This is a genomic window from Flavobacterium xinjiangense (assembly GCF_900142885.1).
GTDB lineage: Bacteria > Bacteroidota > Bacteroidia > Flavobacteriales > Flavobacteriaceae > Flavobacterium > Flavobacterium xinjiangense.
Genome location: NZ_FRCL01000002.1, coordinates 346,029 through 403,699, shown reverse-complemented (window position 1 = coordinate 403,699; position 57,671 = coordinate 346,029). Strand labels below are relative to the sequence as shown.

Sequence of the window (57,671 nt, the reverse complement as noted above, 5' to 3'; positions counted from 1 at the left end):
ACCTTCTTTTATGAAGAATGTATTGAAGGAATCACCAACTTGTAAATTTAGTCTAGTAGCGAGGAATTGCGAAATCAGCACTTCTTCATTTAGGCCTTTAGAAAAATCAGGCAGTTTACCCGAAATTAGATATTCCTTAATATTATTCCATTTGTAATCTTTTCCAACTCCTTTTAGAATAATTCCTTCAAAAGCTTTCTCGGTTCTTATAATTCCGGCTTTTGTTGCGATGGCTTGAATATGACTTATTCCTGGAACAGAAGTAAACTTTGGATAAAAATCCTGCTTCTTAGAAATAGGCACAAGCGTAACTTCGGACTGATTGTTGTCGTAATTCGAAATAATGATATGTCCATTGAAAGCAGAAACCTTTTCTCTAATTTTTTGTTGCAAGCCAATTCCCGTCGCCACGGAAACAATCATCATGATCATACCGATAGCAATTGCCGAAATTGCAATTTTTATAATTGGCGCAGATATGCTACTTTTATAATCTTTAGCAGTGATGAGTCTTTTGGCAATGAAGTATTCTAAATTCAAGTTGATTCAATTTCTATTTTAGATTTGCTAAGCCAGTTTGCGTCGCTTGTGCCAAAAATACAGCTAAAACACGAATTACACTAATAGACATTAATTTTATTATGATTTATCACATGACGCCATTTATAAAAAATACATTTTTTCTTTTATTTTTATTTGCAACTTTAATCTCTTGTACGACCAAAAAAACGCAAGCGCAGGAGATGAAAAACGACAGTTTAATAAAAGTAACAAGTGTTTCCGAGAATAGGATTAAAACTGGTGCCGATAATTACACTGCTTATCTTCCTATATTAAAAGGCAAAAAAATAGGAATCGTAACTAACCAAACCGGAATCCTATCAGATAAAACTCATTTGGTTGATTTTCTATTAGGAAAAAATATTGCTGTCAAAACCATCTTTGCTCCCGAACATGGTTTTCGTGGAACTGCAGATGCGGGCGAACATGTATTTGATGGAAAAGATTCTAAAACTGGACTGCCAATTATTTCGTTATACGGTGAAAATAAAAAACCAAAACCCGAACAACTGGCTGGAATTGACATTCTGGTTTTTGACTTACAAGATGTTGGTGCTCGATTTTACACCTATATTTCCTCCTTACATTATATTATGGAAGCTTGCGCCGAAAACAACATTCCGCTATTGATTCTTGACAGACCTAATCCCAATATAACTATTATTGACGGGCCAGTTCTAGAAAAAGAATATGCTAGTTTTGTGGGAATGCATCCAATTCCTTTACTTCACGGAATGACTATTGGTGAATATGCCAAAATGATTAATGGTGAAAAGTGGTTGAAAAATAGAATCCAATGCAAATTGACCGTTATTCCGTGTCTTAATTACAACAGAAAAATGGATTACAGTTTACCAATTAAACCATCCCCAAATCTTCCGAATGATCAAGCCGTGAATTTATATGCCAGTTTATGTCTTTTTGAAGGAACGAATGTAAGTGTCGGTCGCGGTACTGAGAAGCAATTTCAAATTTATGGTTCACCTTATTTACCAAAAAGTGATTTTAGTTTTATTCCGAAACCAAATTTAGGTGCACAAAACCCAGTTTACAATGGAGTGCTTTGTTATGGGGAAGATTTATCAACCTATCCAAGAGTGAATCAACTGGAATTGAAATGGCTAATTAAAGCCTATAATTCAACTACAGACAAATCGAAATTCTTCAATGCTTTTTTTACAAAATTGGCTGGAACTAAAAAACTACAGCTACAAATAGAAAGTGGAATCGCAGAAAAAGAAATCAGAGAAAGCTGGAAGAAAGGACTCCTTGAGTTTAAGGTAATGAGATCTAAATATTTGATATATTAATCCTCTACCCTCCCGAAGCCTCGGGACTCCCTCCTCCAAGGAAAGGGAGACGAGACAGAAATTTTTAAAGAGGTAATTTCTTCTTCATTTCCTCCACAATATTAAAAGCTGCTGGGCATATAGCAACATTTTTCAGCGTTAAATCTGTAATTTGTTGAAATTTCTTTCTATCCGTATGGGGAAACTCTCTGCATGCTTTTGGCCGAACATCATAAATCATACAAGCATTTTCATTATCCAGAAAAGTACAAGGCACACTTTGCAAAACATAATCCCTGTCTTCATCTATTTGGAGATATTGTTCGATAAACTGTTGTGGTTTTTGTCTGAGATATTTTGAAACACGCTCAATATCGGCATCGGTAAATAAAGGTCCCGTAGTTTTACAACAATTGGCACATTTTAAACAATCAGTCTTTTTAAATTCAGCATCATGTAAATCCTGCATGACATAATCTAAATTCTTTGGCGTCTTCTTTTTCAGCTTATCGAAATACTTTTTGTTTTCGATATGCTTATCTTTGGCTTCTTTAGGAAGATTGTTTAAAATAGTATTCATTCGTAGAGTTGTCTATTCGGTTATTCGATAAAACATTTTGCGAAATTACTTAAAACAAATCAACAAATAACTAAATTAACACACCAACTCTAATGAAAGATCTTTTTGGCAAAGCCATACTTGATTATCAAACTAATAATGCTCCCGAAGATTTAATTACGGAGACAACCATTTCTGAAGAAGATGAAATGTCCGTTGCCTATTTATTTCGATCGTACGATGAAATGCCTCAAATGGAACAAAAAGCTTTGCAACTTGCCAAAGGTAAAATCTTAGATGTAGGCTGTGGCGCGGGTAGCCATAGTTTGTCTTTAAAAAACGAACGGAATTTAGATGTCACTTCAATTGACATTTCGGCAAATGCAATCCAAGCATGCACACTTCGTGGATTAAAGAATGCCAAAGTTCAGGATGTAATGACTTTAGAAAACGAGAAATACGACACTATATTACTTTTAATGAATGGGGCCGGAATGTGCGGAAAATTAAAAAACATTCCGAATTTTCTCCTAAAACTGAAATCTTTATTAAATCCTGGAGGACAAATATTGTTGGATAGTTCAGATATCATATATATGTTTGATGATGATGAAGACGGTGGAAAATGGATTCCTTCAAAAAATGAATATTATGGTGAAATAGTTTTTAATATCTCCTACAAAGGCGAGAAAGAAAGACCATTCGACTGGATGTTCATTGATTATAATACTTTGCAAAATGCCGCTTTAGATAATGGATTTCAATGTGAATTAATTCTTGAAGGCGAGCATTATGATTATTTGGCGAAGCTTTCGATTTAAAAAAAGGACCAACACCAAAGACTAATTAAATTATGGAAAATTTACTATTAGATAAATTACGTTATCCTATTGGGAAGTTTATTGCACCCGAATCATATTCAAGCAATTATTTAGCAGAAAAAATAGCTGAAATCGCAAGTTTTCCAGAGCGATTAAAAAAAGAGGTAATCTATTTAACAGACGAGCAACTTGAAACTCCTTATCGACAAAATGGTTGGACGATTCGTCAAGTGATTCATCATTGTGCAGATAGCCATATGAATTGTTTTATCAGAATTAAATGGACTTTGACAGAAGACAAGCCTATAATAAAATATTACCATGAAGACCTTTGGGCAGAAATGCATGATAATTTAACGATGCCTATTCAACCTACATTGTCTTTTCTGGAAGGATTACACTTTCGATTGGCTTATTTAATGAAAAGTTTAGATGAAGAAGATTTAGAAAAGACATTCATTCATCCAGAACATAACAGCGAATTTACAATCAAGGAAATAATTGGAACCTATGCATGGCACGGAAACCACCATTTAGCACATATTACGGAATTGAAAAAGAAAAAAGCTTGGTAATTTCGTTAGTCAAATAATTCAAGATCTAATCTTTTATAAAAATACCCCAAAATGTAATTACATTTTGGGGTATTTTTTTATTATGGAATATTTAAATATTTATGTGTTTGTAACGATACACGCCATTTTGGATTGTTCATTACATAATCCACAATTAACGGAGTCATCTCTTCTTTTTTACTCCATTCTGGTTGAAGAAATAAAATAGCATTCGGATTTACTTTCTCAGCTTGTTCTTCTGCAAAAATAAAATCATGTTTATTGTAAATAATTACCTTCAACTCATGCGCATTATCATAAACGGTTTCTGTAGGTAATTTATTTTTCTTTGGCGAAAGACAAATCCAATCCCAAGATCCGGAAAGTGGATAGGCCCCCGAGGTTTCAATATGTACTTTTAAATTCTGATCTTTTAGTTTTTGAGTAAGTAAAGTCATATCCCACATTAAAGGTTCTCCACCAGTAACGACAACAGTATCGGCATACTTATTTGCATTAGCAACTATTAAGTCAATACTTGTTGGCGGATGTAATTCCGCATTCCAGCTTTCTTTAACATCACACCAATGACAGCCCACATCACATCCTCCAATTCTAATAAAGTAAGCTGCAGTTCCTGTGTGAAATCCTTCTCCTTGAATGGTGTAAAATTCTTCCATCAATGGAAGCATTGCGCCTTTATTAACTTCTAATTGTATTTCTTTTGATAACATTATTTTATTTTAAAGTGCAAAGATAGTTAATTTGAAAGGGAGTTAATTTGATATTTAGAAAATGCTTGCTGAAAATCACTAATAATAACTACTAGCCCCGATAGAAGCGGCATCCTTTTTTAAGGGCATTTTTTTGACCTTAAAAAAGATAGAGCGAATAGCGGGTCCAGTCTTAGCAATTAATCCTGAAGTTTAGCTCAAAAAAAAACCGATAGTTCTTTTGGAACTATCGGTTTTATAAATGTTGAAATATTTAAAACTATTTCAAAGTTTTCAATGCGTCTAATGCGTATTGATTAGCTGGATCAATAGCAAGAGTTTTGTTTAAGTATTCTTTTGCTTTTACTTTATCCGTTTTAGAATAGATTACTGCAATATTATTATAAGCTTCTATAAATTTGGTCTTCACAGCTGGTTTAGCTAATTCTTCAGCTCCCTTTTGTGTAGTCTTATCTACGTAATCTTGGTATGCTTTAATCATTACAGCATCATTTTCAAGCAATCTATTTGTTCTCGCTCTATACAAATAAGCTTCTTGATAGTCAGGAGATGCCACAATTACATTAGCAAAAGCAGCATCTGCTTTTTGTAGAGCAATAGGATCTGCTTTTACGTCTTTTCTGTTATTATCATAATATAACGATAAACCGTAATAAACATTATCATCTAAATAATTTCTCGACTCTTTATTGCTAGTACTAAGTTCAAAAATCGCAGCTGCTTCTTTGAATAACTTTTGAGCAAATAATTTTTTACCTACTTCATTCAAGTCCTCTACTGCTATAGGTAAAAGATCAATTCCCTTTTTGATGATTGCTAAACCTTCTTTGAAAGCTGTTGGATTAACCGAAAGACCATCAGCACTAGTTCCTTTTTTAATTTTCACCAAACCTAAAGTGATATAATCTTTAGCGATAATCTTGTTAGCTGGATTTGAAATAAAACTTTCTAACGATGTTTTTGCTAAATCAACATTTCCGTTTTCGTACGCCGCATAACCCAAATAACGTAAAATTCTCGGGTTAACCTTGTCTAATTGTTTCATTTTATTAGCTTCAATTTCTAATGCTTTGTAGTCACCCACAAGAATAAGGAAATCAGCATGACGCATACGAGAAGCAAGAGAATAATCCGTCAAACTCATGTATTTATCATAAAACCCAATCGCCGTTTTCAAACTCTCTACAGATTTTGAAGGTTTATTTCTAGCAATTTTATAATAGGTTTCCGCAAGTTCTCTGTAAACCGGACCATAATTTGGGTTTAAAGCGATTACTTCATTAAATGCTTTAATTGCCTCATCATAAGATTTCGCACCTTTAAGCAAAACTCCTAATTGCATTTTAGCTCTTAATAACGAATTATCTGCTTGAAAAGCATTTCTGTAAGCTACATACGCCTCATTTTGATTGTTATCCCCAAAATAAGCATCTCCTAATGCCAATTGCACTTGTGCATCTGATGGGTTATTAATTTTAGCACGATTCAAAATTGCAATGGCACTTTTATAATCTGGCTTTTCAGCATTCATATAAGCTCTACCTACATATACCAATTCTTCAACGTCTTTTTTACTAATTCCTTTAGTACCTAATCCAAAATTAGTTTGAGCCGCAGCTTTATTATTACTATCTAAATCAATTTGTCCTAAACCGATATAGTTTAGTTTTCCATTATCACTACCAGCTAATCCTTTTTGAAAATAGATTTTAGCAGAATCAGTAACACTTTGATTAAGGTAGATATTTCCTAAAAGAAACGAGGCTCTTCCATTACTTGGTTTAGCTTTGATGATCGATTTTAACATCGATTTCGCTTTGTCAAATTGTTCTGCGTCAATTGCTTTTTTTGCTTGATTTATATCTTGAGCTTGACTCACGGTTACCGAAGCCAATAAAGCAACACTAAAAATTTTAAATTTATTCATCTTTGTTGTAGTTAATTTATTTTTTATCGTTTTCAATATTTTTCCTAATTGTTATATTCCTTCCGGGAATACGGACAGGAAGCAATCCAGATTTTAAAATTATTCTCTGTCCTATATCTCCTGCTACAAATGAAGCAAAGCCCATTCCTAATCCAGAATATCCCTGACAATTGATAATATACAAATCGCGTGCCAAAGGGTATTTTCTCTCTGCGATATTATTCTGAGTTGGCGCAAAAGCTTTTTCACTTTCCAGCCCTTTTACGTTTAATGTATTTACATTATCAACATATTTTTGCATTGCCGGCATAGGCTGTGAAAGCCAGTTAACCCCAACAATCCCAATCATACCCTCATTTTCAGAAACATATTTAATAACTTCATCATTGGTCTTAAAAGAAAACACACCTTTTTCAGGTATTGCCTTGATTCCCGCTAAAGAATTCATGTAACGAACGGTACTTGAATTTGGATTATCGAAAACTAATCCTTTAATAGACGGAACTGCATTCCCTTGCATAAAACTAATTATATCCTTTAACGCCACAATAGAATCATTATTATTTTTATTGGAGATTAAAGCAACTGCATCAGTAGCGAACATTGTTATTTTAGGAACTATTTTCTTTTGTTCGAATACCTGTAATTCTTCAGCTGTCAAAGTTCTGGACAAAATAGCAATTGCAGACTTCTCTCTAAATAACGAGTTCACAGTTTCTGCTTCTGATTTAGAAATAAGTTTAATTTTGGCTTCATATTTATTTTCAAAAATTTCAACCTGGTCTTCAATAACAGGAGTTAGAGTTTCATCAACGTAAATAGTAGCTGAGCCTTTAAGTATGGTTTCCTTGTTCTTTGAACTCTTAGATTGGTTGCATGCAAAAAAAAATACAATTGCTGCAAGAAAAACAAAATACGAAATTTTACTATACTTTTTCATAATCTAGTTGACATTATCATTAATAATTCGGAAGAATCTAATAGAGGCATATACAATAAGTAACACCCCAAAAGCAATTCTATAATTTGGTTGAATCGCAAGAGGAAAATTCTTCATAAAGATAATAAATAAACCTAAAATAAGGTAAACTAGAAAAAACAAAATTCCTAAAACAAGAAGAAATCGCTCTTTAAGCGATTTCTTCTTAATATTATTTACTATGTTATTTAACATTATTCTGCAGATTGAATAGTAATAGGAAGAGAGTAAAGCACCCTTACTTTTTTACCATTTTGCTCTCCAGGGTTCCATCTCGGACATTTGTTTAAAACACGAATAGCTTCTTTTCCTGTACCGTAACCAATATCTCTAATTACTTTGATATCCGTTAATGAACCATCTTTTTCAACTACAAATGTAACATACACTTTACCTTTCAAACCATCTTCTTCAGGTGTTTGATAATTTTTACCTACATAAGAGTAAAATTTATCCATACCACCTGGAAATTCTGGTTTTACCTCGATACCAGCAGTATTATAAATTTGATTATCCTCTTCAACAACTGCCGCAGGACCAGTACCTACTGGTTCAACTGTCAATTCAGCATCTGGATCACCTTTAATAGTTTCAGCACCTAATTTTTTGTCTTTTATTTCAACAATTTTTGGCGGCTCTTCAGTTACTTCATCTGCTTTAGCCACAACTGGCTTAACAAATTTTACCTGATCCACTTTTGGAGGTGGCGGCGGTGGTGGCGGAAGATCTTTTTTTACTTCTTCTTTCTTAGGCGGCAACTTAATTGTTGTTATTTTCGTATCTAATGTCTCAGTATCATCTGAAGAATCAGGAAGAAGACTTACAATAAGTGGAGCACTAACTGCAAGAGCAAAAACAATTGCGCCAAGCACAAGAGCTTTAACCGTAGTCTTGTTATTCGTTTTTCTAAGCTCATAAGCACCATAGGCCTTATTACGACCTTCGAATACAATATCAAGCCATTGGTTTGTGAATATATCTAATTTCATTTTTCTTAGTTATTAGGTTATTGAGTAATAAGATAAATCTTATTTACCTTCTAACAATTTTTGTTCCTCAGGAGTAAAATCATTAACGATAGCATATGTTGGCACATCCACAATCGCCATTTCATCAAGAATATCTACTAAATTACGGTAATTTGATTTTTTACTCGGTTTGATAATTACAATCATCCCTTTATCTTTATTACCTGTGTATTCAAGAACTGACTTTCTTCTTTTCTGTAATTCTTTACGAATTCCTTCTTTACCATAAGAAATTTCTTTAGGACCAGCAATTGGAGTTGCTAATAAACCCATGTAATATGTCATTTTATCATTATCACCTAATAATATTGTCATAGTACGGTTCTCATCAACCTTGATTGGCTTATCCTTATTTTTATCATCTTCCTTATCTGGCAAACCCAAACTCATCGATTGAGGTTTAGACAACGTAGTAGTAAGCATAAAGAAAGTAATTAACAAGAATGCTAAATCAACCATAGCAGTTAAATCTACTTTTGAGCCTGATTTTTTACTTCTTACCTTGCCACCTTTTTTGCCACCACCGTCGCCGGTATTTAATTCAGCCATTTTAGTGTATTTTTTTTAGTTTTTATCTTTTGCTCTTAAACCAGTAACTAAATTGAAGTTATTGATTTTTTGGTCTTGTAAAATATCCATAACTTGTTTAATAGCTGGATATTCTTCTTTTGCGTCACCTTTAATAGCAATTTGCAATTCTTTATCATCTACTTCGATATTTGCAATACGAGCATTGTAAATCCATTCTTTCAACTGATTGTCGAGCGAATCTTTAGGAACACCCGGCTGCACTCCTTCTTTACTTCTGTCTGCAGTTTTCATTGCAAGAAGTTGCTGAAGGTTTGAAATAGGAACACCAATTCCCTCCATAAGAGCAAATTTTGCTGCTTCCTCTTCAGTAAACGCTACACCGTATTTTTGACCCATTAATTCAAGAGTTCTTTTACGAACTTCTCTTCCTTTTAAGTCAAAGAATACTTTTCCTTTTCCAACAGTAATTGTAGCCAAATCCGTTTCCGGTAACTTAGTCTGAACTGTTGAAGCAGGAGTGTCTACTGGCAATGCTTCCGGAATCTTAGCTGTAGCAGTCAAAATAAAGAAAGTCAGCAAAAGAAAAGCCACATCACACATAGCCGTCATATCAATAGACGCTGCTTTTTTGGACATTTTTATAGCCATTAATATATTTTTTAATATTTATAAGAAAATAGATCTTATTACAAGATTGCTATTTTCTTATAAATTAAATTATTAATTATTTTTGAGTACTTCTGTAGTGTCTGTAAGTATTTACAATTGTATTCCCAGCCTCATCAATAGAATAAGTCAAAGTATCAATTTTAGAAGTAAAAAAGTTGTAAGCAACAATAGCTAAAGCTGAAGTCGAGATACCTGTTGCAGTGTTAATCAAAGCTTCAGAAATACCATTTGCAAGTGCAGCTTGATCTGGAGTACCAGCAGAAGCCAACGCACCAAACGCTTTAATCATCCCTGTTACTGTTCCTAACAAACCTGCAAGAGTTCCTAAAGAAACTAAAGTAGAAAGAATAGTCATATGTTTTTCTAACATTGGCATTTCTAATGAAGTAGCTTCTTCGATTTCTTTATGGATAGTTTCAGCAGCAGCTTCGCTATCTAATCCCTCTTTTTTAACGTCTTGGTATTTCAACAAAGCAGATTTGATTGCATTAGCAACTGATCCTTTTTGTTTGTCACACAAAGCGATAGCACCATCAATATCTCCATTAGTGATGTTATTTTGAACATTTTTCATGAAAGTATCTAAATTTCCTTTTCCAGCTGCTTTTGAAATTACTGCAAAACGCTCAAAAGAGAATACAATAACCATTAAAAGACATCCTAATAAAATTGGTACAATAGGACCTCCTTTGTAAACCATTGCTAAATAATTTCCTGGTATTGGGTGACCTGTATTAACTCCACCTTCGAAATTAGCACCATTACCCATTATAAAATTCCATACAATCCATCCAACAAAAACACATGCAACAATAATGATTCCTGAAATCATTCCTCCTCCTTTTGATCCGTTTTCTTTTTTAACGTTTGCCATTTTTTTTTAATTTTAATAGTTTTAAATAATAATCTTTAGTTATAATAAACTTGTAGTGGAGCAAATTTATATTTTTAGTTTAAATAAAAAAACTTTTTTTTATTTTATTGTAATTAATTTTATTTCAATAAATACACTACCTTCCATTACTTTGCATTTATATCAAAATATATAATAAATTTAAACATTTAACTTATACAAACATACAATATTATGAAATATAGTGACAATATGTTAATATACAGGCGAAAGACAAATAAAATATTTTTTTTAACAATTCTTAACAAAAAAGCAATAAAACAGTAGTAAATACTAAAAATAACGCCATTTTAAAAAAAAACAATAACTTGCAATTAATTTAAATTTGATTAAATTATGGATAGAAAAGATGCTTTTATAAAAAACATTAATGAAGGATACAATTCAAAAGGGGAAAGCATCATTCTGGGCGGCGCTATACTTGATGGTGAAGCTTTAGCTGATGCACAAGTCAAAATACCTTTGAAAACATTAAATCGCCATGGATTAATTGCGGGAGCAACCGGAACTGGAAAAACTAAGACTATCCAAGTACTCTCCGAACAATTGTCTTCGCTTGGAATTCCGGTGTTAATGATGGACATTAAAGGAGATTTTAGTGGTATCGCAAAAGAAGGCGAAGAAAAAGCTTTTATAACCGAACGCCATGCTAAAATAAACATCCCTTACTCTACCTCCAGCTTTCCCGTTGAACTGCTAACTATCTCAGAACAAAATGGAGTTCGTCTTCGCGCCACTGTTTCAGAATTTGGTCCTGTTTTATTTTCTCGCATACTAAACTTGAATGATACTCAAGCCGGAGTTGTTTCAGTAATATTCAAATATTGTGACGATAATAAGATGGCCTTATTGGATTTAAAAGACATCAAAAAAGTAATCAATTATATTACCGAGGAAGGCAAAGATGAAATTGAAGAAAACTATGGTAAAATATCCACTTCTACAACGGGCACAATTCTAAGAAAAATAATTGAACTGGAGCAGCAAGGAGCAGAACTGTTTTTTGGAGAAATGTCATTTGACATCGAAGATTTAATGCGTTTTGATGAAAATGGAAAAGGATATGTCAATATTATCCGCTTGACAGACATTCAAGACAAACCTAAATTATTCTCCACATTCATGTTGAGTTTATTAGCTGAAATCTATCAGCAAATGCCGGAAAAAGGAGATATGGATCAGCCTGAACTAGTTATTTTTATTGATGAAGCCCATTTAATCTTTAACGAAGCAAGTAAAACCTTGCTAGAACAAATAGAAACCATTGTTAAACTGATTCGTTCTAAAGGAGTTGGTGTGTATTTTATAACTCAAAACCCTATGGATATCCCTAGTGGTGTTTTGGCACAATTAGGATTAAAGATACAACATGCGTTAAGAGCTTTTACTGCAAATGATAGAGAAGCTATCAAAAAAACAGCCGATAATTATCCGATTTCAGAATTTTATAAAACCGATGAAGTACTGACCAGTTTAGGAATTGGAGAAGCATTAGTGACGGCGCTGAATGAAAAAGGAATCCCTACGCCACTTGCCGCTACTATGATGCGAGCTCCAATGAGCCGAATGGATGTTTTGACTGAAAGTGAGATCCAGGAAATAAACAACAAATCGAAGCTGGTAAAAAAATATAGCGAACTTATTGACCGCGAAAGTGCTTATGAAATGCTTAACAAAAAAATAGCAGTGGCTGAACAGGAAGTCGCAGAACAAGAAGAAGAGAAGTTAGAGAAAAAAGAAGAAAGTAAAGGGCCGAGCACAGCTGATGTTGTAGGCAAATCCGTTCTTAAAGTATTGACAAGTGCTACTTTTATAAGAGGCGCTTTTGGGGTTTTGTCCAAAATGTTTAAAAAGTAATCGCTAATGAAAAAATATTTTATTCAAAAAAATCCTTTTGTAGTTCCAACAACTGATGGAAAACTTATAGAAGAACATCATGGAATTGCAACCACAAATAATCCAGAAATCTCAATTGCACACATGATTGCGCCACCAAAATGGAGCGAACCATTTCAGACGCCTGAATTTGAAGAATACACTTATATTGTTAAAGGGAAGAAACAATTTAACATTGACGGAGAAATCATCATTCTTGAAACGGGTCAATCCATAAAAATTGAGAAAAACACCCGAGTTCAATATTCCAATCCTTTTGACGTAGCCTGCGAATACATTGCTATTTGCACACCGGCTTTCGATTTTATAAAAGTGCATCGCGAAGAGGATTAACAGCGGCAATCAAAATTCAATTCTAAAGTAATAGAATTGAATTTTGATTGTTATTTTTTATTCCAAAAGAGACAAAATCTTATTTTCTACTTCTTTACTGTCCCAGATATTTTCAATGTTTTCCATTCTCAAAACTTCTTCCATAATGGCGTTTTGATAATCGCCTATAGCCAAGGCCTCTGCGTAAGGACGATCGCTGAATGTCACTCTGCTATAAAGTGGAATCCATTTATCAGAATGTTTATCAGAAAAAGACTTTTCGATTTTCTTCTGCAACAAAAATTTCTCGTCAGCCGTTTTAGAACTCATTTCCATAAAATTGCGATAGGAAAGTTCCGCAATCGCATCTGCATTGGGTTTACGGGATTTTTCATATTCTGAAAAGATCATTTTCCAATCATCGCCATACTTTTCGATCATTTCCTGAAGTACTGAAATATCTTCAAAACCGGCATTCATACCTTGCCCATAAAAGGGAACAATAGCATGACAAGCATCACCAATTAACGCCACTTTATCATCATATGTCCATGGAAAACATTTCATCGTTACGAGCGTGCTCGTAGGATTCTTGAAGAAATCTTCGGCTAATTTCGGAATAACATCAATCGTATCGGGAAGATTCTTTTCAAAAAACTCCTCAACCAATTTTCTGTCTGTTAAAGATGCAAAAGAGTTTTCTCCTTCAAAAGGCATAAACAAAGTACAGGTAAAACTACCGTCTAAATTCGGCAACGCAATTAGCATATACTCGCCTCGTGGCCATATATGAAAAGAATTCTTATCTAATTTATGGGAAGCATCCGCATTTGCCGGAATATTTAGTTCCTTATAACCCATATTTAAAAACTCCTGCGAGTAATTAAACATGCTCTGGCGCTGCATACGGTGACGAATCCTTGAAAAAGCACCATCGGCACCATAAACCATATCATACTTCTTATCTTCCCAAGCACCGCGCTCCGTTTCACCGATGTGCAAAGTAGCATCCTCTAAGGTGACATCCCAAATCTTATGCTCAAAGAAGAATTCTGCTCCCGCACTCTCAGCTAAGTCTATCATTTTTCTATTCAAACTACCTCTCGAAATCGAATAAATAGATTCGCCTTCCTGACCGTAATTCTGAAAATTGAGTTTGTCAACTAAATGTATGGCCCGTTTGTCCATGGGTATTGCAATAGTTCGAACATCATCCCCTACTCCAACGGCATCTAACGCTTTCCAACCCCGGTTAGACATTGCCAAATTTATGGAACGCCCCGAAAATTGAATTTGTCGAATATCTGGACTACGATCATAAATATGAACAGTATGACCTGCTTTACGGAGGTAAATAGCCAATAAGGAACCGACTAACCCGGAACCAACAATTGCTATTTTTTTAGGAGTTTGCATCAAGAAAAAAGTAAGTGTAAGTTCGCAAAATTAAGTAATTATCAACAGAATCAGTCAATTTAGAAGATTTATTTGGGCGTGACCTTCCCAAAAAGGTCAGGTCGGGCTTTTCGTTGCAATCTTTTTTTCGTTCCTCAAAAAAGGATTTCCACTACACTCCCTCACGCGAATCCTGCCGTCAACAAAACCAGTTTTAAACAGAAAAGCAGAATATCGGTATAATGACAACTCTTTCAACCTATTTTTTTTATTTGGCAATGAAAACTAATTTCGTCGAAGTCTTAACAATCTCCGCTTTATTCATTTTCATTTTTCTAAACTTTCCGGCATTGTATAGCTCAGCCTGATCACTGTAATGAGAACTCAGCGGATTTCCGGATTGTCCCGTTGGCAAAATACTCCAGCTGTTTTCTATATCAGAAAAATCAATAATTCTTCTCGTTGACGGACCTCCTTTTACCACATATTTCGCTTCATCCGTATAATCAAAAAATTGGTTGTTGATAACCTCATTAGAACCTGGAACTGCAAAGGGTCCCACATTAAAAATTCTTCTCAATGCCGCCACCTTTCCCAAAGGATGCTGATGTTCCAAAACATGAACCCGATTCCAAGTCCAGGAAGGAACTGAATTTCCGAGTTGCTTTTCTAATGAGGCCATTGCTTCTTCAAAAGATTTCGAGAGAATCTGCCTTCTGGTCTCTTTCACATTTTTACTGGCAATATTATCCCACCAAAGTGAATTATTATTTGACATTTGTTTCGCAACAATTTGTTTCATAATGTGCGTTCCTAGAAACTGCTTGAAATTAGTTGCACCAAGTTCATCTTCAAACGTATTTTTTAAATAAAAATGAATCCATTTATTGTAAATTGTCGGAGCCACATCGTTAAGATTATTAGATCCTTTCCAAGATTTTAAAACAGTGATAGCTTCTTTTTCATTTTTAGAAAGCTCATTGTAATTCACATTCGAAACTAAATTCTTAACCACTTCCGGCGTAACTATTGACGTATTATCGAAAATCATTTTGCTGACAGATTCTTTATCCCAATTGGATTTAGGGTCTAACAACTGTGTGATTCTTCGAGCTCTGTCTTCAGGCAGATAGTAACCCGGATATAAAAAACCGTCTATAGGTTCCGGTTGATTATTCGCAGAATATACATAATTCCAATCTGGATTCTCCGCCGATGGATTTTTGGAGAAATCCAAATATTCTGTAATATCATCTTTGCCGCTGGCGCCATCCAATATAAAATTAGTATTCACGCCTTCGTTGTGTTTGTATAATTTGCCGGTTGCCCACCAAGCCACATTTCCTTTGGCATCACCATACATCACATTCAATCCCGGCGCAGCTATCAATGCCACTCCTTTATGGAAATCTTCTTTACTTTTAGCGTGTGAAAGGGTATAAACTGCGTCAAGAATTTGAATGGGTTGTTGCGTGTAAATCCACGACATCGCAACTGGTTTGTCTTTATTCAAACCATCAATCATATCATTCATAATAGGTCCGTGGCGGCTCACTTTTACGTTCAAAACCACGTCGGCAGAGTCTTTTACTTTTATGATTTTTTTTCTGGTTTCATACTTCGCGAATCCACTTGGCGTTCTGTATTTATTGGCATCATAAGGATTGTTCTCTTCTTGGTACAAATCGATATCATCGTTTTCAAACATCGTCAAACCATACGCGTATTCTCTGTTATGACCCAATAAAGGATATGGTGTTCCTGCCAGATAGCATCCGTACAATTCAAAATCTGGAGTTACTATGTGAGCTTCATACCAAGTCCCCGGTTGTGAAAACCCAATATGCGGATCATTGGCAAATATAACTTTTCCGTTTTTTGTTTTCTGTGGTGCAATTACCCAACTGTTACTTCCCACAAAAGGCGGAATTGGCGACTGATCTAAAAGTGAAGCTACCGAATTAGCGACTGCAGCATACTCCTGAGGTTGTTCTTTTGCATTTTTAATTCGGGTGGTATTAAAAGAGCCATCAATACCAAAATCCGTTAGATAATTCATCCCGTATTTATTACGAATATCAGTCAACAACGGATCCGATTTTTGAGCCATTGCAAAACTAAAAGACATATAACCGAAGATATTATAAACGTCTTTTATAGTAAACTTTTCTTTTTTAACTCCTACTAAACTGAATTCTATAGGTGTTTTTCCTTCTTCAATATACTGATTGATTCCATCCAAATAAGCCATCGTCAATTGATAACTAGGACTGTTTTTATCCAATCGAGCAATCGCTTTAGCAGAAGCCTCTTCGATTCCAAGGCCAGCAAAAAATTTATCATTTTTCAACGCAACCAAACCAAATATTTCTGATAATCGTCCTGGAGCTATGCGACGCATCAATTCCATTTGCCACAATCGGTCTTGTGCATGAACATAACCCAACGCTTCCATCGCATCTTTTGAGTTATTAGCATAAATATGAGGAACCCCAAATTCATCAAAATAAACGGTAGTTTCTTTCTGGATATTTTTCAGTTGCACTACTCCTTCATATTTTGGTTTTAGATAAAAACCATAAACAACTATAGCAGTTGTTATAATAACTAGTAAGGCAAGTATAACCCGAAGGGCTTTTTTGAATGTTTTCATCTTTGAATAAATTGGTAAACAAATATATATGATTTGTAAGTTATTTTAAATAATTAATTTTCAGCGCCTTTTTAGCTTTAAAAATAATTTTTTTTATAAATATATTTATTTTTGTTTAATTTATTTTATTTTTACTTAAACAAAAAGTATATTTGTTTTCAAATTATAAAGACATGAAGCATATTTCTAAAGAAGCTATTTCTCAAATGGAGAAAGTAGAAAGATTGAATTTAATCAATTCCTGTACTGGATATAAATCGGCTAATCTTCTGGCTACAAAATCACTTGATGGAAAATCTAATGTAGCGATTTTTAGCAGTGCCACCCATTTAGGAAGCAATCCTGCCTTGATCGGATTTATTATGCGTCCGACAACAGTACCCAGAGACACCTACAAAAACATCAGAGAAACGGGTTACTTTACCGTAAATCATATTACTGTTGACATGATTGAAGATGCTCATCACACCTCTGCAAATTACGAACTTGGTGTTTCTGAATTTGACAAAACGAATCTAGAAGAAGAGTATAAAAATGATATTGCAATTCCATTTGTAAAAGGAAGTCCGGTACAATTGTATTGCAAGTACGTAAATGAGTATTACATCAAGGAAAATGATACCATTCATGTGATTGCATCTATCGAAAATTTGTTTTTTGAAAAAGAATTGGCACATAAAGACGGTTGGTTACAAATTGACAAAGGAAATGTTGTAGCACTTAATGGACTCGATGGGTATTGCCTCCCAAAATTAGTAGATCGTTTTGAATATGCCCGTAAAGAAATCCCCACTACTTCTTTTTCCAAAAAATAGAAATGAAAAAACTACGGTTAATACTTGGTGATCAGTTAAACCTACAACACTCTTGGTTTCAAGAAAGTGACAACAATACAATTTATGTCCTTGCAGAAATGCGTCAGGAGACGGATTATGTGAAACATCATATCCAAAAAATTGTAGCCTTCTTTCTGTCGATGAGGAATTTTTACAAAGCAATACAAACACAGGGACATCAAGCAGTCTACTTTCAAATTACCGATGCGGACAATCCACAGGATTTAGAAAAAATCATTGCCAGTTGTATCGAAAAATATAAAATCGAAAAATTTGAATACCAGTTACCTGACGAATACCGACTGGATCAACAAATAAAAACGATTAGTTCCAATCTAAAAATAAAGTCACAGGCTTTTGACTCTGAACATTTTTATACCACCCGACACGAACTCTCCGATTTTTTTGAAGGCAAAAAGTTGTTGCTGATGGAGAATTTCTATTGCAACATGCGTAAAAAACATCATATCTTAATGAATGGGTCAACTCCTATAGGCAACCAATGGAATTTTGATGCAGATAATCGCAAAAAATACAAAAGCGAAGTTCCTGTTCCGTCAGAAAAAAATTTTCATGCCAATGTTTCTGAAGTTATTGTTCAAATAAAAGATGCTGGCATAATTACTTTTGGGAATATCGATTCGCATAATTTCAGCTGGCCTACTTCCCGCGAGCAATCTTTAGAGGTCTTAGATTACTTCTGTAAGAATCTGCTAATACATTTTGGTGATTATGAAGATGCAATGCATACCGATGAAAAATTCCTTTTTCATTCTCGATTGTCATTTGCCTTGAACAGTAAAATGCTTTCGCCAAAAGAGGTTATCGAGACAGTTATTGCTTTCTATCAAGAGAATGTATCCGAAATCTCCATATCACAAGTAGAGGGATTTGTAAGACAAATTCTGGGTTGGCGGGAATACATTCGGGGAATTTACTGGAAAGAAATGCCCGATTATGCAAACATGAATGCCCTGAAAAACTATAACAAGTTGCCTGATTTTTTCTGGACGGGTAAAACCAAGATGAATTGCATGAGCCAAGCTATCAATCAAAGTTTAGACGAAGCTTATGCACATCATATTCAGCGCCTCATGGTGATAGGGAATTTTACGCTACTGACACAAATTCATCCCGATGAAGTAGATGCGTGGTACCTTGGCGTATACATAGATGCTATTGAATGGGTCGAAATGCCCAACACCCGCGGTATGTCACAATATGCTGATGGCGGAATTATAGCTACAAAACCCTATGTTTCTTCCGGAAGTTACATCAATAAAATGAGTAATAATTGTAGCAAATGCCATTACAATGTCAAAGAGAAATTTGGAGAAAGAGCATGTCCTTTCAACGCTTTGTACTGGAATTTCCTGGATGAAAAGAAAGAGTATTTCAAAGGAAACCAACGCATGGGAATGATGCTGAATCTATTGAACAAGATGAATCCGGAAGAAATTCATAAAATTAAAATTAAGGCCAATATTATTATTGAAGATATGGATTCCTATTGAACTGAAAATGCCTTAAATAAAAAGAGTGCTTAAATTCTAATAGAACTTAAACACTCAGTATTAATATAAAAATTTACTTTATTCTTTTTTTTCGTCAATTATAGCTCCAGTTCCAGCACCAACTCCTGCTCCTGCTAAACCTCCAATTATTGCTCCTTGACCTTTTTTCTTGCTGATAATTGCACCAGTAACAGCACCAACTCCAGCTCCAATTACAGCTCCTTTCGCAGCCCCGCTCCAACCTTTCTTTTTTGCAGTCGTTGTAGTAGTGGTAGCCGCCGCTTGATGATTAACAACAACAACTTCTTTTTGAGGAACAATCCTAGCCTCTTCAACTCTCGCCATTTCAATTTGCATGGAATCGATAACTTGTTGTTTCTCGAATTCGGCAGTCATTGAATCCGCACTAACTTGTTTCATCGAATCAATACTAACTTGTTTGGCTTTTTGAATTTCCATTTTCCCTTGATTTTGACAAGAAATAATTACTAAAGAGAGTACTATAAAATATATTTTTTTCATGATTTTGAAATTTAGAATTTGTAATACTGCAAAGAAAGTATAAAACCCTTATAAAAAGGTTATATAATTTAAACTCTTATTTATATAATTTCACTACAGAGGGCATACTTCAAAGAACTTCCCTTTTATGCCGTCATTTGATTAAATTACTACATGAGAAATCAATTGCAAAAATAGATTTAATAAAAAAAGAGCAGTACTATTGCATTATCCTAAACCTGTTGATTACTTCCAACATTTTTAAATTTAGCACTTACAATCTCATTAATAAGTACTACCAACTTTTCTCTATTAATAGGCTTGGAAATATACCCATAAAAACCTAGTTTACTTATCTTTTCAATATCTTCATTAGAAGAATAGGCGGTTTGAGCAACAACAGCAAGATTTGGGCGTATTAATTTTATTTTTTCAAAAGAATCAAAACCATTCATAACAGGCATTTTAATATCCATGAGTACTAAATCAATATCCGCATTATCAGAACAAATTGAAAGTGCTTCAAGTCCATTTGATGCCCTAATAATTTTATGGTTTGTTTGTTTAATTATTTTCTTAAACAACAGAAAGTTAATATTATCATCTTCCGCAATTAAAATAGTGATTCCTTGATCTGAAAAACCATTGCTTTTATTTTCTAAGTTCGGAATACTTATTTCTTCACTTTCATCATAAATCAGAGGAATTGTAAAAATAAACTTAGACCCTATAGTTCCATTTGACTCCAAAGAAATTGAACCTCCCAACATTTCAACGTATGCTTTTGATATCGCTAAGCCGAGCCCTAACCCTCCAACTTTAATAGCTCTATCACTTTCAACTCTTTTAAACCGGTCAAAAATAAACTTATGGTATTTCTTTTCAATACCAATACCGGAATCTATAACAGAAAAAACGATTTTATTGTTCTCTTCATCAATTTCATAACCAAAAGCAACATAGCCCGCATCCGTAAACTTAATTGCGTTGCTAACTAAATTAGTTAGTATTTGCTTTAACTTGATTTGATCTGTTATTATTTTGTTTGTAACTGGTTTGTCATTTTTAATAATGAAAAAATCAATTTTTTTTGACTTCTTAATTGAAACCTTTATCGTTTCGTACAATTCATTTATACATGTTTCAATATCTAAAGGGATATAATTGGGCACTATTTGATTTGCATCAATCTTAGACATTTCAACTAAGTCATCTATTATTAAAACTAAATTACTGCCACTTTTGCTAACGATTTTTAAATAATCACCTCTTTCTTTCTCTTTAATATCTGTATTCATTAGTAAATCAGTAAATCCCAGAATGGCATTCATTGGAGTTCGAATCTCATGAGAAAGATTATCTAAAAAAGAAGATTTTAGTCTATCACTCTCTTCCGCTTTAAGCTTTGCATCGATTAATTCTAATTTATGATTATTATTCTCTTCAAAAAGATTTCCAATGTATCCAAATTCACCTGAAAAGCGCTTCAAAGACTTAATTGCTATATTATTTCCAGTCTCAAGGATACTGGTGATGATATTTAAAGGGAAATACAACCATTTTCGTGAAAAATATACATAAGCAAATACATTTATAAGAAAGGTAATCAAAATTAATACTAAAACAGTTTTTGTAGATTGAAAACTAACGTTAAAAGGTCTTGTGAAGTACAATTTTGCTATTGGCTTATTATCGAAACCTTTTAAGTATTTTGTAACATAAATATTTTTTTTTGGAGTATCCACATTTTTATTTACAAAAGTAATTTTAGAACTACAGACTTTACCAAAATCTGCTAGATATTTATCATCCAGCAAGCGAGTCATAAAAAAATATCCTGATGGCTTTGTCTTATTTTTTAAAGGATCTGCGGTAGGATGTATTGTAGCGCCAAAGACTTCAACAACCCCTTCCGGTATTTTTATATAAAAATTAAGTAGTTTTGAATGATACAGACGGCGCATTGCCGCTTTGGGAATGAAATCCACCGTCTCTATTTTAGAGTTTGACGATTTTGCAATAAAATTCCCCTTAACATCATAAACCCCCAGATAAACAGATTTATAAATTTTTAATGAGACTCCAATATTATCTTGAAACCACTTTACTTTTTTATTTTTTGTAAACTCCACAAAATCATCCCAAAAAGTCAAATCACTAACAAAAGATATATTTGAAGCTGAATTAAACTTCATTAAAACAGCTACCTCATTATCAAACTGTTTAAAGGACGAGTCATACACTTCTTTCTCTTGCTCCATTGTATAATAATACATCGAAAAGTAAAAAGAGAAAAAGAGAATTACAGAAAGAATAATTAACAATAAGACCTTAGTGTACGTATTAAATCTATGAAGTTTTACCATGCTTGACTTTTAAATATTAAAAGAACCAATACTTACCTCATAAAGTAACAACAATTTTATTAAGAAAACAAATTTTATTAAGAAAATTGTTATAAAAATTACAATAAAAAAACCCCTATAAATCAAACTATTAATCCTTGAACCTAACCTTGTATTCCTGCTTTTAATATTTGACCAAAATGGTACATATCTTCAAAAGAACAATACAGTGGGACAGGCGCCAATCTGATAACATTAGGTTCACGCCAATCTGTAATCACACCGTTTTTCATTAGGTAATCAAACAAACTGCGCCCTTCTCCATGCAATAAAACTGACAACTGTGAAGCTCTTTCCGCAGAATTTGATGGTGTAATAATCTCGAAACTACTATCGACTTCTTTGTCTATTTCCTGAAGAATAAATTCTAAATAGGAAGTGATTTTGTCTCTTTTTGCAATTAGCACGTCCATTCCTATTTCATCAAACATTTCTACAGACGCCAAATATGGCGCCAGAGAAAGCACTGGCAAATTGCTTATTTGCCAGCCATCGGCACCATGAATGGGATCAAATTTTGGTTCCATCTTGAAGCGACGTTCTTTATTATGTCCCCACCAGCCGGCAAATCTTGGCAGCTCCGAATTATTATGATGTTTTTCATGAATGAAACAACCGGATGCATTTCCCGGTCCTGAATTCATGTATTTGTAACTGCACCAAGCGGCAAAATCTACATTCCAATCATGAAGTTCTAATTTAATATTTCCAGCTGCGTGAGCCAAATCCCAGCCCACTTTTGCGCCCGCTTTATGACCTGCTGCCGTTATGGTTTTCATGTCAAAAACCTGCCCCGTATAATAATTTACACCACCAATTAAAACCAAGGCCAACTCATCACCTACTTCATCAATTTTTGCTAAAACATCTTCCAATCGAATGTTGTGTTCCCCTTCGCGACGCTTGATTTCCACAATAGCATCTTCTGGTTTGTATCCATGAAAATGAACTTGGCTTTGAAACATATATTGATCTGAAGGAAAAGCTTTTTCCTCACAAATGATTTTATATCTGGTTTTTGTAGGTCGGTAAAACGAAACCATCAGTAAATGCAGATTTACTGTTAAAGTATTCATCACGGTAACTTCACTTGGAAGCGCTCCAACAATTTTACTCAACGGATTAGCAAATCGTTCGTGGTAATCCCACCATGGTTTTTCACTGTAAAAATGACCTTCAACAGCAAGATTCGCCCAGTCATTCATAACCTCATCTATGTATGCCTTAGTGCGTTTAGGCTGCAATCCTAATGAATTCCCGGTGAAGTAAATCACCTTTTTCCCGTTTACCTTTGGAAAAATAAATTCATTTTGGTATTTATTTAATTGATCTTGTGCATCAAGTTTTTGTGCAAATTCAAGGGTATTTTCGAAAGTCATTGTTTGGATTTTGTTCCGTAAAAGTAATAAAAAAAGATATATAGATAAAAGACTTTTAGCGGATTGACGACAGATAAAAAAGTTAAAATTCTGAATGAAAAAATAGTAGCCCATTATTATACGGAATTAAGAAACTACTAGTTATTTAACTATATTTGATTGAATTTAAAACTCTTAGCTATGCTCAAAAACAATTTGAACGTTATTATTATTTCGGTTGCCGTTGTGATTTCTGCTTATTTATTTTCGAATGCTTTTCAGAATCGTAATAAAAGTAATGATACCATAAGTGTAACTGGTTTAGGAAAGAAAGATTTTGTTTCTGATTTGATAGTATGGAGTGGTTCTTTCTCTAAAAAAAGTGCGACTCTAAAGGAAGCCTATGCTGCATTAGATGCTGACCGAGAAAAAATAAAAAGCTATTTATCAGGAAAAGGAATCGCTCCGACTGAAATGGTATTTTCAGCAGTGAATTTTAATAAAGATTTTCAAACTATTTTCAATGAAAATGGCACTACAAAACAACAAATTTTCACCGGATTTACGTTAACCCAAAGTGTGAGCATCCAATCTAAGGAAGTAAATAAGATTGAAGAAATTTCGAGACAATCCAGTGAACTGATTAATTCGGGTGTGGAATTTTATTCGAATCCTCCGGAATATTATTACACTAAATTGGCCGAACTAAAAATAAAAATGATTGCTGAAGCCACAAAAGACGCGAGCATTAGAGCCAAAAGCATAGCCGAAAATGCAGATGCAAATCTTGGAAATCTAAAAAAATCAGACATGGGTGTATTTCAAATTACGGGTCAAAACTCATCAGAAGATTTTTCTTATGGCGGTTCGTTCAATACACAATCCAAAAACAAAACGGCGAATATCACCGTAAAGCTGGTTTATCAAGTGAATTAGAAATACAAATTAGAATCATCCAAAAAACGTTTTTGTGTGAGGGATAGCAGCGAAAATCCTTTTTATCATGTAGCGTAAGCGAAATGAAAAAAGATTGCAGCGAATAGCCCGACCCTTGGGGCACACCCCAAAAAAAATCTCGCCATTACTGACGAGATTTTTTTATTTAGAATCTGATTGATCCCGAAGTTGCGGGACAGATTAGATAATCAACATGGCATCTCCGTAAGAATAGAATTTGTATCCTTCTTTGATCGCTTCTGCATATGCCTTTTTCATTAAATCATGTCCGCAAAATGCTGAAACCATCATTAATAAAGTAGATTTTGGTGTGTGAAAATTAGTAATCATACACGTAGCAATACTGAAATCATGAGGAGGAAAAACGAATTTATTTGTCCAACCGTCAAAAGGATTCAATGTTCTTTGTGACGAAACAGCGCTTTCGACTGCACGCATAGAAGTCGTTCCTACGGCGCAAATGCGTTTCTTTTTAACTTTTGCATCATTAACGATATCACAAGCTTCTTGAGTTATTTTCAATTCCTCAGAATCCATTTTGTGTTTCGATAAATCTTCAACCTCAACCGGATTGAAAGTTCCTAAACCTACGTGAAGTGTAACTTCGGCAAATTTAATTCCTTTAATCTCTAATTTTTTCAATAGATTTTTAGAAAAGTGCAAACCCGCTGTTGGTGCTGCTACAGCTCCTTCTTCTTTAGCATATATTGTTTGGTAACGTTCCGCATCTTCCGGAGTTACGTCTCTTGAAATGTATTTTGGGATTGGAGTTTCTCCAAGTTCTGTTAATTTATTTCTGAATTCTTCATAAGAACCATCGTAAAGAAAACGCAATGTTCTACCACGAGAAGTAGTATTGTCAATTACTTCAGCAACTAATGAATCATCATCACCAAAATATAATTTGTTTCCAATTCTGATTTTACGGGCCGGATCAACTAAAACATCCCAAAGTCTTTGCTCAGAATTTAATTCTCTAAGTAAAAAAACTTCGATTCTTGCTCCTGTTTTTTCTTTGTTTCCATACAAACGCGCTGGAAAAACTTTAGTATTATTCAGAATTAAAACATCTCCGTCATCAAAATAATCGATAACGTCTTTGAACATTTTATGCTCTATAGTTCCCTTCTTACGATCAATAACCATTAGACGAGCTTCGTCTCTGTTTTCAGCTGGAAATTCGGCAAGAAGTTCTTTTGGTAAATCGAATTGAAAATGTGATAATTTCATTTAAAAAATTTATGAGTTATGACTTATAAATTATGTCCTTCAACTTCTCTCAGGACAGCAAAATTCTAAATCGTTTGCAAATATACGATTGTGAGATAGGCGTTGTCAAGTGTTTTGCCGTTTATTTTTAAAAGCAGCTGATTCACTAGGCTTTACAACTCTTGTTTTTCTGAAATCTCGAAGCCTAAACTTTTTAAATCGTTCCAAAAATCAGGATATGATTTAGACACAACTTCTGCATTTTCGATGATTATAGGTACTTTCACTGCCAAAGGTGCAAATGCCATCGCCATTCTGTGATCGTTATAAGTCGCGATTTTTATATTAGGATTGATATTATTTGTTGCCACAAGCGTCAAACTATCATTGGTCACCGAAATATTGGCTCCTAATTTTGTTAGTTCAATTCGAAGTGCTTCCAGTCTGTCAGTTTCTTTAATTTTTAAGGTATGAAGTCCTGTAAGATGACAACCAATTCCTAATCCAAGGCATGTCACTACTATGGTTTGGGCAATATCTGGTGTATTATTTAATTCTAAGTCTAAAGTTTCTGGTTTAAAGTCAGGCTGTTTAACTAAAGTCATTTTGTTTCCTTCAAAATGCGTTTCGACACCCATTTGTTTGTAGATTTGAACCAAAGCCGAATCACCCTGCAAACTGGTTTCTTTATAACTCGTCAATGAAACGGAAGCAGTTTCTGCTAAAGCAGCCAAACTAAAAAAGTAAGAAGCAGAACTCCAATCGGATTCTACGGTCATAACTTTCGATTCTACTTCTGTTTTTGGATAAACGGTAATCACATTTCCTTCAAAACTAGTTTTTATTTCTAAATCATTCAGTAAAGCCAAGGTCATTTTGATATACGGAACTGAAGTGATTTCACCAACTAAAGTGATTTCAATACCGTTTTCCAGTTTTGGTGCCACTAACAACAATGCTGATATGTACTGACTGCTTACATTGGCAGGAATGTTTACTTTAGAAGCGGTGATTTTTTGTCCTTTGATTCGAATTGGCGGATAACCAACTTCTTTTTCATACGAAATTTTCGCTCCTAATTGTTCCAATGCTTCTACTAAAACTTTGATTGGACGCTCCGTCATTCGCTGAGAGCCTGTCAAAACTACTTCCCGACCTTCGTTTACGGCAAAATAAGCGGTTAGAAAACGCATCGCTGTTCCCGCATGATGAATATCTACTATTTCCTCGTTTCCTTTTAATGCTTTTTGCATTACTTCACTATCATCAGAGTTTGAAGTATTCGCTAAAGTAATGTTGGGGAACAAAGCTTGTAACAATAATAGTCGGTTGGTTTCGCTTTTTGAGCCGGTAACTGCAATCTGAGCTTGTAAATTGGAATGGGAAGTGTGTAACAGTAAATTCATTTTATTGGTTGTTTGGTCCGTTTTGGTAAATTTATTTTAAAAAAATCACACACCAAAACTTTACCCTGACTTATAACATTATTTTAGTTTCTCGTTGTTTTTATGGCGGTCTTTGTCTCGAACGGACTTTAAATCCATTTTTTTATCGAAAGCGGCTTGTAAATCAATTCCCGTTTGATTTGCAAGGCATAAAACCACAAAAACCACGTCAGCCAATTCTTCGCCTAGGTCTTTGTTTTTGTCGCTTTCTTTCTCGGATTGCTCTCCGTAACGGCGGGCAATGATTCGGGCCACTTCACCTACTTCTTCTGTAAGTTGCGCCATATTTGTCAATTCGTTGAAGTAGCGAACGCCGTGTTCTTTGATCCAAGTATCAACGTCTAGTTGGGAATTTTTTAGGTTCATTTTATAGTTTTTTTATTTAAACCCCTCATAATTTCAATCTAGATAGGGCTTACAAAATTATACTTTTTTAAGCACTATTTTTTCATTTTGTTTTTCAATAATTTTTTGAAAAAACTGTTTTAAATCTTCATAATAGTCAGGTACTAAAATTGCTGCATTTATTTCTCTTGTAATTATGATTTGAATTTTATTCCCTTCAGCTAAAGCATTAATTGTAAATAAAAGTACTTTATCCTCCGTAGCAATTTTCATGGCCTTGGGAATAGATTCCACAACATACCCCTCCGGAATTTCTATATTTATATTATATTTATCTTGCTTTGGATAACCAAAATAAATTGGCATCTTCCTTTTTTCCTGAAGAAATGGATTTTTCGTTAAAGCAAAAAACAACATGGGATTAACAAACATTCTATTGCCTATTCTTTCACAATGATTATCTGATGTAAAAGTAAAAGTTTCCAAGACAGGTTTTGAAAAATCTGTGTCTTTATTTTCTATCTCATAGTTACTAATTTGGATTCCATCCAAATCATTTTCTAATTTTTCCAGATAATTTTCTTTATTGATTTGCGCATTTTTTTCTCTAAAACTATACGCCTCATAGTCCGTATTTTGAACCCTGAGTTTACCTGTAATTTGACCAAGTCCATCAATTTTTGTCATCAAGGTATAATTGACCTTAGAAGGTAATTTTGGAACCAAATTAATTTCTTGAGAAGTCCCATCTTGTTTAATAAGTCGGCCCGTCCAGTTTAATGTATTGAACGGCAAAATATTTTTTGTCGTATATTTATGCGTTGCATCCAAAAGAATTTGTTTTCCATCTATTTCTGCCGCAGCAATTACATAATTAAAGACTGTCCTATTAGGAAAGATTGGAACCCCGTGTTCTATTGTACTTATCAAAACTGGATTAACATTTATTCCTGCAAGTTTCAACATTGCAATCAAAATGAAATTTATTTCAGCCACGTTACCTGCCCGATCAGCATATGCTTTTTTCACCCCTTTATCAGTGTAATACCCATATTCTTTATTCCAGTTCATTTTGTTTTGAATAAATTTAAAGATAACATCCAGCTTCTCGTCTTCAGAAACAACATTTTTAAGTATTGTCTTTATATCCGGAACAAGAAACAGTTGTTCATTAAGTTCTTTTCCGAAGCTTTTGTTTTCAAAAATGGTTTTAGCAACTCCTTCCCATGTAATAGAATAATCTTTGATGGGTTGCTCCGGAAAATGGGTTCTTTCCAATTCATTATAAATAGATGATCTGTAGTTTTCGATATTATCAATGTATCCCTCTTCTTTTAGTGCGGGAATATTTTCGGCAATATAATCACTGTTGATTTGCGTGTAACTAATAGCCGCAGATTGGTTATATTTATTTTCAAAATTCTGAAATCCGCTAACATATTTTGCTTCAACCTTAACTTTTAAGTAGCCTGTCAAAATCGGTTTATAAATAAAATATTCTGGAATTTCTGTTATATATTCGGCATAGTTAACCGGAATATCATATTGTATTTTAAATGCAGGAAACTTAACAATTCCCTCTGATTTCAAAATATATTTGAACTCTATTACGGAACCTACTTTGACATTAGGCATTGTTATAGAGGCTTCGCGCCAATATTCATTCATATTTTTCTTGAAATTGCCTTCACTGTTTAATTTAGTTTTAACAATATTGCCATTTTCTAGATTATAAGTTACACAATTTGAAAATTTAACAGATTCATCTTTCATCTCTTCATAACCAATATAATACGGAACCTCAAAATTTGCCCAACTAAGTCCTTCTTTTTTATAAATTTTGATTCTGTAGATGTATTCATGATTTACTGTGAATCCACTTATCGAATTATAACTAAAAAAAGTTCTTGCTTTTTTAAATAAAATGGCCGCAACTGCAGTAGAATCTTCAGCATGAAACTTTTCTAGGAGTTCTTTAGTAGAAACTTTTCCTAACTCAAAATTTTGCCCGCTACTTTTTGTAACACAGGAAACAAAAACCAAAATAATTATAACTTTAACAATTTTCATTAAATTATACTTTTTTAAGCACTATTTTTTCATTTTGCTTGTCAATCATTTTCTGAAAGAATTCTTTTAAAACAGTATAGTAATCCGCTGGAACTATTGCTGTGTTAATATCTGAGGTAATTGAAATTTGGATTTTATTTCCAGTAGAGCCAATAACATATTTATATGTTGCAATGTTATCTGGCGTAGCAATATTCATTGAAACAGGCAAAGATTCCACAGCATAACCTTCTGGTATTTCTATCATAATATTATACTTATTCTCTATAGGAAATCCAAAATCAACTGGATATGCTCTTGTTTCCTGCTTAAAGGGATTTACTTTAGTTGACAAAAACAATAATGGAGCTATATAGATTTTTCCATTTATACTTTCAAAATCTTTGGAATCTTTAAAAGTATATGTTTCAAGAATTGGGTTTGACAAGTCCAAATCATTTTCTCTTACATAACCACTTATTTCAATACCATTGTTTTTGTTTTCTAAATCTTCAAGATAAGTGTCTTTGCTTGTTATTATGTTTTTTTGTCTAAAAGAAAGTGCTTCCTGATTAGTAAGCTGTTTTCTTATTTTCCCGGTAATCACACCATTGCTATTGATAACAAAACTAGTATTTATGATTTCTTTCGAAAGTGTTTTTGGCCTCAAATCCACATCTATAGATGTTCCATCTTTTCTAATTAGCCTTCCAAACCAGTTTAAATCTCGTAATGGCAAAATATTTAGCAACGAGTATTTTTCTGTTGCATCCAATAAGATTTGACCTTCTGGGGTTTCCACTGCTGCAATTACATAATTAAAAGCCGTTCTACTCGGAAACAAAGCAATTCCGTTATCCCGAGTACTGACCAAAACAGGATTAGCATCAAAGCCCGCAAAACGCAACATGGCCGTCAGCATCAAATTTATTTCTGCTACATTTCCAGTTTTATCTTTGTACGCTTTTCTAACTCCATCATTACAGTAATAATTCTCAAAACTATTCCATTTTACACTTGTTTTTACAAAGTTGAAAATCGCATCTATTTTTTCTTCCCTTGAATTCAATCCGCTGATTAATTTATTAACATCCTCCTCAAAATAACCCGTTTTATTCAACTCTCCTCCAAAATCATCATAATCATAAATTGTTTTTGTAACCGCTTCCCAATCTGTTGAAAACGATTTAAAAATACTCCCTGGAATGTTTACCAATGCTAATTCATAGGAAATACTAGCTCTATAATTATTAATATTATTTACAAATGATTCCTCATTTATCGCAGGAATATTTTCTAATTTATAAACTTCCGATGTTTCGCGATTATAGGTTGGCACCGATGAAAGTTTAGGATAAATAAAACCTTTTGTACGCTTGTTAAAGGTTAGGAAATAAGGGATTTTGACATTATATTCCGAAAAATTTACAGGAATACTATATTGAAAATACCAATCTCGCAATGACCCAAAATTTCCAGATCTGACTGTATATTCGTATTCTATAATAGATCCTTCTCTAACATTAGGCATTGCAATTTTTTTCTTGCTATAATATTTGTTTATTTTTTGTTCAAATTCACCTTCACTTTTCAATTTTGTTTTTTCAATTTTACCGTCAACTAGATTATAAGTTATTGCGCCAGAAAAGGATACAGTTTCTCCATTTAAATAATGCAAAATTTCTTCATTTGCCCATTTATAACCTTCTTTTTTATAAATTTTGATTTTAGTTGTTACCTTAGTTATAGTTGTTAAATCTTCAAAATAAACTCTACATGTTTTAAATAACATAACCGCAGGCGCAGACGGATCTTTCGGATGTTCTTTTTCTTCTAATTCCGCAATTGAAACTTTACCCAATTCAAAAGTTTGTGCTTTGGTATTTGAAAAATAAACCAAAAACAATACAATAAACAGTGTTTTTTTGAATGACATATGGTACTATATTTTTGTTAGAACTATTTTCTCATTTTCTTTTGCAACCATACCCTGATAATATTCTTTTAACATTGAATAATATTCAGATGAAATAATCGCTGTATTTATTTGATTTGTTATTACTAACTGAATTGTATTCTCAGATAAATTAGTCATAAATTTAAAACTACCTAAATTGTCCTGCATGTTAAGAACTGCAGGAGACGGCAATGTTTCTACTTTATATCCTTCTGGAATTTGAATATTAATACTGTATTTATCCAAGAATGGAAATCCATAATCAATAGGATATTCTCTATTTTCCTGTTTGAAAGGATTTTGTTGTTGAGAAAAAAACAACAATGGATTTATATAAATTTTACCTCCAATACCTTCACAAAGATTAGCACCTGAAAAAGAAAAGGTTTCACTTACAGGTAAGTTCAGTTCTTTTTCATTCGCTCTTGAATAGTCTTTTATTTCTATCTTTTCATTTTCATTTTCGAGCTTTTCCAGATAAGTTTCTTCTTTTATATTATCAGTATTTATTCTGTAAATCATCGCATTGTGATTTGTTCTTTGCCTTCTTAATTTCCCTGCAATCTGCCCATTTACATCGACCGAGTAATTCATCATTACGGTATTATTTGACACTACTTTCGGCATTAAATCAACCTCTTCGGATGTACCATCTTTTCGTATCAATCTCCCCATCCAGTTTAATGCCCTAAAAGGCAATATATTTGGCATCGAAAACTTATCTGAGGCATCCAACAATATTAATCCATTAGGAGTTTCTACTGCTGCGATAACATAATTAAAAGCGGTTCTATTAGGAAAAATTGCAATTCCATTAGAACGAGTGCTAACTAAAACTGGATTCGCAGTCAATCCTGAATAACGCAACATAGCGGTTAGCATCAGATTAATTTCAGCAATATTTCCAGTCTTTTCTTTATACGCTTTTTTTACCCCATCATTACAAGAATAACCGTAGTAATCATTCCATTTTACGGTAGTTTTTACATAATTTAATAGTGCCGTAATTTTTTCTTCCGGCGTGCTTAAACCTGCAATTACATTTTTCATATCCTCTTCAAAGTATCCCGTTTTATTTAATTCTGGTCCAAAATTATCAAATTCATAGATTGACTTTACTACCGAATTCCAATCGGCAGATATCATTTTTAAAGGCTCATCCGGAAATTTGGTCGTTGATAATTCTTGTGACAAACTAACAGCATAATTATTAACATTATTTACATAAACCTCATCTTTCAAAGCAGGTAAATTTTCGACTATATAGGACGTTTTTGTTTCTTGATAGAAAATCTTTCTTTCGGAAAATTTAGTTCCTTGGCCCACAATAATTTCTTTATCGACCATAACTATTTCCCGATTTTTTTTATCTGAAATCACCCTTGGTGTAATAAATCCTTTAAAACGGTTCGTAAAAGAAAAATAGTCTGGTATGTAGGTCGTATATTCAACATAATTTACAGGAATATTTGTTTGAAAATCAAAATCTTTAAATGAACCTACATTGGGAGATTTAATAGTATATTCGTATTCAATTACCGATCCTACTTTAACGTTAGGCATGGTAATTTTCTTTTTGCTCAAAAACTTATCTATATTTTCTTCGAACTCGCCTTCACCCTTTAGTTTTGTTTTTTCTATTTTACCTCCAACCAAATTATAAGTAATTGCATCCGTGAAATCAACAGTTTCTTTAAAAAAAGATACTTTTACAAAATTCACCTGTTGATTAGCCCAATCATATCCTTCTTTTTTATAAATTTTTATACGGAGAGCTACTTTGGTTATTACCGTGAAGCCAACACCATTTGAATATTCGCATCTAGTTTCTCCTTTCTTGAACAATATTGCAGCAACGGCGGATGTGTCTTTCGGGTTTACTTTTTCTTGAAGCTCTTCTATTGAAACTTTTCCAAGTTTAAATTCTTGCGCATTTGCTTTTAAAAAAAATAGAGTGAAAAATAAAATAATGGCTAGTTGGTTACATTTCATGGTTTATATATTCTTGGTTAAAATAATTTTGGCATTGTCGTTTCTGGAAATTTGTTCTATAAAAAGTCGGTACTCATCATATTCTTTGCTAGAATACAATCCTTTTTTCAAGAACATGGTGCGCTTGTAAACAAGATTAGTAGCATCTTTCTTGATGATTTCGGTTTTATATTCTCCAAACTTCGTTTTCAATTCAAAATTACTCGGTAGAAATTCAATAGAAAATCCTGATGGCAAACTAATCTCAATTTCATCTCCATCAGCATATCCTCTTTGAATTTCAAACGGGTTTTTCCGATTTCGGATTCGTTTTACATTTCCTGTAATTTGGTTATACCCATTAACCACAAACATTATCTTATTTCCTGAAATACTTCCATAATTAACAGCACTAATTTCAGCATTTTCAGTAAAACTGATATTTTCCTTATCGTTAGTAAATGTTATTTTATCAATTTTTAAATTATTGATATTATCCCAATATTTTTTATAATGCGCTTCTTTATCTGTAGGCTGAAAATTCTCTATAGCTGCTTTTTGATTGTATTGTGACCCTTCTGAGACAATAATTATTTTCCCTAAAAAATCTCCCGTTTGCGACAAAGAAAATTTTCCTTTACTGATTTGAGTATTGTCTTTGTCTTGATAAATTTTAGTTCGCACAATTTCTCCTCCGTCTGGCTTCATAATTAAAACATCTCTATCGTCAGTAAAGGTTCCTTGATAACCAAAAGGAGTGTCCTGACTAGTACATTCCAACCAAATATAATTATCTCCATTAGGAATCGATAAAATCATATGATTGCCTTGCATGGATACAAAATCAGGCTCAATATTTCGTTTGCGAGAACTTCCGTATAGAATAGTATTGTATGACGGCACATCAACTGCATTAAGAAGTGCCTTTGTATAATTAGTCAATGCTTTACAATCACCATATCCTAATCGATCAACATCAGCAGCTAACATTGGTTTCCACCCTCCAATTCCAATACTGATATTTACATATCGCGATTTTTGCTGCACATAATTATAAATCAATTTTGCTTTCTTTATTGGATCTTTTTCGTCCCCAACAAGCGCTTTCATTTTTAATTTGGTTTCTTCAGATAATTCAGTTGTTCCTGACAAAATTTTTTCAGAATACCATTGCCCGAATCCTGACCAGGTTTTAGCGGTTCCATCTACATTTTCAAGGTGAAAATTTTCTAAGCCCATCATTACTTTTGGAAAAATAGTATTAAACACAGGACTATAATCCTCTTCTTTTTGAGCGGTAATATTGGTGGCTGTATAGGAAAGTTGTGTGGAGGAATCTATCGTTTTGTTAATTTTAAAATTGGAAAAATTCGATTCCATTTTTTTAAAGCCAAGATTGTCAGGATAATTCACATTCAAGATGCTTTTTTCAATACTTACAAAATAATCACTTAAGGGATACCATTGTGGAATAAAAGCAGTGTTTGAACTTTCTACTTCACTTTCATAAATTATGGTAAAAGGGTATTGAGTGGGTGTATAATCCAAATAAATAATACGATCATCCGAAAAAAGTGTACTTCCACTCACTGCACTTTGATCTTTGAAATCTTTCCTTTTTATTTTTTTAATTTCAATACCAAGACCATCAAAGACTGATGCTTCAATATTTTTCACAGAAGAAGTTTTGCTGTAATATTCTGTTGCTTCAATTTCGCCAATTCCCTTTTCATTTAGAACGGTGACCACTCTTTTGGTCATGATATTCATATTCCTTTGTGACGAAATAGTTATATCAATTTGATTTAAACGAACTATTGCATTTGCGTTTTCCTTGAGGCTATCAGCGATAGATATCGTATTATATTCGCTTTTTTGTGCAAAAAGTAATGTAGAAGAAAACAACAATAGAAAACAAGTAAATTTAAATTGCATAGATTACATTTTTCTCAAATTTATAAGAAAAATTCGGCAAAAAAAATTTATTCTCTATTTTTACTATCTATTTGTATCGTTACAGGGCCATCATTTAACAAAAGTACCTTCATATCCGCACCAAAAATTCCCGTTTGAACTTTCTTAGCCAACTCAATTTCTAATCGTTCTACAAAATTCTCATACAGTGGAATGGCAACTTCTGGTTTTGACGCTTTTAAATACGACGGACGATTTCCTTTTTTGGTAGAAGCATGAAGTGTAAACTGACTTACCACAATTATATCGCCGTCAATATCTCTTACGGATAAATTCATAACATGATTTGAATCATCAAATATGCGAAGATTGACAATTTTACCTACAAGCCAATTAATATCTTCTTGGGCATCGACATCTTCAATACCAACTAAAACCAATAATCCTTTTTGGATATCGGCTACGATTTTATTGTCTATGGTTACTGAGGCGGAGGAAACTCTTTGGAGGACGATTTTCAAAATAATGGTGAATTATGAATGATAAATTATGAATGGTGCATATTCATAATTATTCCCTTGTTTTATCGCTTATTATACGGTCTTCGTTATGGATATCAGTACGGTAATTTTCATCATCCCCTTCCAGTATCTTGAGGTAACTTCTATAGCGGGACCAAGCGATTTCATCTTTTTCTAAAGCTGCTTTAATGGCGCAATGCGGTTCCTCTTTATGCAGGCAATTATTAAACTTACACTGCTCCTTCAATTTGAAAAATTCAGGGAAATAACCACTGATTTCTTCTTTTTCCATATCGACAATCCCAAAACCTTTGATACCGGGTGTATCAATAATTTTAGCGTCAAAAGACAAATCGTACATCTCGGCAAAAGTTGTCGTGTGTTGTCCTTGCTTACTTGCTTCCGAAATTGTTTTTGTTTTTAGATGTAATGTAGGTTCCATGGCATTTACCAAAGTCGATTTCCCAACACCGGAATGTCCGGAGAACATGCTCACTTTACCAATCATCATCTCTTTTAACTCCTCAATCCCTTTCATTTCAGTAGAAGAAACGCGCAAGCATTTGTATCCAATTTCTTGATACACATGTTGCATATACAATTGCTCATCTAGAGTAGCATCGTCAAAAGTGTCAATTTTATTAAAAACTAAAATCGTTTCGATGCCATACGCTTCGGCTGTAACCAGAAAACGGTCAATAAAATTAAAAGTCGTTGGCGGATTGTTTATCGTAACCAACAAGAAAACCCGATCGATATTCGAAGCAATTATATGCATCTGATGCGATAAATTCACTGACTTTCGAACAATATAATTCTTTCTGTCGTGAATTTTATGAATGGTTCCTGTAACGGTATCGGATGATTCTTCGAGTTCATAATCCACAATATCACCTACAGCAATAGGATTGGTGCTTTTGATTCCTTTTATACGGAATTTCCCTTTCATACGGCATTCGATAAAATCCCCTTGTTCAGATTTTACGGTGTACCAACTTCCTGTAGATTTGTAAACTAGTCCTGTCATGGTGCAAAGGTAAAATTTTGTTTTAAGTTTATCCCGTCACTTGTTGATAAAGTTTATAGTTTTTAAGACTACCCATAAATAAAAAATCTCCACAACCTTAAATTTAAAGCTGTGGAGATTGATTTCATAAGAATACTACTGATATATAGATTCCTTATTTTTTTACTTGGTAAGGAAAATTACGCCCCACTTTTCTCATCATTCTTTCCATGACAGCATTTGCTGAGCTCATCACATCTTCGTTCATCTCTTTATAAAATCTCCAAAGCAAATCTCCATCTATTCCATTGTAAACGTTCATAGTCATTTCTCCACTGGCTACTTTTCCCGTTCCAAAACCGATCAACAGAGTTTTTGCTAGTGCTAATCCCTCACTACTGGTTTTTTCATAAGCGTAACCACATTTGATTACTGCATCAACACCTAAAATTTTGGCAAGTGCATCCGGAGTCATTTCGTCAATTTTATCATAAACTGCACTTTGTTTCAAAAGAACATTTGTTCTTTCAATATCCTGAACAGTAACCGTATAATCATCTGATTTTCTCAAAAGATAAGTATACATTCCGGATTGTAAGTTAGAGCCTAGTTTTGTTTCTTCATCTCTATTTGTCTGCGCATCAAAATTTTTAGGTAATCTTTTATACGAGATCGATGCTTTAAAAGGCAATATTGCCACTGTTTTGTGTTCTGCAGTTAACTGAACTAATTTTGGCGATTCAAAAATTTGTTTTGCTCCTTCAAATTGTGCTAGCATTAGCGTTGTCGACAACAAGCAAATAAGCAGTAAAGTAATTCTTTTCATAATAATAAATTGATTTTAGGTTGCCGCAATAATACAAAAAAAACCTACAAATAAATTGTAGGTTTTAATAAATAAATTATTTACTTGAATCAATTACTTATTCAGCACTTTTTCCTGGTGACCAATACTTTCCTGGTGAATCGCTTTGAACATTTTTAGCACAAACTCTTCAGTCAATCCTTTTTTCTCTCCTTCAAGAATCATTTTACCTAGTATTTCATTCCAACGAGTATTTTGAAGAATGGCAACGTTAGCGTCTTTTTTTACTTGACCTATTTCATCCGCCACTTTCATACGTTTTCCTAATAAGTCTAATAAATTTTCATCCAAGATGTCGATATTCGTTCTCAATTTCGTCATCTTTTGAGTAAACTCTTCAGATACATCATTTACCTTTCTAACTTTCAAATCTACAAAAATTTGTTTCAAAGCAGTTGGTGTCACTTGTTGTGCAGCATCACTCCACGCATTGTCTGGATCATAATGTGTCTCGATAATCATACCGTCATAATTCAAATCCAATGCTTCTTGCGTTACCTCAAGAATCATGTTACGATCTCCTGTAATGTGAGACGGATCGATGATTAAAGGTAAGTCAGGGAATTTATTTTGCAATTCGATAGCAATTTGCCATTCTGGAATGTTTCTATATTTTGTTTTCTCGTAAGTAGAGAAACCTCTGTGGATTACCCCTAGTTTTTCGATTCCTGCATTGTACAAACGCTCCACTCCACCTAACCACAAAGATAAATCCGGGTTTACTGGGTTTTTTACTAATACAATTTTTTTAGTTCCTGCTAAAGCATCTGCAATTTCTTGCATAGCAAATGGATTTACTGTCGTTCTTGCACCAATCCACAATACATCGATATCATATTCCAAAGCTAATTTTACGTGAGCAGCATTTGCCACTTCCGTTCCCATTAACAATCCAGTTTCTTCTTTTGCTTTTTTCAACCATTTCAAACCTATTTCACCAACACCTTCAAATCCGCCCGGACGTGTTCTTGGTTTCCAAATTCCAGCTCTAAAAACACTTACATCTGAATCTTTCAATTCATGAGCAATTTTCAATACTTGTTCTTCTGTTTCAGCACTACAAGGTCCTGCGATAACAAATGGGTGAGTCAAATTGAATTCATTCAACCAATTTCTCATTTCTTTCTTGTTTTCCATCTTTTCTAATTTTATTTTTTTAGTTTTTTGTGTTGTTCTTCTTTAACGTAAACTGTGATTGAACACTGATCACTTTTTTACATTTATTCCGTTTAATATTTCTTTTATTTTATTAACACTCTGCATTTCATTATAAATCGCATCGTAATCTTCCTTTTCTAATAGCTCTTTAAATTTTGATAAATTCGAAATATACTCTTCTAATGTCTTTACCACTTGCTTCCTGTTTTGTTTAAAAATCGGCGTCCACATTGCAGGGGAACTTTTAGCTAAACGAACCGTACTTTCAAAACCGGAACCGGCCATATCAAAAATATCCTGTTCATCTTTCTCTTTATTGATAACCGTTTTTCCTAGCATAAACGCACTGATATGTGACAAATGCGAAACGTAAGCAATGTGCTTGTCATGTGATTTTGGGTCCATATACCGGATTCTCATTCCCATTTCTTTAAACAAATCCAATGCTCTTTCCTGTAATTTGAAAGTCGTTTTTTCTACCTCACAAATAATATTCGTCTTCCCCTGAAACAATCCTTTTATCGCTGCCGATGGACCTGAAAATTCCGTTCCTGCAATAGGATGTGTTGCTATAAAATTCCTTCTTTTAGGATGATTGGCTACTGCTTCGCAAATGGGCATTTTGGTTGACCCAACTTCAAAAACAATACTATTATCTCCAATAACATCCAAAACTCTTGGCAAAACCTGCAATGCAACATCAACAGGAACCGAAACGATTACAAAGTCTGCATCCACTAAATCATCAAATGCCGCGCCTTCATCAACAACTCCTAAAGCTAGGGCTTCCGCCAAATGACTTTCGTTATTATCAATTCCATAAATTTTGGCTTCCGGATGCAACGTTTTAATGTCCAATGCCATCGAACCGCCTATCAATCCTATTCCTATTACAAATACTTTCATTTCTTGTTTTTTTGTAGCTAATCCTGCTATCCGCTATATCTTTTTTGGCCGAAAAAGCCAAAAAAAGGATACCGCTTCTATCAGGGCTAGTGTATCTCGTTTTTTAGAACTTTTATTTTTCTTAAACGAATATTTTTATGCAAATCTATCAATTGCTTCTTGTACTTTTTCTTCTTTTACACAAAGTGCAAATCGTATGTATCCTTCACCATTGCTTCCAAAAATGGTTCCCGGTGTAATAAAAATAGATTTGTCATATAAAATTTCATCAATGAATTTCTCGGCTGATGTAATTCCGTCAGGCAATTTTGCCCAAACAAATAATCCGACACCTTCCTTATATACTTTACAACCTAATTTCTCCGCCAATTGTTCGGTAAGAATTCGGCGTTTTCTATAAATCGCATTCATCGATTCAAACCACGTTTTGTCACTTTTTAAAGCTGCAATCGCACCTTTTTGAATCCCGTAAAACATTCCGCTGTCCATGTTGCTTTTTACTTTTAGAACTGCATCGATACAAGCTGCATTTCCTAAAACCATTCCAACTCTCCAGCCCGCCATGTTGAAAGTCTTGCTCAAAGAATTCAATTCTAAAGCCACGTCTTTTGAGCCTTCTACTTGCAACAAACTCATCGGATTGTCATTCAAAACAAAACTATACGGATTGTCATTGACTAACAAAATATTATGTTTTTTGGCGAAAGCCACCAATTTTTCAAATAACTCCAAACTTCCTCTTGCTCCTGTTGGCATGTGCGGATAACCAATCCACATGATTTTCACTTTCGGTAAATCTAATTTTTCCAAAGCTTCAAAATCTGGTTCCCAGTTATTATTTTCTTTTAAATCATAATAAACGGGAATTGCTCCCACTAAATTTGTTACCGAAGTATATGTTGGATATCCTGGATTTGGAATCAATACGTGATCTCCTTCATTCAAGAAAGCCAGTGAAATATGCATAATACCTTCTTTAGACCCCATCAAAGGCAAAATTTCATTAGCTGGATTCAACGCAACATTAAAGTTGTTCTGATAGAAATCAGCCATGCCTTGTCGTAATTCCGGTAATCCTTGATAGCTCTGGTATTGATGCGCATTTTCATCTTGCATTGCTGCAACCACTGCGTCAACAACAGCTTGTGAAGGTTGTAAATCCGGGCTTCCAATTCCCATATTGATAATTGGTTTCCCTTCAGAAGCCAATTGTCTTACTTCTCTCAATTTTGAGGAGAAATAGTATTCTTCAATTATATCTAAACGCTTAGCGGTTGTAATCATGGTTTTGTATTTTTATATTCGCCTAACACTTTGAAGTATTCAGCCATAATGGTCAGTAATGCTTTTGCTTTTGCATAATCTTCGTATTTATCAAAAGTAACATCCACAAAAAAGGAATATTTCCAAGGTGTTTCAATTTTGGGCAACGATTGTATTTTGGTTAAATTCAGTTTACAATCACTCATTACATTCAGAACTGCTGCTAAACTGCCTCGTTTGTGATCCAATTCAAATTTGATGGAAGCTCTGTTTATTTCATTTTTGGAAACAAAATTATCGGCTTTATTAATGATAACAAATCTTGTCATGTTATTATTAATGGTCTGAATTTCCGGAGCCAAAATCTCTAAATCATACATTTCAGAAGCTGTTTTACTCGCAATTGCAGCAATGCCTTTTAATTGATTCTGATGAATTCTTCTGGCTGTTTCAGCGGTATCTTTATCTTCGACTAATTTTATATTTGGATACTTTTTCAAAAATCCCATACACTGTAATAAGGCCATTGGATGAGAATGTACTTCCAGGATATCTTCTATTTTTTGACCTTTTAAAGCCATAAAATTTTGATGAATATCTAAATAATGTTCTCCAATTATATGAAGATTATTTTTATCAATCAAAGCGTAATTCGGGATTATTGGTCCCGCAATAGAATTTTCTATCGCCATAACCGCTTGATCTGATTTACCTGACATTAGACTATCAATCAATTCCTCAAAAGACAAACATTCATCAACCTCAACATTTTGATAATAATATTCTTGTGCCACTTGATGATGAAAAGAGCCTTTTATACCTTGTATTGCAATTTTTGCATTCATATTCTAAACTTTTAAGCAAAAAAAAATCCTGATTTTCATCAGGATTGTATATTAGTTTTATTTGTTTGTTGTTTTTCAAATAACCATAGCACAATCCCTTACTTCCTAAAGAAGAAATAATAAGTGTTGCTAAAATAAAAACGGTTATGAGACATGATTGTGTGTGTTATTCTTAATAATTATAATGCAAATGTAGGCCTTATTTCGAACCAACCCAAAAAAAAATATTCTTTTACGTAACAAAAAACGAATTCTTTGTTAAACAACCTTTTTATTATCAAATACTTAAATAAATGATTTTTAATTCAGGGTTTATTACCGATTCCAAAATGACTTTTACGCTAATTTTATTAAAAAACAGTAATTAGGAAGCAATCATAACCGAAAGCCATCTTTTTCCTTCCGCAATTCGGGTAATCAGCATCGATGAAACAACATCACCATTGGCATTTAGTAAGGTTGCCATAGGATCCACTAAAGTTCCCACAATCATAGCAGCCGGTAAAGCTTGCTCCATCGGGAAACCATAAATGGTAATAGCCAAAATTTCTCCTATATATCCACCGTTTGGAATTCCGCCTTCAACCACCGAAACGATTACTGTGATTCCTAATGCTAACAGTAAAGTGTGCGGATCAGTGAAATCCTTGCCAAACATCGCAAAAATAACCGCAATCTTAATAATAGATGACATGCTCGATCCGTCTTTGTGCAAAGGCGCGCCTAATGGGATAGCAATATTGCGAATATGTGCTGGTATGTTCATTTTCTCCGCTGCTTCTAAATTGGCCGGTATTGTCGCGATACTGCTACAAGTTCCTAAAGCTGTTAATGACGGTGTAATATTATTTCCCCAAAAGACTTTTATTCCGTTTTTCCCACCAGCGATAAATGCATACAAACTAAAAAACACGACAAAATAGAACGCACAAACTGCATAATAAAGCCCCAAAGGTTTAGCATAAGCTCCAAATAATTGCGGTCCGAAAATCCCAACCTGATAGGCAAAATAAGCCCCTAATCCTATGGGAGCGGTTTTCATTATCAGATGCAGCAATTGTTTCATTACTTCATTTCCAGAATTTAGAAAATCTCTGAAACTGGCACCTTTTTCACCCGAACGCAAACTGGCAAAACCTATTAAAAAGGAAAATATAATTAATGCCAACATACTTTTTCGAGAAAGCAATTCATAAAAATCACCGGCAGTAAGCAATTGGGTAATTTGTGATCCTGCATTACCGCTTTGAATACTTTCTAATGGAATTTTTGAAATGATAATATCTTGATGAATCGGAAAAAGTAACACTCCAATAATCATTAATATTGCCGAAATAAGTACGGTACTTAAAAACACACCAATAACAATCACAAATAGTTTCCCTAATTTCTCTGATTTTTCTAAACTTGCAATCGAAGATGCGATGGTAAAAAAAATCAACGGTATTATTGCTGTAAACAGCAAATTCAAAAATATATCACCTAATGGCTTGATGATTTCTACATCTTTTCCAAAAACCAATCCTAATATACTTCCGGCTATAATTCCGCATAGTAACCAAATGATGCTACTGTATGTTTTAAATAAACTTGATTTACCGCTTTGTTGATTCATGTTTTTTAATTTTCTATAAATATAGAAATCTAATTGAGAAACATCCCAATCATTATTAAACTTTAAAGCGTTGAAGATACAGTTTTAGATATTGTGAGCTGAAAACTAATAAATCAAAGATTATTCTGTTTACTTTTGTAACAAAATATATTCCATGTCAATAGAAGTAAATAATATCTCAAAAAGCTACGGTGCCCAAAAAGCGTTGGATAACATTTCTTTTTCTGTAAAAAAAGGAGAAATCGTTGGTTTCTTGGGTCCAAATGGAGCCGGGAAATCGACTTTAATGAAAATATTGACCACGTACATCAATGCCGATGAAGGCTCTGCAATCGTAAATGGAAATGATGTAAACACTCAACAAAAAGCAGTGCAACTTTCTATTGGCTACCTTCCGGAACACAATCCGTTGTATTTGGATTTGTATGTGAGGGAATATTTGGCTTTTAATGCTGATGTGTATAAAGTAGCCAAATCCCGAATCGAAGAAGTAATTCAATTGACAGGTCTAAGCACCGAAAGCCATAAAAAAATAGGGCAATTATCCAAAGGGTATCGTCAACGCGTAGGTCTTGCCAACGCTTTATTGCACAATCCCGATGTTTTGATTCTGGACGAACCAACTACCGGTTTAGATCCGAACCAATTGATTGAAATACGCAACGTAATTAAAAATGCAGGTAAAGACAAAACCGTTTTTCTTTCTACGCACATTATGCAGGAAGTGGAAGCCATTTGTGACCGTGTTATCATCATCAACAACGGAAAAATCGTTGCCGATAAAAAACTGGACAACTTAATCTCTGCCGACAAAGAACAGATTATAGAAGTAGAATTTGATTATAAAATAGAGGAACAAGCCATTGCTAAAATTCCTCATTTGAAATCTTTCAAAAACACTCATGATTTTTCCTGGGAACTGACTTTTGTATCCGATAAAGATATGCGTCCGGCGGTTTTTGATTTTGCTCATGATAATGGTTTGAAAACCTTACAACTCAATCAGAAGAATAAAAACTTGGAGGCTGTTTTTAGAGAAATAACAAAGGAGTAGTATTCAAATTGCTGATTTTAGATAAAACAACTCAGTTTTGTCATTCCGACGAAGGAGGAATCTCATCATGTGGGATTCCTCCTTCGTCGGAATGACAAAATAATGAGAATTTGTAAGGACTAACGATATTGAGGAATATTAAATCCCTAGCCCAGATAGAAGTGAAAATCCTTTTCTTGTCTCGTCTTTTGAGACAAGAAAAGATTGTAACGAATAGCTGGAAATAGCTCCTAAAAAACCTTACTCGCTATTTGACGAATATTTTCTGATTTTCCCATAGAATAATAGTGCAACACGGGAACGCCGGCCGCTTTCAACTCTAATGATTGTTGAATCGCCCATTCTATTCCTACTTGTCTGATATCCGCATTATTTTTGCATTGATCAACAGCCTGAATCAAATCTTCCGGTAAATCGATTCGGAAAATTTGTGGCAATACTTGTAAGTGTCTTTGTACCGCGATTGGTTTGATTCCTGGAATAATAGGAACGGTAATTCCCATTTCTCTCGCTTTGGCAACAAATTCAAAGTATTTAGCATTGTCAAAAAACATTTGCGTAACCACATAATCAGCTCCTGCATCCACTTTTTCCTTCAGTCTTTTTAAATCGGATTGCAAAGAAGGAGATTCCAAATGTTTCTCCGGATAACCCGCAACTCCAATACAAAAATTGGCTTTATTATCAACTTCCATCACATCATGCAGGTATTTTCCTTGATTCAATTGATAGATTTGTTTCACCAAATCGACAGCAAAATCATTCCCTCCCTTTTTTGGCATAAAATATTGTTCGTCTTTCATCGCATCACCACGCAGCGCCATTACGTTATCTAAACCCAAATAATGACAATCAACCAATAAATACTCGGTTTCTTCTTTGGTAAAACCTCCGCAAAGCACATGAGGAATGGTATCTACATTGTATTTATGTTTTATGGAAGCGCAAATTCCCAAGGTCCCAGGACGCATTCTGGTTAGTCTTTTGTCTAGTAAACCGTTGCCTTTATCCACGTAAATATATTCCTCGCGAGAAGTGGTAACGTCTATAAATGGTGGTTTAAACTCCATCAATGGATCAATATTATCGTATAATTCCTGAATGCTTTTGCCTTTTTGAGGCGGAATAATTTCAAACGAGAATAATGTATCCCCTTTTGCTGCTTCTATATGTTGTGTTACTTTCATCTTAAGTCTTAAAGTTTGAATGTCAAAAGTCTAAAGTCACGTCCTTTGGACTTTATGACTTTTGACTTTGTGACTAAATTTTTAATCTGCTATATTTGGGTTCAACCATTTCGTTGCGACTTCAGTGGAAACACTTCTTCGCTTGGCGTAATCAATAACTTGGTCTTCTTTTATTTTTCCGAGTCCAAAATACTTGCTTTCCGGATTCCCAAAATAATATCCAGAAACCGATGAAGCCGGCCACATTGCCATACTTTCCGTTAAAGTCACACCAATTTCTTTTTCTACATTTAGTAATTTCCAAATAGTAGGTTTTTCTAAATGGTCTGGACAAGCGGGATACCCTGGCGCCGGACGAATTCCTTTGTAATCTTCAGCAATCATTGCCTCTGTACTCAAAGCTTCATCGGACGAATAACCCCAAATTTCTTTACGGATTTTTTCGTGCAAATATTCGGCGAAAGCTTCAGCAAAACGGTCCGCCAATGCTTTTACCATAATCGAATTATAATCGTCTAAATCTCTTTCGAATTCAGCTGCCCATTCGTCAACACCAAAACCGGTAGTTACACAAAATGCACCCATATAATCGACTTTTCCACTGTCTTTTGGAGCAATAAAATCAGCCAATGCGATGTTTGGAGCTCCTTTAGTTTTTTGCGATTGCTGACGTAAAGTCAAGAATGTCTGCAATGGTTTTCCGTTTTCATCACTCAATTCAATATCATCATCGTTGATTTGATTCGCAGGAAAAATTCCGTAAATTCCTTTAGCGGTTAGTTTCTTTTCTCTCAAAATAACTTCCAACATTTCTTGTGCATCTGCAAAAACAGCCGTTGCTTGTTCTCCTACTACCTCATCCGTTAAAATCGCAGGGTATTTCCCGAACAATTCCCATGTTCTAAAAAATGGAGTCCAGTCAATATACGGAACCAAAACATCCAAATCGACTTCGATGGTTTGTTCTCCAATTACATTTGGTTTTACAGGAGTAAAATTGGCCCAATCCAATTGCAATTTATTTTTACGCGCTTGCTCAATGGTTAGGAAATTTTTATCTCGCGAACGATTCAAAAATGTTTCTCTAAAAGCATCATATTCTGCTCTAATATCGCTTGCGTATATCTTTCTGTCCTTATTTAATAAACTTCCAGCCACCGTCACGGCTCTCGAAGCATCGTTTACGTGTATTACTGTTTCTCTATATTGAGGCGCAATTTTCACCGCAGTATGTGCTCTAGAAGTCGTTGCTCCACCAATCATTACTGGGATTTTCAGCCCTCGTTTATCTAATTCTTTGGCGAGATAAACCATTTCATCCAGTGATGGCGTGATTAATCCGCTTAATCCAATAATATCTACATTGTGCTCAATGGCAGCTGCTATAATTTTTTCAGGTGGTACCATTACACCCAAATCTACTATCTCATAATTATTACAGGCCAGCACCACGCTAACAATATTTTTACCAATATCGTGTACATCGCCTTTTACGGTTGCCATAAGGATTTTTCCATTTCCTTGTTTGTCACCCGCTTGTTTGCTTGCTTCAATGTAAGGCAATAAATAGGCCACCGCTTTTTTCATTACACGTGCCGATTTTACAACCTGAGGTAAAAACATTTTACCGGAACCAAACAAATCACCCACAACATTCATTCCTGTCATCAAGTTAATTTCGATAACTTCAATAGGTTTTGTTGCTGCCTGTCTGGCTTCTTCAACATCAATTTCTATAAAGGCATCGACTCCTTTTACAAGGGAGTGTGTAATTCGTTCTTGAACGGTACCCGAACGCCATTCTTGAACTGCTTTTTCATTACTCTTTACATCTCCTTTTACATTCTCTGCAAAATCCAATAATCTTTCGGTTGCATCATCACGTCTGTTTAGAATAACATCTTCAACATGTTCTAATAAATCCTTTGGAATTTCATCATAAATGGAAAGCATCTCTGGGTTTACAATTCCCATCGTCATACCATGCTGAATCGCATGATATAAAAATACCGAGTGCATCGCTTCCCGAACCGTATCATTTCCTCTAAACGAAAACGAAACATTACTTACTCCACCACTAATGTGTGCATGAGGCAAATTTTCTCGAACCCATTTCGTTCCTCTAAAGAAATCCAAAGCATTCAAGCGGTGTTCTTCCATTCCTGTCGCTACGGGAAATATATTCAAATCGAAAATAATATCCTGTGGAGGAAAACCAACTTTATTCACTAATATATCATACGAACGTTGACAAATTTCTACTCGACGTTCGTAATTATCCGCTTGTCCCACCTCATCAAAAGCCATAATAATTGCCGCAGCACCATAGCGCTTAATCAATTTAGCATGATGAATGAATTGCTCTTCCCCTTCTTTCAAAGAAATTGAGTTTACAACACTCTTTCCTTGTACTACTTTCAGACCCGCTTCGATGATATCCCATTTTGAGCTATCAATCATAATTGGAACTCTAGAAATATCAGGTTCGGCAGCAATCAAATTCAGGAATTTTGTCATGGCATATTCGCCATCGAGCATTCCTTCATCCATATTAATATCGATGATTTGTGCGCCACCTTCTACTTGTTCTTTAGCGATACTGAGTGCTTCTTCGTATTTTTCTTCCTTAATTAATCGAAGGAATTTTCTAGAACCTGTAACATTGGTTCGTTCACCAATATTCACAAAAACGCTTTCCGGCGTAATGATTAAAGGCTCTAATCCCGATAATACAAGGTTTCTTCTAGTTTCTTGTGCCATTTTTTATTTTTTTTTGCCTCAAATTCACTAATTCCAATACATCGAGGCTATAATTCAGACGCAATACTTCGCGTCTCTTCGTTACATTGTTGCTGTTGATACTCTAGGTTTATATTCCTTAGCGATATCAGCAATCAACTTAATATGTTCTGGTGTTGTTCCGCAACAACCACCTATGATATTTACTAAATTATCGTCTAAATATTCTTTGATGAATGCTTGCATCTGTTCGGGCGTTTCATCGTACTCTCCAAATGCGTTTGGCAATCCTGCATTAGGATGTGCGGACACGTTGAAAGAAGTGTTTTGTGATAAGGTTTGCAAATATGGTTTTAATAAATCAGCACCCAGAGCACAATTGAATCCTACACTTAACAATGGAATGTGCGAAACCGAAACCAAAAAAGCTTCTACTGTTTGTCCTGAAAGTGTTCTTCCTGAAGCATCGGTAATTGTTCCTGAAACCATAATTGGAATATCGATATTACGCTCGTCTTTGACTTCTTCAATGGCAAAAAGTGCTGCTTTGGCATTTAAAGTGTCGAAAATAGTTTCCACCAAAAGTAAATCACAACCGCCGTCCATTAAGGCTTCTACTTGTTGTTTGTAAGCAATACGCAAATCATCAAAAGTTACGGCTCTGTAACCTGGGTCGTTTACATCTGGTGACATACTCGCCGTTCTATTTGTTGGTCCTATTGAACCTGCTACAAAACGAGGTTTATCCGGATTTTTGGCAGTAAATTCATCGGCTACTTCACGGGCGATTTTTGCCGATTCGTAGTTGAGTTCATAAACGTATTCTTCCAAATAATAATCCGCCATACCAATCGTGGTTCCTGAGAACGTATTGGTTTCAACGATATCTGCACCCGCCTCAAAATAAGCTGCATGAACTGCTTTGATAGCTTGCGGTTGTGTAAGTGACAATAAATCGTTATTTCCTTTTAAGGAATGCGGAAAATCTTTGAAACGCTCTCCACGAAAATCTTCTTCCGAAAAATTGTAACGTTGTAACATCGTTCCCATAGCTCCATCGAGTATGAGTATGTTTTTTTTAATGGCTTCTTGAATACTTGACATTTTATTTTTTTATTGTTGTTGTTTTGATGCTTGAAATAAAACCAAAAAAAACACAAATTTTTACTCTTTAGCCCCGATTGCAGCGGTATACTTTTTTTATTTTACCCTGTCAGGGTTTTGAACCCTGACAGGGTAAAATAAAAAAAGATATAGCGGAAAGCGGGAAGATTGATGGCGAAAAAACGCCAATCATTCGCTCCTGATACTGAAATTAATTCAGTAGTCAAAATATCGATATGTTGTCAAGAAAAGGTTTGAGAAATACTGAGGAAGTATTCTTGTGTTATCTATCTTAGATACTGAAATAAATTCAGCATAAAGTAGAATGTAGCACCTTCTTTAAAGATAAAGGGTTGCTAAGGTTTCATTGGGTCTTTCCCTCCGCCTTTCGTGATAACTTTCAATAAATATATGAACACTGCAAAGTAAAGACATAGCGTTAATACTTGCAAGCATTAACGCTATATTTTTTTACTAGTTTTATACTATGGCTTTTACCACCGCTTTTGGAGCTTCCTTACGGGTTCCGTCAAATCCGTCAACACCAGAAACTGTAGTATATTTCAACACATATTTTTTTCCCGGATTGATGATTTGGTAGGCTGCCTGGCACATTAATGTCGCCTCGTGGAATCCACATAGTATCAATTTTAATTTTCCTGGATAGGTATTTACATCCCCAATAGCGAAAATTCCCGGAATGTTTGTTTGATAATCCAACGCATTATTTACTTTGATCGCATTTTTTTCAATGTCTAATCCCCAGTCTCCTATTGGACCTAATTTTGGCGTTAATCCAAAAAGAGGAATGAAATAATCAGTTGGAATGGTTCTGTGCGCGCCATTTTCTTCAATATCGATTGATTCTAGATGTTCGGCACCGTTTAAACCAACAACTTCTGCGGGTGTGATCATTCTTATTTTTCCTGAATCTTTTAATTCTTGGACTTTTTCTACAGAATCTAAAGCGCCTCTAAATTCGTTTCTTCGGTGAATCAAAGTCACTTCGGAAGCAATATTAGAAAGGAATATACTCCAGTCTAAAGCAGAGTCTCCTCCTCCTGCAATAACTACTCTTTTGTCTCTGAATTTCTCCGGGTTCTTGATGAAATATTTTACACCTTTATCTTCGTAAAATTCGATATCTTCGATTAGTGGTTTTCTAGGCTCAAAACTTCCTAAACCACCAGCAATTGCTACAACCGAAGCGTGAAATTTCTTTCCTTTATTTGAGGTCACAATAAAACTTCCGTCCTCTTGTTTAGCTATAGTTTCTGCACGTTCTCCAAGTGTAAAACCGGGCTCAAACTGCTTTATTTGCTCCATTAAGTTATCTACCAAATCACCTGCTAATACTTCCGGAAAACCTGGAATATCATAAATAGGTTTTTTTGGATACAATTCAGATAATTGCCCGCCCGCCTGAGGTAATGCGTCTAAAATATGACATTTTAGCTTTAACAATCCTGCTTCAAAAACTGCAAATAAACCTGTTGGTCCGGCTCCTATAATTAATATGTCTGTTTTAACCATTTTTTTATTCTTTATATGTGTAATGTAATTATGCTAAACTATTTTACTGCAAATTAACGATTGGTTTTTACTACTTAAAATGATAAATATCATTCGTTACTTATTGGCTCTTTTATTCTTTATTTTTTAATGCTTCAGTAATTTCATTCATTTTTTGAACTTTTTCTTCGAAATTTCCTTTCAGTGTTTTGCGATATTCATTTAGATTTTCAACCATTTTATTAATATCGTCCGGAATTATTTCTTCGAAAAACTCGCGTAATCTTTTGGCAGTTGTTGGTGATTTCCCGTTTGTAGAAATCGCAATTTTTACATTTCCCTTAGTTACAATTCCACCTAAATAATAATCGCATAAATCTGGCGTATCGGCTATGTTGCAAATCAAGTATCTTTTTCGTGACAGATCAAATACCTTTTTATTAACTTTCAAATTATCGGTACAGGCTATCACCATGTGCCGTTTCTTCAACATTTTTTTCTTGAACTTGGCTTTCGTCAGTTTTACTGAAGGATGCTTTTCCACCAACACTCCCAGTTCCGGTAAAAATTTTGGTGCCACGACCTCAACATTGGCATTTGGACTGGATTTTAGCATAAACGATAATTTTTCTAAACCCACATTTCCTCCTCCTACGATAAGCACATTGAGTTGCTGTAATTTTAAAAATATCGGATATAACTCATTCCTTTCCATACACCAGTACTTTATTATGGTTTGATTTTAATTCTCTATAAAAACCTACCCTTTTCTTACTATCTCCTACTACTTCTCCAATAACGATTATCGCCGGAGAACTTAAATTGTGCTCTGCTACCACTCTTTGGATTGTGTTTATTGTCCCAATCCCTACTTTTTCCTCTGGAGTTGTTCCGTTTTGAATAATCGCTACGGGCGTTTCTCCTTTGGATTCCTTTTGAAACAAAGCCACAATTTCTTCCAATTTACTCATCCCCATCAAAATAACAACTGTCGCTGTAGATTGCGCTGCCAGAGCCACATCGGCAGATAATTCCCGTGCTGAAGTCGTACCGGTAATTACCCAAAAACTTTCAGAAACACCTCTTTTTGTCAATGAAATGCCTTGGTAAGCGGGAACTGCAATAGATGAGGAAATCCCAGGAACCACAAATGTAGGAATTCCAAAGCTTTCTACGAATTCTATTTCTTCACTCCCTCTTCCAAAGATAAATGGATCTCCACCTTTTAATCGCACCACATGACCGTAAGTAAGTGCGTTATCTACAATTAATTGATTGATTTCTTCTTGAGTATAGGCATGACTTCCTTTTCTCTTTCCAACAAATATTTTCAATGCATTTTTAGGAGCATAGGACAAAAGTTCTTCATTAGCCAAGGCATCGTACAAAACCACGTTCGCTTCAGCCAGTGCTTTTGCTCCTTTTAGCGTAAGCAAATCCGGGTCGCCTGGACCAGCTCCTACTAAAGTTACTTTTGGTTGTATTGTATTATGCATCAGCTAAATCTTTTGCTCTATATTTTTCTATTTTATCAAAAAAGGCAATCCCTTCTTGAATGTATTTTTGCGCAAACGCTTGGGAAGGTTCGTTTTCTTTAATTTGATAAACTAACTCTTTGAAAGTCGAATCCAACTCGATTTTATTACTTTCGACAAAAACGGTATCAAATAAATCGATAATTCCTGCATGGTGATTTGTTTTTTGGTTTTCAGCAAGTAACAATGCTTTAGCACCATTTACAAATCCAGCATACGCTAAATAAATTGCATCTGCCCATTTTCCTTCTTCCAAAGCTTCTTGAGCAAAAGTCATTTTATCCTTAGCCTCAAATATCAAAGTAGCGACTAAATCAATTACTACACCGGCGCATTCTCCTACTCCAACAGCTTTTACATAGTTATCAGCATTTCCCCAATCAATAAAATCAGCTTCGGTAAGATTAGTTAAATCCGCTAATGGTTTCAAAAATTCGTAGAAATATTTCTCCCCTTTAGCATCATAATAATTCAAGAATGATTCTCCGTTTCCGTTCGCTTCAAAATCATTTAAGATGAAACGCAATGCATCAGGTCCTCTTCTACTTGGAATTTTGATAACTTTATCAGAAAATCTTCCTGATCCGTTTCCTAAATTTCCTCCACCTAATAATACTTGTAACGCTGGCGCGACTAATTTTCCTGAATTGATAGACATTCCCTGGAAACCAATTTCGGCCATATTGTGTTGTCCACAAGCATTCATACAACCACTGATTTTAATCGTGATTTCCTGATTATTGCTGTATTGTGGATATTCTGTTTCTAAAACTCTTTCTAGTTCTACTGCGATTCCGGTGCTGCTCGCGATTCCTAAATTACAGGTATCTGTTCCCGGACAAGCCGTAATATCTGAAATGGTATTGTAACCAAGAGCCACAAAATCTAATTTGGCTAATTCTTGGTAGAAAAAAGGCAAATTTTCTTCTTTTACGTGACGAATTAAAATATCCTGTCTCAAAGAAAAACGCAATTCATTGGCTGCATAATTTTTAATCAAATCAGCCAATAATCTCGCTTTATCAGTATAAAAATCCCCCAATAAAACTTTGATTCCAATCGCTACATAACCGGCTTGTTTTTGCGCGATTACATTTGATTTTTTCCAAGCTTCGAAAGCAGCTGTGTCTTCGATTACTACTTTTGGAGCTTCCTGTAAAGGTGCTGGAATTTCAGCATCAAAAGCTGTTGTATCTATTTCAACTGTTTGGTGAGACAATGCTTTTTTTTCTTCATCAACCAATTTTAAAAATTCATCTCTACCAATATCTTTGATTAAGAATTTCATACGAGCTTTCAAACGTTTCGCTCTTTCGCCATAGCGATCAAAAATTCTCAAAACGCCTTCGGTTGTAGGAATAATTTGGTTTACCGGAATAAATTCCGACAATAATTCGGCGTGATGCGGCTGAGAACCCAATCCTCCGCCTAACATTACTTTAAATCCTCTTTCGCCATTTACAATTCTTGGAATAAATCCTAAATCATGCAAATAACTCAATGCCGTATCTTTATCAGAAGACGAAAATGAAATTTTGAATTTACGCCCCATTTCCTGACAAACTGGATTTCTTAAGAAAAACTGAAACATAGCATGTGCATAAGGCGATACATCAAAAGGTTCCTCTAAATCGATTCCTGCTGTTTCGCTCGCCGTAATATTTCTTACGGTGTTCCCGCAAGCTTCACGAAGTGTAACATCATCTTTTTCCAGTTCAGCCCAAAGTTGTGGCGTTTTGTCCAAACTTACGTAGTGAATCTGGATATCCTGGCGCGTTGTAATGTGCAAACGTCCAGTTGAATATTCATCAGAAACTTTAGTAATACGCAACAATTGTTCGCTGGTCACTTTACCAAAAGGCAATTTAATACGAATCATTTGTACGCCTTCCTGACGCTGACCGTAAACTCCTCTCGCCAAACGAAGGCTACGGAAACGTTCATCATCAATTTTTCCATCACGGAATAAAGCAATTTTTCTTTCTAAATCGATGATGTCTTTTTGGACAATCGGGTCTTCTATTTCGGTTCTAAAACTTTGCATCTGTAGTTATTTTTTTAGCAAAAGCTAGGTTTAGTTTATAAAACCAACTCCTGCAGTTGTATTGGTTGCTGTATCTATTAAAATAAAAGCGCCGTTTGATTTATTGTCATTATAGGCATCAAAATAAATAGCTTTACTTAATTTAATATTTACTTCTCCTATTTCGTTAATAGCCAATTGAGTCGCTGGAGTAACTCCAGAATAATCGGTTGCGATTACGTTTTTCACACTTTCAATTTTTGCCAAAACCCTATTGGTATTGTGTTGAATCAAATATTTTGTTCCCGGAACTAACTTTTTGCTGTCCATCCAACAAATAGTGGTATTAATATCTTTTTCGATTCTAGGAAGCTCATCCGATTTTACAATCATATCACCTCTGGTCACATTAATATCATTTTCTAATTCGATTGTAATCGAAGAACCCGCAGTAGCTTCATCGTATTTTTTATCGAAAAAGTGAATGTTGGTCACTTTAGATTCTGTCAAAGATGGAAGAACGGTTACTGCATCACCTACTTTAATATTATCGCCGTATAATTTCCCAGCGTACCCTCTAAAGTCATGGTATTCCTCCGTTTTTGGTCGGATAACGGTTTGAACAGGGAAACGCGCTTTTCCTTTTTCATATACATCTTTTGGCTCTAAAGCTTCTAAATGTTCCAAAACCGTCTGCCCGTTGTACCACGGCATATTTTCTGATTTGTCCACTACATTTCCACCATTGATAGCACTTAGCGGAATGTAACTAACCGTCTGTTCTTTGAACGTACTTTTTGCATTTAGTGCCTGAAAATCAGCTTTGATTTTATTGTATACTTCTTCTGAATAATCAACTAAATCCATTTTGTTTACCGCAACAATCACTTCTTTGACACGCAATAAATTATTGATAAAAAAGTGTCTATAGGTTTGCTCAATAACTCCTTTTCTGGCATCAATCAATATAATTGATACTTGTGAAGTTGAAGCTCCTGTAACCATGTTACGTGTATATTCTACGTGACCTGGAGTATCGGCAATGATGTAACTTTTTTTCGCTGTTGAAAAATAAATGTGAGCCACATCTATCGTGATTCCTTGTTCTCTTTCGGCAACCAAACCGTCAGTAGCCAAAGAAAAATCTAAATAATCATATCCTTTTTGCTTGCTACTTTTTTCTATTGCTTCAATCTTATCAGTAGTCAACGATTTTGTATCGTATAATAATCTTCCGATTAATGTACTTTTTCCGTCATCTACACTTCCTGCTGTTGCTATTTTTAAAACTTCCATTATATATCTTTGTTTCAGGTTTAAAGTTTCAAGTTTTAAAAACTCCTTAACTTAAATCTTTTAATTTTTAAATCCTTAAATCTTTCAATTGGTATTCTAAAAGTACCCTTGTTGTTTTCTTTTTTCCATTGCGGCTTCAGAACGTTTGTCATCAATTCTGGCACCTCTTTCAGAAATGGTTGAAGATCTAATTTCACCAACTACTTCTTGAATAGTTGCTGCATAAGAATCAACGGCAGCGGTACAACTCATATCTCCAACGGTTCTAAAACGAACAATTCTTTCTTCGATTTCTTCGTCTTCTTCTTGAAATACAAATGGAGAATGTGACCAAATCATACCGTCTCTTATGAACACTTTACGTTTATGTGAAAAATAAATTGATGGAATTTCAATTTGCTCTTCTTCGATATAACTCCAAACATCCAATTCTGTCCAGTTTGAAATTGGAAAAACACGAACATTTTGACCATTCTCAATTTTTCCATTCAAAATATCAAACAATTCCGGGCGTTGGTTTTTCTCGTCCCACTGACCAAAATCATCACGAACAGAGAAAATACGCTCTTTAGCTCTTGCTTTTTCTTCATCCCTGCGGGCACCACCAATACAAGCATCAAATTTGAATTCCTCAATAGCGTCTAAGAGAGTTACGGTTTGCAAACTGTTTCTACTAGAGTATTTTCCGGACTCCTCTACTACTTTCCCTTCATCAATAGCGTCTTGTACGTTACGAACGATTAATTCTAATCCTAATTCAGCGACCAATCTATCTCTAAATTCGATTGTTTCAGGAAAGTTATGACCGGTATCAACGTGCAATAATGGAAAAGGAATCTTTGCGGGAAAGAATGCTTTTTGAGCTAAACGTACCAATGTAATTGAATCTTTTCCACCTGAAAAAAGTAAGACAGGCTTGTCAAATTGAGAAATTACTTCTCTAAATATATATATCGCTTCGCTTTCTAATGCGTTTGTTTTTAATATTGAACTCATTTTTTTAATTTTAAAGATTTAAATGATTGAAAAATTTAAAGATTCCAACAATCATTTATAATTTATAATTCACAACTACTTTTGGTGCAAACCGCATTCTTTATGACTAGACTCCCACCACCATCGTCCCGCTCTGATATCCTCGCCAGGTGTAATGGCTCTGGTACATGGCGCACAACCTATACTCACAAAACCTTGTTTATGAAGTGCGTTTTGAGGCACATTGTTATCATCAATATATTTTTGAACTTCTTCTAAAGTCCATTTCAACAATGGATTGAATTTGACAATATCAAAATGCGCATCGTATTCAAATAAATCCAGGTTATTTCTGTTTTCCGATTGTTCTGCTCGTAAACCGGTAATCCAAATCTCATTGCCTTTTAATGCTTTAGTCAATGGAGCCACTTTGCGAATGAAACAACATTCTTTCCTATTTTCAACTGATTCGTAAAAGCTGTTTGGACCTTTTGTTTGCAATAAGTTTTCAACCGCTGTAGCTTCTGGGAAACATACTTTAATCTCTTTTTTATATTTCTTTAATGTTTTGTGAAAAACATCATATGTCTCTTGAAATAATCTTCCTGTGTCTAAAGTAAAAATGGTAATCGGCAAATTACTTTTGGCAATTAACGCAGTAATCACTTGGTCTTCCTGTCCAAAAGAAGTCGAAAAAACCACTTTGTACTTGTATTCGTTAGCTAAAAAAGCCAAAGTTTCCTCGATCGAGAAATTTGCTGTTTTTTCTAATAAAGTATTTACTA

The 57,671-nt window shown here is 34.4% G+C and carries 48 protein-coding genes and 1 riboswitch (2 of these 49 cut by a window edge); of the genes, 9 read left to right on the top strand and 39 right to left on the bottom strand.

The annotated features are described in order from the left end of the window. A protein-coding gene (locus BUC23_RS04000) for an ABC transporter permease (RefSeq protein WP_073205783.1) crosses the window boundary here: on the bottom strand, positions 1 to 540 show its 5' portion. 696 nt of this gene lie to the left of the window's left edge; the window shows 540 of its 1,236 coding nt (coding positions 1-540); its start codon is at positions 538 to 540; its stop codon lies off the left edge, out of view. Positions 541 to 743: 203 nt separating this feature from the next. Between BUC23_RS04000 and BUC23_RS03995 the strand changes: the two genes are divergently transcribed. Continuing rightward, positions 744 to 1,871: an exo-beta-N-acetylmuramidase NamZ family protein gene (locus tag BUC23_RS03995; RefSeq protein ID WP_244153764.1), complete on the top strand. Its 1,128-nt coding sequence runs from the start codon at positions 744 to 746 to the stop codon at positions 1,869 to 1,871. 64 nt (positions 1,872 to 1,935) lie between these two features. On the opposite strand, the gene BUC23_RS03990 is transcribed toward BUC23_RS03995, so the two are convergent. Next, positions 1,936 to 2,430: a YkgJ family cysteine cluster protein gene (locus BUC23_RS03990; protein WP_073205777.1), complete on the bottom strand. Its 495-nt coding sequence runs from the start codon at positions 2,428 to 2,430 to the stop codon at positions 1,936 to 1,938. A gap of 92 nt (positions 2,431 to 2,522) precedes the next feature. Between BUC23_RS03990 and BUC23_RS03985 the strand changes: the two genes are divergently transcribed. Next, complete coding sequence (locus BUC23_RS03985; protein WP_073205774.1) at positions 2,523 to 3,230, top strand: class I SAM-dependent methyltransferase; 708 nt, start codon at positions 2,523 to 2,525, stop codon at positions 3,228 to 3,230. A gap of 32 nt (positions 3,231 to 3,262) precedes the next feature. Beyond that, the gene (locus BUC23_RS03980) at positions 3,263 to 3,805 is read left to right on the top strand and encodes a YfiT family bacillithiol transferase (protein WP_073205772.1); all 543 of its coding nucleotides are present in this window, start codon (positions 3,263 to 3,265) and stop codon (positions 3,803 to 3,805) included. A gap of 80 nt (positions 3,806 to 3,885) precedes the next feature. Here BUC23_RS03980 and BUC23_RS03975 read toward each other — a convergent pair whose 3' ends face one another. From BUC23_RS03975 to BUC23_RS03940, 7 genes are all read right to left on the bottom strand, one after another. Then, positions 3,886 to 4,518, bottom strand: a complete 633-nt coding sequence (locus tag BUC23_RS03975) for a 7-carboxy-7-deazaguanine synthase QueE (RefSeq protein WP_073205769.1) — start codon at positions 4,516 to 4,518, stop codon at positions 3,886 to 3,888. A gap of 259 nt (positions 4,519 to 4,777) precedes the next feature. Continuing rightward, positions 4,778 to 6,445, bottom strand: coding sequence for a tetratricopeptide repeat protein (locus BUC23_RS03970; protein WP_073205766.1), 1,668 nt, complete (start codon positions 6,443 to 6,445; stop codon positions 4,778 to 4,780). Positions 6,446 to 6,461: 16 nt separating this feature from the next. Next, positions 6,462 to 7,385 (bottom strand): PstS family phosphate ABC transporter substrate-binding protein, encoded by a 924-nt coding sequence (locus BUC23_RS03965; RefSeq protein ID WP_073205763.1) that lies wholly within the window; start codon positions 7,383 to 7,385, stop codon positions 6,462 to 6,464. A gap of 233 nt (positions 7,386 to 7,618) precedes the next feature. Further along, the gene (locus tag BUC23_RS03955; RefSeq protein WP_073205758.1) at positions 7,619 to 8,413 is read right to left on the bottom strand and encodes an energy transducer TonB; all 795 of its coding nucleotides are present in this window, start codon (positions 8,411 to 8,413) and stop codon (positions 7,619 to 7,621) included. Between the two features lie 39 nt (positions 8,414 to 8,452). After that, the gene (locus BUC23_RS03950) at positions 8,453 to 9,001 is read right to left on the bottom strand and encodes an ExbD/TolR family protein (protein WP_073205755.1); all 549 of its coding nucleotides are present in this window, start codon (positions 8,999 to 9,001) and stop codon (positions 8,453 to 8,455) included. 15 nt (positions 9,002 to 9,016) lie between these two features. Beyond that, positions 9,017 to 9,631 (bottom strand): ExbD/TolR family protein, encoded by a 615-nt coding sequence (locus BUC23_RS03945; protein WP_073205752.1) that lies wholly within the window; start codon positions 9,629 to 9,631, stop codon positions 9,017 to 9,019. A gap of 76 nt (positions 9,632 to 9,707) precedes the next feature. Continuing rightward, positions 9,708 to 10,526, bottom strand: a complete 819-nt coding sequence (locus tag BUC23_RS03940; RefSeq protein ID WP_073205750.1) for a MotA/TolQ/ExbB proton channel family protein — start codon at positions 10,524 to 10,526, stop codon at positions 9,708 to 9,710. 375 nt (positions 10,527 to 10,901) lie between these two features. Between BUC23_RS03940 and BUC23_RS03935 the strand changes: the two genes are divergently transcribed. Both BUC23_RS03935 and BUC23_RS03930 read left to right on the top strand, forming a co-directional pair. Beyond that, a complete protein-coding gene (locus tag BUC23_RS03935; protein ID WP_073205747.1) occupies positions 10,902 to 12,422 on the top strand; it encodes a helicase HerA-like domain-containing protein in 1,521 nt (506 codons plus the stop codon). 6 nt (positions 12,423 to 12,428) lie between these two features. Further along, positions 12,429 to 12,794, top strand: coding sequence for a cupin domain-containing protein (locus tag BUC23_RS03930; RefSeq protein WP_073205743.1), 366 nt, complete (start codon positions 12,429 to 12,431; stop codon positions 12,792 to 12,794). Positions 12,795 to 12,851: 57 nt separating this feature from the next. Here the strand turns inward: BUC23_RS03930 and BUC23_RS03925 are convergent, their stop codons facing one another. Further along, complete coding sequence (locus tag BUC23_RS03925) at positions 12,852 to 14,189, bottom strand: FAD-dependent oxidoreductase (protein WP_073205740.1); 1,338 nt, start codon at positions 14,187 to 14,189, stop codon at positions 12,852 to 12,854. A gap of 247 nt (positions 14,190 to 14,436) precedes the next feature. Continuing rightward, positions 14,437 to 16,821 carry a penicillin acylase family protein gene (locus BUC23_RS03920; RefSeq protein WP_073205736.1) on the bottom strand — a complete coding sequence of 795 codons (2,385 nt, stop codon included), beginning with the start codon at positions 16,819 to 16,821 and terminating at the stop codon, positions 14,437 to 14,439. Positions 16,822 to 16,994: 173 nt separating this feature from the next. Between BUC23_RS03920 and BUC23_RS03915 the strand changes: the two genes are divergently transcribed. Continuing rightward, positions 16,995 to 17,636, top strand: coding sequence for a flavin reductase family protein (locus BUC23_RS03915; protein ID WP_073205733.1), 642 nt, complete (start codon positions 16,995 to 16,997; stop codon positions 17,634 to 17,636). Positions 17,637 to 17,638: 2 nt separating this feature from the next. Continuing rightward, on the top strand, positions 17,639 to 19,171 hold the full coding sequence (locus tag BUC23_RS03910) for a cryptochrome/photolyase family protein (protein ID WP_073205730.1): 1,533 nt from the start codon (positions 17,639 to 17,641) through the stop codon (positions 19,169 to 19,171). A 78-nt stretch (positions 19,172 to 19,249) separates the two neighbouring features. Here BUC23_RS03910 and BUC23_RS03905 read toward each other — a convergent pair whose 3' ends face one another. The 3 genes from BUC23_RS03905 to kynU all read right to left on the bottom strand — a co-directional run bounded on the left by BUC23_RS03905 (position 19,250) and on the right by kynU (position 23,456). Then, a complete protein-coding gene (locus tag BUC23_RS03905) occupies positions 19,250 to 19,693 on the bottom strand; it encodes a glycine zipper family protein (RefSeq protein WP_073205727.1) in 444 nt (147 codons plus the stop codon). A 212-nt stretch (positions 19,694 to 19,905) separates the two neighbouring features. Continuing rightward, on the bottom strand, positions 19,906 to 21,933 hold the full coding sequence (locus tag BUC23_RS03900; RefSeq protein WP_073205724.1) for an ATP-binding protein: 2,028 nt from the start codon (positions 21,931 to 21,933) through the stop codon (positions 19,906 to 19,908). A gap of 248 nt (positions 21,934 to 22,181) precedes the next feature. Continuing rightward, positions 22,182 to 23,456: a kynureninase gene (gene kynU / locus BUC23_RS03895; RefSeq protein WP_073205720.1), complete on the bottom strand. Its 1,275-nt coding sequence runs from the start codon at positions 23,454 to 23,456 to the stop codon at positions 22,182 to 22,184. A 180-nt stretch (positions 23,457 to 23,636) separates the two neighbouring features. On the opposite strand from kynU, the gene BUC23_RS03890 reads away from it, so the two are divergent. Then, positions 23,637 to 24,371: an SIMPL domain-containing protein gene (locus BUC23_RS03890; protein WP_073205717.1), complete on the top strand. Its 735-nt coding sequence runs from the start codon at positions 23,637 to 23,639 to the stop codon at positions 24,369 to 24,371. 201 nt (positions 24,372 to 24,572) lie between these two features. Here the strand turns inward: BUC23_RS03890 and queA are convergent, their stop codons facing one another. From queA to BUC23_RS03815, 15 genes are all read right to left on the bottom strand, one after another. Beyond that, positions 24,573 to 25,622 (bottom strand): tRNA preQ1(34) S-adenosylmethionine ribosyltransferase-isomerase QueA, encoded by a 1,050-nt coding sequence (gene queA, locus BUC23_RS03885; RefSeq protein WP_073205714.1) that lies wholly within the window; start codon positions 25,620 to 25,622, stop codon positions 24,573 to 24,575. Between the two features lie 152 nt (positions 25,623 to 25,774). After that, positions 25,775 to 27,007, bottom strand: coding sequence for a 3-phosphoshikimate 1-carboxyvinyltransferase (gene aroA, locus BUC23_RS03880; protein ID WP_073205710.1), 1,233 nt, complete (start codon positions 27,005 to 27,007; stop codon positions 25,775 to 25,777). A gap of 78 nt (positions 27,008 to 27,085) precedes the next feature. Next, entirely contained in the window at positions 27,086 to 27,412 is a 327-nt protein-coding gene (locus BUC23_RS03875; protein ID WP_039110839.1) for a nucleotide pyrophosphohydrolase, read from the bottom strand. 57 nt (positions 27,413 to 27,469) lie between these two features. Beyond that, positions 27,470 to 29,461, bottom strand: coding sequence for a DUF3857 domain-containing protein (locus BUC23_RS03870; protein WP_073205707.1), 1,992 nt, complete (start codon positions 29,459 to 29,461; stop codon positions 27,470 to 27,472). 4 nt (positions 29,462 to 29,465) lie between these two features. Continuing rightward, on the bottom strand, positions 29,466 to 31,376 hold the full coding sequence (locus tag BUC23_RS03865; protein WP_073205703.1) for a transglutaminase family protein: 1,911 nt from the start codon (positions 31,374 to 31,376) through the stop codon (positions 29,466 to 29,468). Between the two features lie 6 nt (positions 31,377 to 31,382). Then, positions 31,383 to 33,389, bottom strand: coding sequence for a DUF3857 domain-containing protein (locus BUC23_RS03860; RefSeq protein ID WP_073205700.1), 2,007 nt, complete (start codon positions 33,387 to 33,389; stop codon positions 31,383 to 31,385). 3 nt (positions 33,390 to 33,392) lie between these two features. Beyond that, positions 33,393 to 35,303 (bottom strand): DUF3857 domain-containing protein, encoded by a 1,911-nt coding sequence (locus BUC23_RS03855; protein ID WP_073205696.1) that lies wholly within the window; start codon positions 35,301 to 35,303, stop codon positions 33,393 to 33,395. Positions 35,304 to 35,350: 47 nt separating this feature from the next. Then, positions 35,351 to 35,803, bottom strand: coding sequence for a D-aminoacyl-tRNA deacylase (gene dtd / locus BUC23_RS03850; RefSeq protein ID WP_073205693.1), 453 nt, complete (start codon positions 35,801 to 35,803; stop codon positions 35,351 to 35,353). 49 nt (positions 35,804 to 35,852) lie between these two features. Then, positions 35,853 to 36,830 (bottom strand): ribosome small subunit-dependent GTPase A, encoded by a 978-nt coding sequence (gene rsgA, locus BUC23_RS03845; protein ID WP_073205690.1) that lies wholly within the window; start codon positions 36,828 to 36,830, stop codon positions 35,853 to 35,855. 154 nt (positions 36,831 to 36,984) lie between these two features. Continuing rightward, positions 36,985 to 37,635 carry a hypothetical protein gene (locus tag BUC23_RS03840; protein WP_073205687.1) on the bottom strand — a complete coding sequence of 217 codons (651 nt, stop codon included), beginning with the start codon at positions 37,633 to 37,635 and terminating at the stop codon, positions 36,985 to 36,987. Positions 37,636 to 37,728: 93 nt separating this feature from the next. After that, positions 37,729 to 38,811 carry a bifunctional 3-deoxy-7-phosphoheptulonate synthase/chorismate mutase type II gene (locus BUC23_RS03835; RefSeq protein WP_073205684.1) on the bottom strand — a complete coding sequence of 361 codons (1,083 nt, stop codon included), beginning with the start codon at positions 38,809 to 38,811 and terminating at the stop codon, positions 37,729 to 37,731. A 69-nt stretch (positions 38,812 to 38,880) separates the two neighbouring features. Then, on the bottom strand, positions 38,881 to 39,738 hold the full coding sequence (locus BUC23_RS03830) for a prephenate dehydrogenase (RefSeq protein ID WP_073205681.1): 858 nt from the start codon (positions 39,736 to 39,738) through the stop codon (positions 38,881 to 38,883). Positions 39,739 to 39,873: 135 nt separating this feature from the next. Next, positions 39,874 to 41,022, bottom strand: a complete 1,149-nt coding sequence (locus tag BUC23_RS03825) for an aminotransferase class I/II-fold pyridoxal phosphate-dependent enzyme (RefSeq protein ID WP_073205678.1) — start codon at positions 41,020 to 41,022, stop codon at positions 39,874 to 39,876. Further along, a complete protein-coding gene (locus BUC23_RS03820; protein WP_073205675.1) occupies positions 41,019 to 41,846 on the bottom strand; it encodes a prephenate dehydratase in 828 nt (275 codons plus the stop codon). Before BUC23_RS03820 ends, BUC23_RS03825 begins: the two co-directional genes overlap by 4 nt. Positions 41,847 to 42,210: 364 nt before the next feature. After that, positions 42,211 to 43,461: a dicarboxylate/amino acid:cation symporter gene (locus tag BUC23_RS03815; RefSeq protein WP_073205672.1), complete on the bottom strand. Its 1,251-nt coding sequence runs from the start codon at positions 43,459 to 43,461 to the stop codon at positions 42,211 to 42,213. A 154-nt stretch (positions 43,462 to 43,615) separates the two neighbouring features. Here BUC23_RS03815 and gldA point away from each other — a divergent pair, with 154 nt between their 5' ends. After that, on the top strand, positions 43,616 to 44,515 hold the full coding sequence (gene gldA / locus BUC23_RS03810; RefSeq protein WP_073205669.1) for a gliding motility-associated ABC transporter ATP-binding subunit GldA: 900 nt from the start codon (positions 43,616 to 43,618) through the stop codon (positions 44,513 to 44,515). A 230-nt stretch (positions 44,516 to 44,745) separates the two neighbouring features. On the opposite strand, the gene metF is transcribed toward gldA, so the two are convergent. From metF to BUC23_RS03760, 10 genes are all read right to left on the bottom strand, one after another. Then, positions 44,746 to 45,702 carry a methylenetetrahydrofolate reductase [NAD(P)H] gene (metF, locus tag BUC23_RS03805; RefSeq protein WP_073205665.1) on the bottom strand — a complete coding sequence of 319 codons (957 nt, stop codon included), beginning with the start codon at positions 45,700 to 45,702 and terminating at the stop codon, positions 44,746 to 44,748. 81 nt (positions 45,703 to 45,783) lie between these two features. Next, entirely contained in the window at positions 45,784 to 48,462 is a 2,679-nt protein-coding gene (gene metH / locus BUC23_RS03800; RefSeq protein ID WP_073205662.1) for a methionine synthase, read from the bottom strand. Between the two features lie 81 nt (positions 48,463 to 48,543). Next, a complete protein-coding gene (locus tag BUC23_RS03795) occupies positions 48,544 to 49,545 on the bottom strand; it encodes a homocysteine S-methyltransferase family protein (RefSeq protein WP_073205658.1) in 1,002 nt (333 codons plus the stop codon). Between the two features lie 280 nt (positions 49,546 to 49,825). Continuing rightward, a riboswitch (SAM riboswitch) is annotated at positions 49,826 to 49,945 on the bottom strand. Between the two features lie 80 nt (positions 49,946 to 50,025). Continuing rightward, positions 50,026 to 51,078 carry an NAD(P)/FAD-dependent oxidoreductase gene (locus BUC23_RS03790; protein WP_073205656.1) on the bottom strand — a complete coding sequence of 351 codons (1,053 nt, stop codon included), beginning with the start codon at positions 51,076 to 51,078 and terminating at the stop codon, positions 50,026 to 50,028. Between the two features lie 112 nt (positions 51,079 to 51,190). Beyond that, positions 51,191 to 51,772 carry a precorrin-2 dehydrogenase/sirohydrochlorin ferrochelatase family protein gene (locus BUC23_RS03785; RefSeq protein WP_073205653.1) on the bottom strand — a complete coding sequence of 194 codons (582 nt, stop codon included), beginning with the start codon at positions 51,770 to 51,772 and terminating at the stop codon, positions 51,191 to 51,193. Next, a complete protein-coding gene (cobA, locus tag BUC23_RS03780; RefSeq protein WP_073205650.1) occupies positions 51,759 to 52,553 on the bottom strand; it encodes a uroporphyrinogen-III C-methyltransferase in 795 nt (264 codons plus the stop codon). The genes BUC23_RS03785 and cobA overlap by 14 nt, the downstream gene beginning before the upstream one ends. After that, on the bottom strand, positions 52,546 to 54,636 hold the full coding sequence (locus BUC23_RS03775; protein WP_073205648.1) for a HEPN domain-containing protein: 2,091 nt from the start codon (positions 54,634 to 54,636) through the stop codon (positions 52,546 to 52,548). The genes cobA and BUC23_RS03775 overlap by 8 nt, the downstream gene beginning before the upstream one ends. A 30-nt stretch (positions 54,637 to 54,666) precedes the next feature. After that, positions 54,667 to 55,911, bottom strand: coding sequence for a sulfate adenylyltransferase subunit 1 (locus BUC23_RS03770; protein ID WP_073205645.1), 1,245 nt, complete (start codon positions 55,909 to 55,911; stop codon positions 54,667 to 54,669). 96 nt (positions 55,912 to 56,007) lie between these two features. Beyond that, complete coding sequence (cysD, locus tag BUC23_RS03765; protein WP_073205642.1) at positions 56,008 to 56,907, bottom strand: sulfate adenylyltransferase subunit CysD; 900 nt, start codon at positions 56,905 to 56,907, stop codon at positions 56,008 to 56,010. A gap of 75 nt (positions 56,908 to 56,982) precedes the next feature. After that, on the bottom strand, positions 56,983 to 57,671 hold the 3' portion of the coding sequence (locus BUC23_RS03760) for a phosphoadenylyl-sulfate reductase (protein WP_073205638.1). 13 nt of this gene lie beyond the right edge of the window; only the last 689 of its 702 coding nucleotides appear in the window; its start codon lies beyond the right edge, outside the window — the gene reads right to left on this strand; it ends in the stop codon at positions 56,983 to 56,985.

Coding starts and splice junctions, on each gene's coding strand:
- BUC23_RS03875 (WP_039110839.1), bottom strand. CDS start 27,412: ATGAACCTAAAAAATTCCCAACTAGACGTTGATACTTGGATCAAAGAA.
- BUC23_RS03915 (WP_073205733.1), top strand. CDS start 16,995: ATGAAGCATATTTCTAAAGAAGCTATTTCTCAAATGGAGAAAGTAGAA.
- BUC23_RS03775 (WP_073205648.1), bottom strand. CDS start 54,636: ATGCAAAGTTTTAGAACCGAAATAGAAGACCCGATTGTCCAAAAAGAC.
- gldA (WP_073205669.1), top strand. CDS start 43,616: ATGTCAATAGAAGTAAATAATATCTCAAAAAGCTACGGTGCCCAAAAA.
- BUC23_RS03785 (WP_073205653.1), bottom strand. CDS start 51,772: ATGGAAAGGAATGAGTTATATCCGATATTTTTAAAATTACAGCAACTC.
- BUC23_RS03980 (WP_073205772.1), top strand. CDS start 3,263: ATGGAAAATTTACTATTAGATAAATTACGTTATCCTATTGGGAAGTTT.
- BUC23_RS03900 (WP_073205724.1), bottom strand. CDS start 21,933: ATGGAGCAAGAGAAAGAAGTGTATGACTCGTCCTTTAAACAGTTTGAT.
- cobA (WP_073205650.1), bottom strand. CDS start 52,553: ATGCATAATACAATACAACCAAAAGTAACTTTAGTAGGAGCTGGTCCA.
- BUC23_RS03820 (WP_073205675.1), bottom strand. CDS start 41,846: ATGAATGCAAAAATTGCAATACAAGGTATAAAAGGCTCTTTTCATCAT.
- aroA (WP_073205710.1), bottom strand. CDS start 27,007: ATGAATTTACTGTTACACACTTCCCATTCCAATTTACAAGCTCAGATT.
- BUC23_RS03840 (WP_073205687.1), bottom strand. CDS start 37,635: ATGAAAAGAATTACTTTACTGCTTATTTGCTTGTTGTCGACAACGCTA.
- queA (WP_073205714.1), bottom strand. CDS start 25,622: ATGAAATTATCACATTTTCAATTCGATTTACCAAAAGAACTTCTTGCC.
- BUC23_RS03855 (WP_073205696.1), bottom strand. CDS start 35,303: ATGCAATTTAAATTTACTTGTTTTCTATTGTTGTTTTCTTCTACATTA.
- BUC23_RS03965 (WP_073205763.1), bottom strand. CDS start 7,385: ATGAAAAAGTATAGTAAAATTTCGTATTTTGTTTTTCTTGCAGCAATT.
- BUC23_RS03865 (WP_073205703.1), bottom strand. CDS start 31,376: ATGTCATTCAAAAAAACACTGTTTATTGTATTGTTTTTGGTTTATTTT.
- BUC23_RS03920 (WP_073205736.1), bottom strand. CDS start 16,821: ATGAAAACATTCAAAAAAGCCCTTCGGGTTATACTTGCCTTACTAGTT.
- BUC23_RS03770 (WP_073205645.1), bottom strand. CDS start 55,911: ATGGAAGTTTTAAAAATAGCAACAGCAGGAAGTGTAGATGACGGAAAA.
- BUC23_RS03860 (WP_073205700.1), bottom strand. CDS start 33,389: ATGAAATGTAACCAACTAGCCATTATTTTATTTTTCACTCTATTTTTT.
- BUC23_RS03925 (WP_073205740.1), bottom strand. CDS start 14,189: ATGCAAACTCCTAAAAAAATAGCAATTGTTGGTTCCGGGTTAGTCGGT.
- BUC23_RS03870 (WP_073205707.1), bottom strand. CDS start 29,461: ATGAAAATTGTTAAAGTTATAATTATTTTGGTTTTTGTTTCCTGTGTT.
- BUC23_RS03940 (WP_073205750.1), bottom strand. CDS start 10,526: ATGGCAAACGTTAAAAAAGAAAACGGATCAAAAGGAGGAGGAATGATT.
- metH (WP_073205662.1), bottom strand. CDS start 48,462: ATGGCACAAGAAACTAGAAGAAACCTTGTATTATCGGGATTAGAGCCT.
- BUC23_RS03790 (WP_073205656.1), bottom strand. CDS start 51,078: ATGGTTAAAACAGACATATTAATTATAGGAGCCGGACCAACAGGTTTA.
- BUC23_RS03830 (WP_073205681.1), bottom strand. CDS start 39,738: ATGAAAGTATTTGTAATAGGAATAGGATTGATAGGCGGTTCGATGGCA.
- cysD (WP_073205642.1), bottom strand. CDS start 56,907: ATGAGTTCAATATTAAAAACAAACGCATTAGAAAGCGAAGCGATATAT.
- BUC23_RS03930 (WP_073205743.1), top strand. CDS start 12,429: ATGAAAAAATATTTTATTCAAAAAAATCCTTTTGTAGTTCCAACAACT.
- BUC23_RS03950 (WP_073205755.1), bottom strand. CDS start 9,001: ATGGCTGAATTAAATACCGGCGACGGTGGTGGCAAAAAAGGTGGCAAG.
- BUC23_RS03945 (WP_073205752.1), bottom strand. CDS start 9,631: ATGGCTATAAAAATGTCCAAAAAAGCAGCGTCTATTGATATGACGGCT.
- BUC23_RS03970 (WP_073205766.1), bottom strand. CDS start 6,445: ATGAATAAATTTAAAATTTTTAGTGTTGCTTTATTGGCTTCGGTAACC.
- BUC23_RS03955 (WP_073205758.1), bottom strand. CDS start 8,413: ATGAAATTAGATATATTCACAAACCAATGGCTTGATATTGTATTCGAA.
- BUC23_RS03995 (WP_244153764.1), top strand. CDS start 744: ATGAAAAACGACAGTTTAATAAAAGTAACAAGTGTTTCCGAGAATAGG.
- BUC23_RS03935 (WP_073205747.1), top strand. CDS start 10,902: ATGGATAGAAAAGATGCTTTTATAAAAAACATTAATGAAGGATACAAT.
- BUC23_RS03990 (WP_073205777.1), bottom strand. CDS start 2,430: ATGAATACTATTTTAAACAATCTTCCTAAAGAAGCCAAAGATAAGCAT.
- BUC23_RS03910 (WP_073205730.1), top strand. CDS start 17,639: ATGAAAAAACTACGGTTAATACTTGGTGATCAGTTAAACCTACAACAC.
- BUC23_RS03835 (WP_073205684.1), bottom strand. CDS start 38,811: ATGGAAAACAAGAAAGAAATGAGAAATTGGTTGAATGAATTCAATTTG.
- rsgA (WP_073205690.1), bottom strand. CDS start 36,830: ATGACAGGACTAGTTTACAAATCTACAGGAAGTTGGTACACCGTAAAA.
- BUC23_RS03825 (WP_073205678.1), bottom strand. CDS start 41,022: ATGATTACAACCGCTAAGCGTTTAGATATAATTGAAGAATACTATTTC.
- BUC23_RS03985 (WP_073205774.1), top strand. CDS start 2,523: ATGAAAGATCTTTTTGGCAAAGCCATACTTGATTATCAAACTAATAAT.
- kynU (WP_073205720.1), bottom strand. CDS start 23,456: ATGACTTTCGAAAATACCCTTGAATTTGCACAAAAACTTGATGCACAA.
- BUC23_RS03905 (WP_073205727.1), bottom strand. CDS start 19,693: ATGAAAAAAATATATTTTATAGTACTCTCTTTAGTAATTATTTCTTGT.
- BUC23_RS03815 (WP_073205672.1), bottom strand. CDS start 43,461: ATGAATCAACAAAGCGGTAAATCAAGTTTATTTAAAACATACAGTAGC.
- metF (WP_073205665.1), bottom strand. CDS start 45,702: ATGAAAGTAACACAACATATAGAAGCAGCAAAAGGGGATACATTATTC.
- BUC23_RS03975 (WP_073205769.1), bottom strand. CDS start 4,518: ATGTTATCAAAAGAAATACAATTAGAAGTTAATAAAGGCGCAATGCTT.
- BUC23_RS03890 (WP_073205717.1), top strand. CDS start 23,637: ATGCTCAAAAACAATTTGAACGTTATTATTATTTCGGTTGCCGTTGTG.
- BUC23_RS03795 (WP_073205658.1), bottom strand. CDS start 49,545: ATGTCAAGTATTCAAGAAGCCATTAAAAAAAACATACTCATACTCGAT.